Source organism: Membranihabitans marinus (assembly GCF_019802045.1).
In the GTDB taxonomy this organism is placed as follows: domain Bacteria; phylum Bacteroidota; class Bacteroidia; order Chitinophagales; family Saprospiraceae; genus Membranihabitans; species Membranihabitans marinus_A.
The window spans coordinates 1-52660 of sequence record NZ_JAHVHU010000022.1 but is presented as its reverse complement, the minus strand read 5'-3'; the positions used below and the strand labels follow the sequence as shown (position 1 = coordinate 52660).

The 52660-nt window shown below is 43.9% G+C and carries 46 protein-coding genes; 24 read left to right on the top strand and 22 right to left on the bottom strand.

Annotation, left to right across the window (positions count from 1 at the left end):
• Positions 1 to 833: 833 nt before the first annotated feature.
• The 3 genes from KUV50_RS18185 (at position 834) to KUV50_RS18175 (ending at position 6262) form a co-directional block, all read left to right on the top strand.
• Positions 834 to 4001: an efflux RND transporter permease subunit gene (locus KUV50_RS18185; protein WP_222581635.1), complete on the top strand. Its 3168-nt coding sequence runs from the start codon at positions 834 to 836 to the stop codon at positions 3999 to 4001.
• 354 nt (positions 4002 to 4355) lie between these two features.
• Positions 4356 to 5168, top strand: coding sequence for a non-homologous end-joining DNA ligase (ligD, locus tag KUV50_RS18180; RefSeq protein ID WP_222581634.1), 813 nt, complete (start codon positions 4356 to 4358; stop codon positions 5166 to 5168).
• Between the two features lie 632 nt (positions 5169 to 5800).
• Positions 5801 to 6262 carry a transposase gene (locus KUV50_RS18175; protein WP_222581633.1) on the top strand — a complete coding sequence of 154 codons (462 nt, stop codon included), beginning with the start codon at positions 5801 to 5803 and terminating at the stop codon, positions 6260 to 6262.
• 427 nt (positions 6263 to 6689) lie between these two features.
• Here the strand turns inward: KUV50_RS18175 and KUV50_RS18170 are convergent, their stop codons facing one another.
• The 5 genes from KUV50_RS18170 to KUV50_RS18150 form a co-directional block, all read right to left on the bottom strand.
• Positions 6690 to 9185, bottom strand: a complete 2496-nt coding sequence (locus tag KUV50_RS18170; protein ID WP_222581632.1) for a heavy metal translocating P-type ATPase — start codon at positions 9183 to 9185, stop codon at positions 6690 to 6692.
• Between the two features lie 377 nt (positions 9186 to 9562).
• On the bottom strand, positions 9563 to 10765 hold the full coding sequence (locus KUV50_RS18165; protein ID WP_222581631.1) for a PNGase F N-terminal domain-containing protein: 1203 nt from the start codon (positions 10763 to 10765) through the stop codon (positions 9563 to 9565).
• Between the two features lie 355 nt (positions 10766 to 11120).
• Complete coding sequence (locus KUV50_RS18160) at positions 11121 to 13034, bottom strand: S9 family peptidase (RefSeq protein WP_222581630.1); 1914 nt, start codon at positions 13032 to 13034, stop codon at positions 11121 to 11123.
• 592 nt (positions 13035 to 13626) lie between these two features.
• Positions 13627 to 14427 carry an alpha/beta hydrolase family protein gene (locus tag KUV50_RS18155; RefSeq protein WP_222581629.1) on the bottom strand — a complete coding sequence of 267 codons (801 nt, stop codon included), beginning with the start codon at positions 14425 to 14427 and terminating at the stop codon, positions 13627 to 13629.
• 187 nt (positions 14428 to 14614) lie between these two features.
• Positions 14615 to 15796 carry a 6-bladed beta-propeller gene (locus tag KUV50_RS18150; protein ID WP_222581627.1) on the bottom strand — a complete coding sequence of 394 codons (1182 nt, stop codon included), beginning with the start codon at positions 15794 to 15796 and terminating at the stop codon, positions 14615 to 14617.
• Positions 15797 to 16234: 438 nt separating this feature from the next.
• On the opposite strand from KUV50_RS18150, the gene KUV50_RS18145 reads away from it, so the two are divergent.
• Positions 16235 to 17065 carry a deoxyribonuclease IV gene (locus KUV50_RS18145; RefSeq protein ID WP_222581626.1) on the top strand — a complete coding sequence of 277 codons (831 nt, stop codon included), beginning with the start codon at positions 16235 to 16237 and terminating at the stop codon, positions 17063 to 17065.
• A gap of 275 nt (positions 17066 to 17340) precedes the next feature.
• Here KUV50_RS18145 and KUV50_RS18140 read toward each other — a convergent pair whose 3' ends face one another.
• From KUV50_RS18140 to dusB, 4 genes are all read right to left on the bottom strand, one after another.
• Entirely contained in the window at positions 17341 to 18279 is a 939-nt protein-coding gene (locus KUV50_RS18140) for an Rpn family recombination-promoting nuclease/putative transposase (protein WP_222581624.1), read from the bottom strand.
• Positions 18280 to 18486: 207 nt separating this feature from the next.
• On the bottom strand, positions 18487 to 18945 hold the full coding sequence (locus tag KUV50_RS18135) for an FKBP-type peptidyl-prolyl cis-trans isomerase (protein ID WP_222581623.1): 459 nt from the start codon (positions 18943 to 18945) through the stop codon (positions 18487 to 18489).
• Between the two features lie 12 nt (positions 18946 to 18957).
• Entirely contained in the window at positions 18958 to 20379 is a 1422-nt protein-coding gene (locus KUV50_RS18130) for a CCA tRNA nucleotidyltransferase (protein ID WP_222581622.1), read from the bottom strand.
• Between the two features lie 94 nt (positions 20380 to 20473).
• Positions 20474 to 21469, bottom strand: coding sequence for a tRNA dihydrouridine synthase DusB (gene dusB, locus KUV50_RS18125; protein WP_222581621.1), 996 nt, complete (start codon positions 21467 to 21469; stop codon positions 20474 to 20476).
• A 333-nt stretch (positions 21470 to 21802) separates the two neighbouring features.
• On the opposite strand from dusB, the gene KUV50_RS18120 reads away from it, so the two are divergent.
• Positions 21803 to 22171, top strand: a complete 369-nt coding sequence (locus KUV50_RS18120) for a hypothetical protein (protein ID WP_222581620.1) — start codon at positions 21803 to 21805, stop codon at positions 22169 to 22171.
• A gap of 11 nt (positions 22172 to 22182) precedes the next feature.
• On the opposite strand, the gene KUV50_RS18115 is transcribed toward KUV50_RS18120, so the two are convergent.
• Positions 22183 to 23277, bottom strand: coding sequence for a hypothetical protein (locus KUV50_RS18115; RefSeq protein ID WP_222581619.1), 1095 nt, complete (start codon positions 23275 to 23277; stop codon positions 22183 to 22185).
• A 282-nt stretch (positions 23278 to 23559) separates the two neighbouring features.
• Between KUV50_RS18115 and KUV50_RS18110 the strand changes: the two genes are divergently transcribed.
• Genes KUV50_RS18110 through KUV50_RS18095 form a run of 4 tightly spaced genes read left to right on the top strand, consistent with a single transcriptional unit; the run spans position 23560 to position 27841 of the window.
• The gene (locus KUV50_RS18110) at positions 23560 to 23958 is read left to right on the top strand and encodes a cytochrome c maturation protein CcmE (protein WP_222581618.1); all 399 of its coding nucleotides are present in this window, start codon (positions 23560 to 23562) and stop codon (positions 23956 to 23958) included.
• A 5-nt stretch (positions 23959 to 23963) separates the two neighbouring features.
• Positions 23964 to 26792: a cytochrome c biogenesis protein CcsA gene (gene ccsA, locus KUV50_RS18105; RefSeq protein WP_222581617.1), complete on the top strand. Its 2829-nt coding sequence runs from the start codon at positions 23964 to 23966 to the stop codon at positions 26790 to 26792.
• The gene (locus KUV50_RS18100; RefSeq protein WP_222581616.1) at positions 26789 to 27568 is read left to right on the top strand and encodes a Rossmann-like and DUF2520 domain-containing protein; all 780 of its coding nucleotides are present in this window, start codon (positions 26789 to 26791) and stop codon (positions 27566 to 27568) included. The genes ccsA and KUV50_RS18100 overlap by 4 nt, the downstream gene beginning before the upstream one ends.
• A 3-nt stretch (positions 27569 to 27571) precedes the next feature.
• Entirely contained in the window at positions 27572 to 27841 is a 270-nt protein-coding gene (locus tag KUV50_RS18095; RefSeq protein WP_222581615.1) for a hypothetical protein, read from the top strand.
• A 243-nt stretch (positions 27842 to 28084) separates the two neighbouring features.
• On the opposite strand, the gene KUV50_RS18090 is transcribed toward KUV50_RS18095, so the two are convergent.
• From KUV50_RS18090 to lipB, 4 genes are read right to left on the bottom strand one after another with little or no spacing between them, the layout of a single operon-like run.
• A complete protein-coding gene (locus KUV50_RS18090; RefSeq protein ID WP_222581614.1) occupies positions 28085 to 28594 on the bottom strand; it encodes a DUF6930 domain-containing protein in 510 nt (169 codons plus the stop codon).
• Between the two features lie 24 nt (positions 28595 to 28618).
• Positions 28619 to 29113, bottom strand: a complete 495-nt coding sequence (locus tag KUV50_RS18085) for a hypothetical protein (protein ID WP_222581613.1) — start codon at positions 29111 to 29113, stop codon at positions 28619 to 28621.
• Between the two features lie 55 nt (positions 29114 to 29168).
• Positions 29169 to 29699 carry an acyl-CoA thioesterase gene (locus KUV50_RS18080; protein ID WP_222581612.1) on the bottom strand — a complete coding sequence of 177 codons (531 nt, stop codon included), beginning with the start codon at positions 29697 to 29699 and terminating at the stop codon, positions 29169 to 29171.
• Complete coding sequence (gene lipB / locus KUV50_RS18075; RefSeq protein ID WP_222581611.1) at positions 29657 to 30394, bottom strand: lipoyl(octanoyl) transferase LipB; 738 nt, start codon at positions 30392 to 30394, stop codon at positions 29657 to 29659. The genes KUV50_RS18080 and lipB overlap by 43 nt, the downstream gene beginning before the upstream one ends.
• 202 nt (positions 30395 to 30596) lie before the next feature.
• Here lipB and KUV50_RS18070 point away from each other — a divergent pair, with 202 nt between their 5' ends.
• The 4 genes from KUV50_RS18070 (at position 30597) to KUV50_RS18055 (ending at position 33783) form a co-directional block, all read left to right on the top strand.
• On the top strand, positions 30597 to 31277 hold the full coding sequence (locus KUV50_RS18070) for a metal-dependent hydrolase (protein ID WP_222581610.1): 681 nt from the start codon (positions 30597 to 30599) through the stop codon (positions 31275 to 31277).
• A 5-nt stretch (positions 31278 to 31282) separates the two neighbouring features.
• Positions 31283 to 32068, top strand: a complete 786-nt coding sequence (locus tag KUV50_RS18065; RefSeq protein WP_222581609.1) for a ParA family protein — start codon at positions 31283 to 31285, stop codon at positions 32066 to 32068.
• Positions 32069 to 32071: 3 nt separating this feature from the next.
• Positions 32072 to 32983, top strand: coding sequence for a ParB/RepB/Spo0J family partition protein (locus tag KUV50_RS18060; RefSeq protein ID WP_222581608.1), 912 nt, complete (start codon positions 32072 to 32074; stop codon positions 32981 to 32983).
• A gap of 146 nt (positions 32984 to 33129) precedes the next feature.
• Complete coding sequence (locus KUV50_RS18055; RefSeq protein WP_222581606.1) at positions 33130 to 33783, top strand: DUF5683 domain-containing protein; 654 nt, start codon at positions 33130 to 33132, stop codon at positions 33781 to 33783.
• A gap of 731 nt (positions 33784 to 34514) precedes the next feature.
• On the opposite strand, the gene KUV50_RS18050 is transcribed toward KUV50_RS18055, so the two are convergent.
• Entirely contained in the window at positions 34515 to 34841 is a 327-nt protein-coding gene (locus KUV50_RS18050; RefSeq protein WP_222581605.1) for an SCP2 sterol-binding domain-containing protein, read from the bottom strand.
• A gap of 149 nt (positions 34842 to 34990) precedes the next feature.
• On the opposite strand from KUV50_RS18050, the gene fmt reads away from it, so the two are divergent.
• Positions 34991 to 35902 carry a methionyl-tRNA formyltransferase gene (fmt, locus tag KUV50_RS18045; protein ID WP_222581604.1) on the top strand — a complete coding sequence of 304 codons (912 nt, stop codon included), beginning with the start codon at positions 34991 to 34993 and terminating at the stop codon, positions 35900 to 35902.
• A gap of 422 nt (positions 35903 to 36324) precedes the next feature.
• On the opposite strand, the gene KUV50_RS18040 is transcribed toward fmt, so the two are convergent.
• From KUV50_RS18040 to KUV50_RS18010, 7 genes are all read right to left on the bottom strand, one after another.
• Positions 36325 to 36885 carry a DinB family protein gene (locus KUV50_RS18040; RefSeq protein WP_222581603.1) on the bottom strand — a complete coding sequence of 187 codons (561 nt, stop codon included), beginning with the start codon at positions 36883 to 36885 and terminating at the stop codon, positions 36325 to 36327.
• Positions 36875 to 37498 carry a DUF697 domain-containing protein gene (locus tag KUV50_RS18035; RefSeq protein WP_222581601.1) on the bottom strand — a complete coding sequence of 208 codons (624 nt, stop codon included), beginning with the start codon at positions 37496 to 37498 and terminating at the stop codon, positions 36875 to 36877. Before KUV50_RS18035 ends, KUV50_RS18040 begins: the two co-directional genes overlap by 11 nt.
• Positions 37499 to 37508: 10 nt before the next feature.
• A complete protein-coding gene (locus KUV50_RS18030) occupies positions 37509 to 38936 on the bottom strand; it encodes a Gfo/Idh/MocA family protein (RefSeq protein WP_222581600.1) in 1428 nt (475 codons plus the stop codon).
• A 39-nt stretch (positions 38937 to 38975) separates the two neighbouring features.
• Positions 38976 to 39965, bottom strand: coding sequence for a pyruvate dehydrogenase complex E1 component subunit beta (locus tag KUV50_RS18025; RefSeq protein ID WP_222581599.1), 990 nt, complete (start codon positions 39963 to 39965; stop codon positions 38976 to 38978).
• A gap of 48 nt (positions 39966 to 40013) precedes the next feature.
• Complete coding sequence (gene murC / locus KUV50_RS18020; protein ID WP_222581598.1) at positions 40014 to 41375, bottom strand: UDP-N-acetylmuramate--L-alanine ligase; 1362 nt, start codon at positions 41373 to 41375, stop codon at positions 40014 to 40016.
• Positions 41376 to 41559: 184 nt separating this feature from the next.
• Positions 41560 to 42969 carry a TlpA family protein disulfide reductase gene (locus tag KUV50_RS18015; RefSeq protein WP_222581597.1) on the bottom strand — a complete coding sequence of 470 codons (1410 nt, stop codon included), beginning with the start codon at positions 42967 to 42969 and terminating at the stop codon, positions 41560 to 41562.
• A 224-nt stretch (positions 42970 to 43193) separates the two neighbouring features.
• Positions 43194 to 43664, bottom strand: coding sequence for a nucleoside triphosphate pyrophosphohydrolase family protein (locus KUV50_RS18010; protein ID WP_222581637.1), 471 nt, complete (start codon positions 43662 to 43664; stop codon positions 43194 to 43196).
• Positions 43665 to 43715: 51 nt separating this feature from the next.
• Between KUV50_RS18010 and coaE the strand changes: the two genes are divergently transcribed.
• The 10 genes from coaE to tnpA all read left to right on the top strand — a co-directional run bounded on the left by coaE (position 43716) and on the right by tnpA (position 52549).
• On the top strand, positions 43716 to 44318 hold the full coding sequence (gene coaE / locus KUV50_RS18005) for a dephospho-CoA kinase (RefSeq protein ID WP_222581596.1): 603 nt from the start codon (positions 43716 to 43718) through the stop codon (positions 44316 to 44318).
• Entirely contained in the window at positions 44305 to 45531 is a 1227-nt protein-coding gene (rocD, locus tag KUV50_RS18000) for an ornithine--oxo-acid transaminase (protein ID WP_222581595.1), read from the top strand. The genes coaE and rocD overlap by 14 nt, the downstream gene beginning before the upstream one ends.
• A gap of 338 nt (positions 45532 to 45869) precedes the next feature.
• Positions 45870 to 46172, top strand: coding sequence for a hypothetical protein (locus tag KUV50_RS17995; RefSeq protein WP_222581594.1), 303 nt, complete (start codon positions 45870 to 45872; stop codon positions 46170 to 46172).
• A 108-nt stretch (positions 46173 to 46280) separates the two neighbouring features.
• Positions 46281 to 47015 carry a toll/interleukin-1 receptor domain-containing protein gene (locus KUV50_RS17990; RefSeq protein ID WP_222581592.1) on the top strand — a complete coding sequence of 245 codons (735 nt, stop codon included), beginning with the start codon at positions 46281 to 46283 and terminating at the stop codon, positions 47013 to 47015.
• A gap of 448 nt (positions 47016 to 47463) precedes the next feature.
• Positions 47464 to 48615, top strand: coding sequence for a DUF3800 domain-containing protein (locus KUV50_RS17985; RefSeq protein ID WP_222581591.1), 1152 nt, complete (start codon positions 47464 to 47466; stop codon positions 48613 to 48615).
• A 241-nt stretch (positions 48616 to 48856) separates the two neighbouring features.
• The gene (locus KUV50_RS17980) at positions 48857 to 49321 is read left to right on the top strand and encodes a hypothetical protein (RefSeq protein WP_222581590.1); all 465 of its coding nucleotides are present in this window, start codon (positions 48857 to 48859) and stop codon (positions 49319 to 49321) included.
• Between the two features lie 10 nt (positions 49322 to 49331).
• Positions 49332 to 49544: a hypothetical protein gene (locus KUV50_RS17975; RefSeq protein WP_222581589.1), complete on the top strand. Its 213-nt coding sequence runs from the start codon at positions 49332 to 49334 to the stop codon at positions 49542 to 49544.
• The gene (locus KUV50_RS17970) at positions 49531 to 51942 is read left to right on the top strand and encodes a hypothetical protein (protein WP_222581588.1); all 2412 of its coding nucleotides are present in this window, start codon (positions 49531 to 49533) and stop codon (positions 51940 to 51942) included. Before KUV50_RS17975 ends, KUV50_RS17970 begins: the two co-directional genes overlap by 14 nt.
• Positions 51943 to 52086: 144 nt before the next feature.
• Positions 52087 to 52209, top strand: a complete 123-nt coding sequence (locus KUV50_RS19500) for a hypothetical protein (protein ID WP_261395394.1) — start codon at positions 52087 to 52089, stop codon at positions 52207 to 52209.
• 52 nt (positions 52210 to 52261) lie between these two features.
• Positions 52262 to 52549, top strand: coding sequence for an IS66 family insertion sequence element accessory protein TnpA (gene tnpA, locus KUV50_RS17965; RefSeq protein WP_222581587.1), 288 nt, complete (start codon positions 52262 to 52264; stop codon positions 52547 to 52549).
• The last annotated feature ends 111 nt before the right edge of the window (positions 52550 to 52660 follow it).

Below are 52660 nucleotides of genomic sequence, written 5' to 3'. Positions count from 1 at the left end.
TTTTTAACCAACTGACTATCTTATTCCCGGATCGGGTGAAAGTCATAAAATGATTATTTAACTTTACTCATGAAATCAGAATCAATTTTGAGCGAATACACAAAATTTTAAACAAGCCCGAAGTTCTCGAATTTATGGTATGGCATCGCTCTGCTGGGTTTTATTTAACGATAGTGGTTTTGTTCATAAGCTTTGCACTCCATTGTGCGCAACTCCTCCGTGCTCCTCCGTGAATCCTTCGTGGCCCTCCGTGAAAAAATCTCCATGGAATTCCTTTGGGTCATCCCTGAACACCCTCTCAAAATGGGCTTCACAATCCCCCTTCGCACTTACCCTCCCCGGCTTATGAATCCCGTCTACTACTGAAATACCTCCGTGTTCCTCCATGAATCCTCTGTGACCCTCTGTGAAAAAATCTTTACGCCTCTTGGCGTAATAACTCCGTGTCCTCCATGCAAAACTCTTCGTGGAATTCCTTGGGGTCTATCTCTGAACATCCACTCAAAATGGGCTTCACAACCCCCCTTCGCACCTCCCCACCCCGGCTTATGAATCCCGTCTATTACGGAAAAACCTCTGTATCCCTCAGTAAAAATCATTGGTATTCCCTGATGGATTTCTAATCAATCAACTTCCGCAGCATCGTCCCGCTAGGTACGGTCCATAGGTAGAAACCGATCTAGGAATAGAATTCCCGTGTCAGGTGAGGTACGTGGGTGAAAAGCTCAACCTTAGCAGGGGGCTCCAAAGGCACACAGATCTTCCATCACCATCCAACACTTCGCATAATATCCACAAAAGTTACCAAATAATTAATAAATTAGTACTTTTTAATGTTACCATTTCTTTTGGCACAAGAATCCACATATCGATTTACCCCTTTTCGCATCGTCCTGCTGGCGCTGGTCATCGGTCTTTGTGGTCTGGCCGTGATCCCTTTCTTGTCCATACAGCTCAATCCCCCACCCCGCAGTCATGGTCTCCAGATATCATATAATCTATCCGGTGGAAGTCCGGAAGCCGTCGAATCAGGGATCACAGCGCCCCTGGAACGAATGCTCGCTTCCATCGAAGGACTCACCGACATCCAATCCCGATCGTCGGACAACCAGGGACAAATTATGCTTCAGTTTAGCGACCGGTACGATATTGCAAAAAAAAGATTAGAGGTATCTGCCCGGATCCGACAGCTCTACGGTCAATTCCCGCCCGGCGCTTCCTTTCCCGTGATCCATTACCAGAGCGAGTTCCAGACTGAGCAACGATTACTCACCTTCGCCGTCAACAGCACCCTGCCCGCTACCGAATTACACGACTTTCTCTCCCGGAATCTGCTGCCCGATATATCCGCCCAGCAAGGAATCGCCTCGGTCCATATCTATGGGGCACCTCAACATGAAGTTCACTTGACCCTACAACCCGAAAAACTACAAACGCTAAACATCCAGCCCCGGGAAGTCATGCAGTCCATTCGCACAGCTATAAGCAAACGCGAACTGGGCAAAACCCGGATTTCTAAACCATCCGCCCCGACCGCCATGACCTACCTGATCTATGCCGGGGAAGGCATGGATCGAGATCCGCTGAGCTATATACCCGATCTCCCGGTAAAACAACAAGGATCGCGTACCATCTTTGTCCGGGATCTGGGCCATCTATCCAAAAACATAGCCCCGCCCAATCAATATTACCGCATCAATGGTTTGCAATCTGTGAATCTTTCCATATCAGCCGAACGCCAGGCCAATCTGATCAAACTCGCCGGTCAATCGCTGAACATCGTACGACAGTTTGAATCCGAAAACAAGGACTTTATTCAGGTATTCGAATCCTACAACGCCGCTGAATTCCTGGAGCGAGAACTGACGATGATCACCTACCGATCCATAGCCACCCTGGTCATTCTCATGTTGTTTATTGTCATCCTGTACCGCAACTGGCGACAAATCAGTATTATCTTTTTGAGTCTGATCTTTACGTTGTCCGCGTCATTTCTTTGTTATTACTTATCCGGGCTTTCGCTTCACCTCTACTCCATTGCGGGACTGACTCTGTCCTTGGGGATTATTCTGGACAATATCCTCATCATGTCCGACCACATCCGTAAAAAAGGGAATAAAAGGATATTCCTGGCCATATTCGCCGCTACCATCACCACCATCGGTGCATTGGCCGCCATATTTCTCATGGAAAAAAGTCAGCGGGAAAACCTGGTGGACTTCTTTCTCATATTTAGCATCAATCTCACCATGTCGCTCTTGACTGCGCTTTACCTGATTCCCGCGCTGAGCAGTTTGTTGAGTGTGGGCGATCAACGCCGATATATCCGCCGCATTCCACGTCGGATCCGTTTTTTCAACACGACTTACCTCAGCTACAGCCGCTTTACGTCCCGACACCGGTGGGTGATTCCTGTATTATTCGTTTTACTTTTCGGTCTCCCGTTCTTTATGCTTCCGAACAAAATTGAAAAAGAGACCAAGTGGGCGGAGCGGTACAACACCGTTCAGGAAAATAAATTTTATGCCGACCATATCCGACCTTTTATGGATGAGTGGCTCGGGGGCACTTTTCGATTGTTCTACAATCACCGGGACCGGTTTTTCTTCGGTTCCCAGCGCCGGGAAGAAACCAAGCTTTTCCTCCAGGCCCAGATGCCACCAGGCGGGACCATCAGTCAACTCAATGAAGTGATGCTCCGGGTAGAATCATTTTTGAAATCTTTCCCGCAAATCAAACAATTTCAGCTTAATATTTCGAATCCGAAAAATGCCCGCATCGAGATCCTTTTCAAAGAAGATTACGAGAAAACGGGATTCCCCTATCAGCTCAAAGATGAATTAACTTCATTCGCCGTCTCGGCAGGTAGTGCCGACTTTCGGGTATGGGGCGTAGGTGACGCCTTCAATAATGTATTGCCGGGGGAGCGGGTGTCTACGCATATTGTATTGACCGGGTATAACTTTGATCAGATCTGGGCCCTGGCGCGCTCGTCAAAAAGTTATCTGGAAGAACACCCCCGAATCAAGCAGGTTTTTATAAACTCCGACATCAACTACTACATCCCTGAGGACTATTATTATTATATGGACTTCAAGGCCCCCGCTTTTCTACTAAAAAACAACATCCATCTCGGGATCATGGCTTCCCACTTTGAGTCTGGCCGGAGGGATTTTGGCGCAGTCACTCAATGGCCGTATGAAGGACGAACGGTTCCGGTTCGGGTCATTCAGGCGGTGGACCAACAGGATCAGATGTGGTCATTCCTGCATCGTCCGGCGCGGCGGGATTCCAATTCATTTTTCAGGCAGAAAGATGTATTTACCCTGGAAAAGGAAAAAGGAAGCAGTGACATCGTGCGGAAAAATCAAGCGTATCAGCTGGTTTTGGAATATGATTTTATCGGGAATTATCGCCTGGGCAATAAGGTCATGGAGGAAAGCATCGAACAGATTCAGGCCAATCTGCCGGTGGGTTATCAGGTCAAGTCACAGCGTAATTACTGGGGCGGTCCTGACTCCAAATCGTCCATGGCCTGGATTATTCTAATGGGGATGTTGTTCGTATGGATTCTCGGGAGTATTTTATTCAATTCCATCCGTCAGGCATTGATTCCGGTGGTGATGATCCCGTTCTCTTACATCGGTATCTTCCTCGTGACCCATTTTTTTGAATTCCAATTTGGACAAGGCGGTCTGGCCTCGTTCCTCCTGGTCGGCGGGCTGTCGGTCAATGCGGTATTCTTTATCATCAACGATTATAACCGGGTCCGTCTAATACAACGTCATCTTCCTACTCCGGTGGCTTATCTTAAGGCTTATAATGGAAAAATCATTCCCATCCTGCTGACCGCTCTTTCCACAGTACTTGGTTTACTGCCTTTTGTGATTTTTGATAAAAGTGATCCGTTTTGGTATTCCCTGGCTGTATGTACCATCGGTGGAATGGTGGCTTCGGTCATCGTTTTGGTTCTGCTGCTACCCGTTTTTTTCAAAAAATAGAAAACAGATTTAACAGATCTCGAAGATCTGTCAAATCTAAGTTTTCCTCAACACAAAAATCGATCATTGTTTGTATTAATGGGCGATGGGTTAGCCTCGCTAACTTACTTAAAAAGAGAGCAGAAGATGCCGAAAGATTTAAAACCAAACATCGGTCAAAAGGATCATTGACCCCCAAGAAAAACCCTCATTTAAAAATTTAAAACTAAAAATTCTCACCCGCTCAAGTTTATTAACCGAATCAACCACCTATAAACTACACACTATTCACTTTTTTTAGTATCTTTCATTAGTTTTACGTCAATAAGATCGAATTATAACACACGCAATGGCGATCACAGATCACGCACATCCATGGAGATAGCCGGCATAAAAATCAGTCATCCTGATAAGATCATTTTTCCAGACCTTGGATTGACCAAGGGAGAAATGGTCGAATACTATGAGAAGATATCGGAATACATGTTGCCGCACCTCAAAAACCGGCCACTAACTCTGCTCCGGTTTCCGGATGGCATCGAAGCGGAAGGATTCCATCAAAAAAATGTGTTTGATTATTTTCCGGATTTTATATCCCGCGTCGAAGTCCCCACTGAATCGGGCAATAAAATGCAGTTTTATTGTGATTCTCTGGAATCTCTGATCTATTTTGCGAATCAGGGCACGGTGAGTTTCCATACCTGGCTGGCCCGTCAGGACCGACTCAATGAACCCGACAAGGTAGTTTTTGATCTGGACCCGCCCGATAACGGTGATTTTGAGGAGGTGAAAGAATCCGCCCAATTGATCAAAAAATATCTGCGTAAAAAAGGCAAAAAACCCCAACTGATGACGACCGGTAAAACAGGTCTTCACATCTGGTATCCGGCGCAGCGGGTAAAAACGTTTGACGAACGACGGGATGTGATTAAATCAATGGCTCTGGAGCTCGAGGAAATGTATCCTGAGCTGTTAACGACCGAAGTTCGGATCGAAAACCGGGAGAACAAAATCTTCCTCGACTACCTCCGCAATGCCTATGGTCAGACCTCCGTCTGTCCATACTCGCTGCGATCCAATGCTTCTGCCGGTGTCGCTACCCCATTGGAATGGTCCGAACTCAGTGCGATTGATTCCGCTGACCATTATACCTATCAAAATATTTTTCGGCGATTGGGCCAAAAATAGGCGTAGGAATTAGGTGTCTTACAAATCTCCTCCTGCCTGACCCGCAAAATTCAAATGCCACCCAAAATTGGGTTATGTGAATATACCCAATTTTGAAATTTAAGAAATTGATGCACTCCATGCTATGTATCATAACAAATTGACGTGGTGAATAAAGCGGGTTATCTTCGTTGCCGAGCGGGCTGGAAGGGCGTAAGTGGGATTCTGCGGATTGACAATTAGATAATGCCAATAGTTTACCCTGGTTCGGATTATTTGGGTCGATGATTCATAGGAGTTTCGGATTATCTTTCGAAAATTCGAACTCTTTCTATTATTATTTTTAGCAAGATTTTGTTTGACTGAGGTTAACTCTTCATAAATACAAATATCGATCAATCGACCAGTGGTACTCCATTTGCGGCCTAAAGTATCGATCTTGCCTTGGTTGGTGCTCCATTTTTGCTCAAACCTTTTACAATGGACTGATCCCGTGGGGATCAGATTAGGTTAGCCAGGTATTGATACAATACCACCGACCCAGTCAGGGTCGGATTAGTTTGATGGCACGCATTTGTCAAAATTTAGATGTGTTTTAATTGGGTGGTGTAGATGAAAATTTCAGAAAGTGTGTTATTTTAAGAAGAAACACTATGGCCAATAAATATCTAAAGATTTACATACAAATTATATTCGCTGTTAAATATAGGGAAGCAATACTGGCGAAATCTTGGGGGAATGAACTTTATTCCTACCTGTCCACATCACTTTTAGACAGAGGAAATCATCCACTGACAGTCAATGGTAACTATGATCATGTTCATTTGTTTTTTGATTATAGAGATAATGAACTAATTAGTGATTTGGTTAGAGAGCTTAAAAAGTCCAGCAATAGTTTTATCAAAAATAAAGGGTTTACCCGAAGTAAATTCCAATGGCAAACTGGATATGGTGCATTCTCTTATAGTTACAGAGAAAAAGGTAAGATCATAGAGTATATTCGTCATCAGGAGAAACACCCTCAAAGAGTACGATTCAAGGATGAATATTTGTCCATGTTAAATGATTTTGAAATTGACTATAAAGATGAATACCTATTCGAATTCCTGGAATAACCAAGATGGTCTGATGAAATATTCTGCGCAAATCTAATCCGACCTCGCTGAGGTCGATTGTTCTTTTTTTGCACGGTGCTAACCTAATCTGACCCCGTCTGGGGTCATTCACATTGTCTTTATTCCTAGTTTACTTTACCCGACTTTTGATCATGACACGCCGCCGCAAAGTGCCAAAGCACCACGCGCCGTTTGTACTAATCACCGCTTATTGTTTGTACGAACACTTATATTAAATGTAAAGTTGCAGACTCTTAATTTATTTGAGTTAACTTTTTCACGTATCCGATTAAAAAGATATTACGAAATAAGGAAAATTCACCTTATCATTGTATCGAACGTTAAAGCGAAGATTATTTTCTTATTTATGTTTTAATATTGCCCTTTTAATTCATTGCCCTTCTTCAAATGATGAGGAAGGGTTTTTTTATTCGATAGATACCGCCTTCAACCGGAGCGCATTCGCAATCACAGAAACGGAACTAAAGCTCATAGCCACGGCTGCAATCATCGGTGACAACAATAATCCAAAAAATGGAAAGAGCACACCCGCTGCAATCGGTACGCCCAGGGAATTATACACCAACGCAAAGAACAGGTTTTGTTTGATGTTTCGCATTACGCTACCACTCAAATTCACCGCTTTGACAATCCCATGTAAATCCCCCTTTACCAAGGTTATCCCGGCACTTTCAATCGCCACATCGGTTCCGGTTCCCATCGCAATGCCCACATCACTCTGCGCCAGAGCCGGCGCATCATTGATCCCGTCGCCAGCCATAGCCACCACGTGGCCTTGAATTTGAAGCTTTTCTACTTCCCGGAGCTTGTCTTCCGGCAACATACCGGCCCGAAAAGAAGTCAAGCCGACTTCTTCGGAAACGGCTTGTGCGGTTTCCTCGGTATCCCCTGTAAACATAATCACTTCAATACCCTTATCCTGCAAACGTTGGATCGCTTTTCCACTTGTCTTCTTTATCTGATCTGCAATCACTACAAATGCTTCCACCTGATCACCAATGGAAAGATAAGAGATCGTTTTCCCTTTTTTCTGTGCCTCATGGGCTGCTTGCTGCAGTGAACCCGGTATCGAAATCCCCAGTTCTTCCAGTATCGCCTTATTCCCTAAGGCTACTTTTTTTTCTTTGACCATTCCTTTTACCCCTTTTCCGGAAACAGCTTCAAATTGATCAGTATCCCACACTTTGGCATTTTGGCTTTTACCATACTCCGATGTAGCTTTTGCCAGTGAATGTTCACTGTGGCTATTGATCGACACCACATAGGAAAGAATCTCTTCGTCAGAATACTGTGAATCTTGGGACCAGATATCTTCCACCACCGGTTTTCCTTCTGTGATCGTACCCGTCTTATCGATGACCACGGTGTCGACATCATTCATCCGCTGCAACGATTCTGCATCCTTAATCAATACCCCGGATTTGGCACCTTTACCCACACCCACCATCACGGACATCGGTGTGGCCAATCCCAATGCACACGGACAGGCAATAATGAGCACAGCGACCGCATTCACAAATGCATACACATAGCGTGGCTCGGGACCAATGAGCGCCCAAATGACAAATGTAAGCACTGCTATCACTACAACGATTGGGACAAAGTACGATGAAATTTTGTCCGCCAGTTGCTGAATGGGCGCGCGGCTCCGGCTGGCTTTATTGACCATTTCGATGATCTGGGAAAGCAAAGTATCAGATCCCACCTTGGTGGCTTCCATCAAAAAACTTTTCTGCCCGTTGATCGTGCCTGAATGAACCTCATCTTCCACTTCTTTGTCCACCGGAATCGGTTCACCGGTAATCATCGATTCATCAATGCTGCTCTGGCCTTCCCGGATTTTTCCATCTACCGGTATCTTCCCCCCGGGTTTGACGCGAATAAGGTCCCCGGTTTGTATCTGGCTCACTGGTATTTCTTCCTCTTGACCATCCACTACCCGGAACGCCTTATTGGGCGCCAGTTTCAAAAGCTCCTTCACTGCACTATTGGTTTTCTGGTGAGCCCGGGCTTCCAGGACCTGCCCCATTAGTACCAGCGTCAGGATCACCGTGGCGGCTTCAAAATAAACATGGACAGCACCAGATTCTGAAAGGAATTGCTCCGGAAAAAAACCGGGGAATAGCAATCCAAACACGCTAAACAACCAGGCCACCCCGGCTCCAATACCGATTAGGGTGAACATATTCAGATTCCAGGTCTTAATCGACCGATAAGCTCGTTCAAAAAACATCCAGGTCGCATAGAACACCACCGGAAGCGAAAGTCCAAATTGGATCCAGTTCCAGTACCGCTGATCCATCCAGTCGTACAAAGGATTACCCGGTATCATCTCGGACATGGCGATGATAAAAATCGGGAAGGTAAAAGCCAGGGCGATCCAAAACTTCTTCAATAACTTCTGGTACGTTTTTTCTTCTTCGCTTTCATACGGCTCCATGGGGACCAGTTCCATGCCACAAATCGGACAACTCCCAGGTTCATCCTCCACGACCTCCGGATGCATGGGACAGGTGTATTGCTGCTGCGTCGGTTCCGTACTTACTTCCTTGACGAGATCCATCCCACAAACGGGGCAATCACCCGGCGCATCGTAGGTTTTATCGCCTTCACATTGCATGGGGCAATAATAAGTCCCAGGTCCCTTATCTACTTTTTTTTTATCTGTCTTTGGCTTTTCGGGCTTATCATTCCATTCATGAATGGTATACGATCCACCCGACTCGGTCAGCGCCTTTTGGAATCGATCCAGTGGAATGTGCTGATCCATTTCTATTTCGGCCACTTCTTCTTTGAGGTCAACAGATGCATTGGCTACACCGGCTACGGTATTAAGTTCGTGCTCTACATGACTGCGGCAGCCATTGCAGGTCATTCCGGATATATGGTATTTATGTTTCATTATGGTATTGTTATTTTGAAGAGCTAACATTGGGGGAGAAAAAAAGGTTTTGAGAAACGGGACGCAAAACGTCCGTTTATTAGTATTTGTTTTAGGATATTATAATAATTGATCCCAAGGGAACATCTATGTTATTTGCGTGCTTTGCCCCGGGTTCTAACCCAGGGGTGGAATATAATTTCTAACAATGGGTTTCAGCCTTTTAGAAACATGCTTTTAAGAGGTAAAGCCCAATAAAATTGCACACTCTTCTCCCCGGCCTAAAAGCACGGGGCAAAACATTCCCAAAATTACGCTATTCCAAGCGCTACACAAGTACAAGAAACATGCTCCTTTGGAAATATCCCTTCCGGTTCAAAATTTTTTCATGGAATGAATCAATTATCTGAAGTATAGATCACATACGCAGACACCAGCCAGTGATTGAGTTTATCGCCATCGATGGGTGTCCCGTCGATTTCGATTCGGAGGGGATACTCCCCAGCCGGCACATCACCCAAGTCAATAACATAGGGTAAAACGACCGATCCCGGGCACCAGTTGGACCGGGAAAGATCTGAGGAAGCAAGCCGTTCTTCCACCACGCGCTTCATCCGCTTGCCTTCCCGACTGTAAGCACGGGCTGTATCTTTTCGGGTCCATACCCCGGATGAAGGATTGAACCGGCGAAAAGCGGCGCAATCATCCCGCCACGGAATGGTATCCAAAACCAGTTGGTCTCTAAAATACACCCGGTTTGGGATTTGAATAAATTCATCACCGCCACTATGCCCGCCATGACCTGTCGTGATGTAGTGCAAACGTACATTTTTGGCATCTTCAGGAAGGGGCACCGACACCGTCAGCGGTTGATAGGCAAACAGATCGGGGTGCTTTTGCCCGGCATAGTAAATGGTATTGGTTAGCGGGACTACTTTACGAGGAGGTAGTGACCGACCCGAATATTCCAGATCCACACTCAGTGAATACCCTTCCGGGGTCCAGGTGTCAATCCATACACCAATGTAAAACTCACCGGTCAGCACGGAGGTTAATTCAGACACGTTGGCTTCCCATTCAACCTTCTCTGCCCAAGTTGGCACATAAACCGGCCGATTGTACCGGATCATAGGATGTGCCTCTTCATCGCTGTAGTACCCGACTCCAAATGGGGTCATAAACCGCATGATTTCCAATGCAGGTACATAGTTATCTGTTCGAACAATCCCCGGATATTTATCGATTCCGGCTTGATCAGGATACGATTCCTCGTCCCGAAGAATATCCCGCAATTCAATCCTGCTGGTATCCGGAAGCACAAACAGTGAGCCCGATTTGTCCCAGCGGTCTCCGGCAGACACCAAAGACACTTTGACGGTGACGTCGCTGCCTTGCGGGTACATTGGAGCTTTTACTTTCTTCAAAAGAATACGCCCATCCTGATACCGCTCTATATCATCATCGTGAGGAGATTCACCGTTAAAATTAACCGGTGTATTTTGAAAAACAGTGAGGACCTCCGGAGATTGCGCCATCACTGCGTTGACCCACATAAACCCTGTAATAACAACTATCGTTTGTAATCTGAATATGTATTTCATACTATGCCTATTTTTTAGAGTTATAGATTCAACGATCTAAAATTCCTCGCGCTTAACCTTCTTTTCAAATTCATCAACCCAAATTGAAGGGCTCGGAAATCTTACTTCCCACAAGGCTAGCCCACAAGCTTCCCGATCCCAAAACAACACGTTAGAAAAACAGTTTTATCAAAACTCCCGACTACGCTCATAGCTTCGACGGGCGAAGTAAGATCTGGAAAACCTTCGTTTCTAAACCCACTCAACCTCCTAAACCTCCTAAACCATATACCCCTCAACCAAAGTACTTTCCACAAAACTGCTGCTACCACCTACCCTAAAGAACAACCCCAATTAAAAATTAACCATTAATAATTCATAATAATTTCAGCGTTTCCTCCAGCCATTTAAAAAATTCCCGCTGCCACACCAATCCATTCTGGGGGCTAAGTACCCAGTGGTTTTCTTCCGGCAAAAACAACAATTTGCTTTTTATCCCCTGTAGCTGTGCGGCTTGAAATGCTTCCAGCCCCTGCCCGATCGGTACCCGGTAATCTTTACCACCCTGGATAATCAGGATCGGTGTATCCCAGTTCTGCACATAATTAATAGGGTTAAATTCCTGGTATCCCTTTTGAGCGATCTTGTTATTTTTCTCCCAGTAAGGGCCGCCGATATCGTAGTTGACAAAAAACAATTCTTCGGTGGTGCCATACATGCTCCGCGTGTTGAACACGCCATCGTGGGATATAAAGGTTTTGAACCGGCCTTCATGGTGACCGGCCAGCCAAAATACCGAATATCCGCCAAAACTCGCACCTACTGCACCCAACCGTTCCTTATCCACATAGGGCTCTTTAGCCACGTCATCGATGGCATACAGATAATCCTGCATGGCGAGTCCACCCCAGTCCTTACTGATGGCTTGGTTCCATTCCACACCATGGCCCGGCATTCCCCGTCGATTAGGTGCTACGATGATGTATCCCTGGGATGCCATCAATTGGAAATTCCACCGGAACGAGTAAAACTGAGATAAAGGTGACTGCGGTCCGCCCTGCGCATACAGCAAGGTCGGATATTTCTTCTTTGGATCAAAATCCGGTGGATAAATCACCCAGGTCAGCATATCTTTTCCGTCGACCGTTGTGACCATGCGGCGTTCCACCTTTGGTAATTTTATTTGCTCATAGATCGCTTCATTCACCTGAGTTAACCGAGCCAATTCTTTCGTTTTTAGATCAAAGGAGTACAAATCAGCGGCCTGATTCATGGTCGTCAGCGTCACGATGAGCTTCCCATTGGTTTCAGCCACGATTCCAGTGATGTCGTGTTGACCTTCGGACAGCTGGTCCAGGAAAGGCATCCGGCGTAGTTTGCCCGGATAATCGACCCGGAAGAGCTGTTTTGTCCCATCGACCGGTGCGATAAAATAGATCTCCTTTCCATTGTTCGCCCAGGTATAGCTACTCACGGTGCCATCCCATTGGGCTGTCAGATTTTGTTTCACGCCATCATCCAGTACGATAATATCGTTTTTATCGGCTTCATAACCCGGGGTTTGCATTTGCAGGTAAGCGAGTTTACCATCCTCTGAAAACCGGGGGGAAGTATCATACCCCTTGTTCGATGCGGTCACATTCTTTGTTTCCCCCGTCTGGATATTGTATTGATAAATATCCGTATTGGTGCTTAGGGCGTATTCGGTACCAGCCACTTTTTTACTCACATAATAAATAAATTTTCCATCCGGACTCCAGGTCACATCTTCAGATCCGCCAAAGGGAGCCTGAGGCGTGTAATAAGGTTCTCCCTTCATAATGTCCACACTATCCCCGGAGTTCAGATCCCGATAGAACACATGGCTATAACTCCCGTCGTTCCAGTGGTCCCAGTGGCGATAATCCAGTGAATGGTACACGTAGGCATCCGACTTGTTTAACTCCGGATACAGGTCGGTAGATTTGACATCTTCAATGTGTACATTTTTAAAAAACAACTCATAACGGCCGTCCTGAGATTGGAGTGGCGGCGTCAGATATTCATCGGGATCGTTGATCTCCCGGGGTTCACCGCCGGTTACCGGAATTTTATAAAATTTCTTCTCGAAACTGTCCTGCTCGATAAGCGGTGTGGTGAGACTATAAACAATCTGGCTGCTGTCTTGCGACAATCCCATGGGGGACAACCGGTGCAATTGCCACAGCATTTCGGGTGAAAAATGGTCTTGCTGAGCAAAAGCAGAAATATGGATCCACACAAAGATCGAAAAAAATAGGACTCGTTTCATAATCTATCTTTTCTGTTTATCAGGTCAATGTACTGAAAATTCAGATATTTTTATTCAATTTCAGTCATAGAATAAACAGGATATGGTGCAACAGAAATCATATTCTTTCGCTCCCAATGAAGTCTCGTAATGGAAATATTCGGAAACACAACCTTCTTTATTTCTATTGAAAATTGATCCTAATCTCAATTTACGATGGTTAATCGAGCGTAAAATACGAATCATTGCAACTGAAAAAACTTGAGTCAATGTGCAGCATTTGAGTCCAACAACACCGGAGGTATTGAAGATGAATAAACCCGAATAAGCCGGTAGGCGCAATTCAGGGAAGAGGAGGTTATGTGTTTTGAACTCCGTAATTATTGAGTCCCACAGGGACGACAGGTTCATCTGTCGTCCCCATGGGACTCAATAGTCTAATCATACAACCTTGGGTCTGACAATCCAGGCTATGATCTATCGTCCCAACGGGACTTTATTATGACAGTCTGCTATATCCATGTTCAAACACACACTTTGCGTGATTTATTAAAAACAGGACATTTTTTGAGAATAACGTGCGTAATTTTATGTCCGCACCTATAATTTACAATTAATCATCATTTAAAGTTTCATCCAGCCACTTAAGAATCTCCCGATACCATACCAAACTATTCTGAAAACCTCCGATCCAATGGCTTTCCGCAGGTTGATAAAGTAATCTGCTTTTGATGCCACGCAATTGGGCAGCCTGAAAAGCTTCCAAGCCCTGCCCCAGCGGCACCCGGTAATCCTGCCCTCCATGGATAATCATGATGGGTGTATCCCAGTTTTGGACAGCATTGATTGGGTTGTAAGCATCAAAAGCATTTGAAATGCCTTTATCAGATGGCATCCAGTACGGTCCACCCATTTCATAGTTGAGAAACTCAAGACCATCGGTGGTCCCATAGAAACTCCGTGTATTGAATATCCCCCGATCCGCTATAAAAGTTTTAAATCGACCACCATGATGCCCGGCCAACCAGTAAATGGAATATCCGCCGAAGCTAATTCCTAGAGCGCCCATTCGATTGAGGTCCACATAGGGTTCTTGCGATATATTATCGATGGCCGTCAAGTAATCCTGCATGGCCAGGCCACCCCAATTTCCAGGTACCGCATCGTCCCATTCTCTACCAAACCCCGGGACCCCACGTCGATTGGGGGCCAGGACGATATATCCCTGAGAAGCGATTAACATAAAAATTTGCCCCAAGGAATAATCCTGGGAAATAGCCACATGAGGTCCGCCCTGTGCGTATAGTAATACCGGATATTTCTTCACAGGATCAAAATCGGGCGGATATACTACCCATGCCAACATTTTTTTACCATCCACGGTGGTTATGTATCGCCGTTTTGTGACCGGCATTTTTATGGTGCTGAACAAGCTATCATTTATATGGGTGATCGGACTGAACATCTTCGTTTCCAGATCAAAAGAAAATAATTCACCTGATTGAGCATCTCAATGGTGAAGAGTTTATTCTGCGATAGACATGGAAACCAGAACCACACAGCACCCAATATGATTAAGATTCTTTTCATCGAAAAAATCGTTATCGTGACAAGATAACCAATACGGGATTATCCGACTGCTGTAAATCCGGATAATTTTCAAGGAAAGTACGGGAATTCTCGTTTTCAAATAGATCGATCGGATTCACCACTGCCAACGCTTTATCACCGGTAATCTTGAATTGTAATTCTTTGAATGATAAGCCTTCGTCCGGCAAATGAATCCCATCAAAGACATTGATACGCTCAGATTCTTTGGCATATACAGCAAATTTGACTTGTGGATTATTGTTGGTCAAATCATAGGTGTAGTTGAAAAACAGTTTATCTTCAAATTCCACAAAATGACGGGGCATCCCCGAATGCTTTGTACCATTCTTGTTCAGATACCCCAAAAGTTCATTCAGTGGGCTATGTGGTAACAGATCAGCCATACTGCGTTTTCCAAAATCAAGATAATATTTGCGTTTGAGGGTCTTCTTTTCACCATCCACGTGGTACAACGTATCGTTGAAAATTTCCCAATAATTGAACCCCTGCTCATAGGCCGAAAAATAATTGGTGTAGACCGTGTTGTGGTTGGTATAATTATCCAGGGAGTAGTTTAAAAATGAATCGGTCATCAGATGAAAATCACCAATATAAAGTTTCTTTCCATTTTGGTGGTCCCCTCCGTTCCCGGGCACCTCTCTTCGAAACAAAAAGGTACGATCAGAAATTCGTTCAAAACATAATACATCAAAAAAGTTCGTTGTCACTACTCCATCAAAAACATCTTTCTCCTGAGTCAAAAACTGACCGTTCAAATCATAGGTAATCAGCCCGTTCTTATCATCGTAGACCAACAGTGCTCCCTCTTTCGGGTTGACAGAGATATCCTGTGGTCCCAATAATTCTCCCGGACCATCACCAGATACATCAATCGAATGAAGATATTTTCCCTGTGGACCAAAAAAATGGATTTTACCACCAGAACTATCAAATACAATGATATACTCTTTCAATACAATCACTTTTTTGATTCTTCGGATCAGAGAAGCATCTGTCGTTTCAAGCGGTATAATTTGATAGTCAGAAAAATATTCCATCGCGTTCCACGAACCATCAGTCTCTGCAGGAATCGAAATAGATATCATTCCCGGATCTTTATTCTCCATATCACTATTGGACTCGCACGCGATGCACATCAGAATAAGAATGAATAAATTTAGAATAAATTTCATAGTGGTTTGGATGGTTTGGCTCTATAGTTCGGTTTTCGCACAATATATCATTTAAACGATGAATCATGAGCTTACTCCAAAAAGTCAGTTAATTTTATAGCCCCGTGCCTTTAGGCCGGGGATGATAATGCAAAATCATATTGGGCTTTTAGCCCTGAATGATTTGCACTTTAATGGCTAAAGCCACTATGTGAGTCATGATAGATACCCCGTGCTGACCGAGTGCGCTAAAGCTATAATGGCGCAAGCACCGGGGTTAATAATTTAAAATATGACTTTCTGGAGTGGACTCAATCATCAACTATTTTGGATTACATCTTCCAATTCCGTATATTTCCCGTGGCGATCATCGACTGGTTAAATGGTTTTAGGCCCATACTTCCGGTTGGTCATATATTTTCAAATCACGGTCAATCGGACTCAACTAAAAAAACGTATATGCTACTTGGTGTACATTGTTCCATAAGCGGAGGAATTATTAATGCATTTGATGAAGCTCAGAAACTGGGCATTAATACTTTTCAGATTTTCACGAAAAATCAACGCCAATGGCGGGAAAAAGAGATCGACGATGAAGAAGGCCAACAAATCCAGGCCCGCCAGAAGGAGCAAAAGGTAAAAATTATTTTTTCCCACAGTTCGTACCTCATCAATTCTGCTGCCCGGGATAAAGCGCTCCATGAAAAATCACTCAAGGCCCTAACGGGAGAATTGCAGCGATGTGATCAGGCAGGCCTGGCCTTTACGGTTCTTCATCCCGGAGCGGCCAAAGATCAGGATCCGGAAAAAGCGATGGAACAAGTGGCAAAATCACTGAATCAAGTGCTCCAAAACACCAGCGATTCTGAGGTAAAGATTGCGCTTGAAAACACCGCCGGGCAAGGAACCACGCTTGGTCGTTCTTTCGAGGAACTTAAGACGATCGCCGATCAGGTGGATAATGATCGAATCGTATTTTGTTTTGACACCTGTCACGCCTTCTCGGCCGGATACGACATTCGGAGTAAATCTGGTATTCAGGAAACGCTCGATCAATGGGATGAGGTGATTGGTCTGGACCGATTAGCGGCATTTCATCTGAACGATTCCAAAGGAGAACTCGGAAGCCATATTGACCGGCATGAACACATCGGCCATGGAGAAATCGGAGATGCACCGTTTGAATACATTATGCAGCATTTTCCGGATATTCCTAAGGTCATCGAAACCCCAAAAAAGGATGATTGGGATGAGAAGAATCTGGAACGGTTGAGGAGCTTTATCAATTGACAGTTGAAAATTGACAGTAGAATGTGGAGGCTGGAGACTGGAAATTGGAAATTGGATGCTGGAAGTTGGAAGCTGGATGCTGGAGACTGGAGATTTGAGGCTGTGTACTTTGTGCCTCCCTAAATAGCTTTGACCGTTTTGGTTAATTAATCAACTTATTTTCGCTCCTAACTTCTATCGGACAATTATGGTTCACGAGATACAGTACCTCAGCTTTCCACACACGTCAGACCTATTATTATAGTAAGTTTAGCTTATGGTTTTGATCATACAGCTTAAATATTTTCTATAGAATTTTGAAGTTTGGTCACATATTCCGGGGTCACTTCCATCACCTTACAAATCACTTTCATTTCAAATCCATTCTTAAGAAGCTTTATTACACTTTTCTCAATTCCCTTCTCGATTCCCTGCTCAATTCCCTGCTCGATTCCCTTCTCGATTCCCTGCTGTTCTAACTGCAAAATATAATTCTTGGTCTTATCGCGGGTGGGATATTCCAGTTCTTCGATCTTTTTCATAAGTTCATTTTTATCCTTCTCAAATAAGTCATAGATATAAACGAAGTAACTCTTCTTATAGTTCCCTTCATCCTCCATAAGACTAAGGTTGTAGAAAATCACGTCAAGTAAATCAACCAGTTTTTTTATATCTTTAAAATACTTTTGGATCAACAACGCGGGTATAAGCACATGATCTTGCAGATCCTGTATCTCCTCATCAGAAAACAAGGTAATATTTTGGAATATGTAATCAAAGTCCGGGATAAACATTTCTAAATCAGTGGGACAATTATCAAATAAATCCTTGATTCTACCCGGATTCCAATCCTGTGTACCATGATAATATAGTATCGGCACAATCAATCGAATCGGATTAATCTTACCTGCTACCTGTTTACGATATCCTCCCAGTAAATACTGTCCAACCTGGATCAATGCATACCTTTCAGGGGTGCTTTTATGCTCAAAAAGTAATGAGATAAAAATCTTTTGTTCTAAGTCAGTATTCAACGCACATTCAAAAACCAAATCAGCAAACTCAGACGATAACTCATCCGTTAGAAATATATTATCTGTTATCCGCAATGTGGTTAAGTCCAGGTGTCTTACAACTTTCTCTGGTAAAAACGCCTGCATAAAAGTTCTTGCCGCATTGATATCGGAAAAAATCGTCTTAAAAAACTGATCATGCGGATGATGAACATGGCTCATAGTGAATACAATATAAACCTTTTCATTCAATAATGTACACTGAATCGTATACATAGATGCCGGATGTATGCCACCTTGCTCATCCGGAAGCCCAACGCCGTTGTTACCTTACACCAAATCAGAAAACCAGATGACAACCACCTTGCTCACCCGACAGCCCACCGCCACAGAGCTTGCCACGCATCATGCGTGGTTCCTTCCACCAAATCAGAAATTTATAAGGTCCACATCAAACAACAATACAGTATTGGGGGGAATACCTCGATTCCCCTGGCGTCCATACGCCAAATACGATGGGATAAAAAGCTGAATGCTCCCCCCTTTGGACACGAGTGGAATCCCGATTTGCCACCCCTGGATCACATTGGTTAGTGGAAACTCAATGGATGTCTGGTGATCAAACACCTCGCCATCCAAAAAATATCCTTTGTAATTAACATTGACAATGCTGGTACCATTTGGGTGCTGCCCATTGCCTTCCTGGGTTATCCTGTAATACAATCCGCTGACGTGCTTTTTGGCTTCGATGTTATTATCATCGAGATAATCCGTGATGATCTTATCGTCCACACTGACCCAATCTACATTTTGCTGTTGTTGTTTTTCTTCGCACGAGAACAGCAAAACCATAGCTCCCAGTGCCAAAATAATTATCCAATTTTTCATACTTCCATTGATTTATTTCACGGGTCGAAGACCCAATTTTTCACCTTCCTGTATCATAAACGCATAAGCGGCCTCATAGGTGTTTTCAATATCTCCTTCTAAAATAGCCTCCCGGATCGCCGTCTTAATTTCGCCGATCTGACGGCTTGGTTTGATCCCGAAAGTATCCATGATCAATTGCCCGTCAATCGGTGGTTGCCAATTGCGCAGATGATCCTTTTCTTCCACTTCAACAATTCGCTGTCGAACTTTTTTGTAATTATTCAAATAGGTTTTCACCCGGTACTCATTTTTGGAGGTAATATCCGCTTCACAGAGTACCATCAGATCATCGATGTCGTCGCCGGCGTCAAACAGCAATCGACGTATGGCGGAATCGCTCGTTTCATCACTCACCAAAGCAATGGGTCGAAGATGCAACCGAACTAACTTAGCCACATATTTCATCTTGTGATCCAATGGAAGCCGCATGCGCTTGAATATTTTTTTCACCATGCGTGCGCCGACGACTTCATGACCGTGGAAGGTCCACCCGTGATCTTTCTCAAACCGTTTGGTGCGAGGCTTCCCGATATCATGCAATAAAGCCGCCCAACGCAGCCACAGTGAATCAGAAGATTGAGCCACATTATCAACGACTTCAATCGTATGGTAAAAATTGTTTTTGTGTCCTTTGTTCTGCACCACCTCCACGTTATTCATTTTTGACAATTCGGGCAAAATATAAGGCATCAATCCCAGATGTTCCATCAATGCAAGACCGACCGAGGGTTTACTGGAAAGTAAAATCTTATTGAACTCCACCGTCAGACGTTCCTGACTCACTATTTTCAATCGGTGCGCATTAGCTGAAATTGCTTTCGATGTTCCTGATTCCAATTCAAAATTCAATTGGGAAGCAAAACGGACGGCCCGCATGATCCGCAAGGGATCATCAGAAAAGGTTCGGTCCGGATTCGTAGGCGTCCGGATAATCCCCTGTTCCAGGTCCATCATGCCGTCAAACGGATCGATAATATCAGGTTCCTCATAATCTTTCACTGAAAAGGCCAACGCATTGATGGTGAAGTCCCGACGCAACTGATCATCGTGTAAACTGCCTTTTTCGACCCGTGGATTTCGACTGTCCTGTGAATAGGATTCTTTTCGGGCGCCCACAAATTCGATTTCATAATCACCAAATCGAACCATCGCTACCCCGTACTTGCTGTAGAGTTTAAGACTGGACTCCAGATCGTTGTCTTGTGCAAATCTACGGGCCAAATCGATCCCATCATCCTTGCAAACAATATCGATGTCTTTGCTGGGTCGGCCTAGAATACGGTCCCGTACAAATCCACCGATAACATAGGCTTCGGTGCTTAATTCTCCGACCGCTTTTGAGATTTTCTCCAACAGAACCTTTTCTTGTGATTCCAAATGAACCTTCGACATTGTTTCCATTCTAAGTATTATACCATCGCAGTCACCCTCCATTTCATACAAAGAAATAATTCAGGTGCGCTCTTCAATTAAATTATGACATTTCTTACGCCAGCACATCTGCATCCATATAATGCACCTTTAAATCATCCAGTATTTCCATGAGCGTATCCGGATCATACTCCGTCACCAGTTTTTGTCGAAATGCCCGAATACCTGGCAGCCCTTTAAAGTAATTCGTATAGTGTCGTCTCATCTCGACCACCCCGAGCCGTTCACCTTTCCATTCCAGTGAAAACTGTAAATGTTCGCGGGCTGCTTCTACCCGTTCTTCGATGGAAGGGGGCCGATGTATCGTCCCGGTTTGAATATAGTGTTTTATTTCCCGAAAAATCCAGGGATTACCTATACTCGCCCGTCCGATCATCACGCCATCTACGCCATACCGATTTTTATACTCTACGGCTTTCTCGGGCGAATCAATGTCCCCGTTCCCAAAAACCGGTATGTGCATTCTTGGATTTTCTTTGATCTGACCGATCAAGGACCAGTCCGCTTCTCCTTTGTACATTTGTTTTCGGGTTCGTCCATGAATACTGATGGCTTTAATCCCCACATCCTGAAGCCGCTCTGCGACATCCACCACATACTTGGTATTCTCATCCCATCCCAACCGGGTTTTTACAGTCACGGGAAGGTCTGTGGATTCAACAATTGCTTTGGTCAGAGCAACCATGCGGTCTACATCCTGCAATATCCCGGCTCCGGCCATTTTATTGACTACTTTTTTGACCGGACACCCATAATTGATATCTAAAATCTCCGGCTGTGCTTCTTCCACGATCTCCGCCGCCTTCCGCATATGCTTTTCATCACTTCCGAAGATTTGTATTCCAATGGGACGTTCGTAATCAAAAATGTCCAACTTTTGCACACTTTTATCAGCATCACGCACCAAACCCTCCACCGAGATAAACTCCGTATACATCAGGTCACAGCCTTGTTTCTTGCACAATGCGCGAAAAGGCGGATCGGACACATCTTCCATCGGCGCCAACAGCAATGGGAAATCAGGAATCTCTATATTTCCAATGGATACCATTTGATCATTTTATTAAACTGCAAAAGTAAAAATTTTGAATGAGAAACAGTTCTCCTAGAAAATAAAGTGTTTTTTATTAATACCTGAACGGGCTATTACTTGTTATAATATGTGCTCCACACCCACCAATGCGGTGCTTAGCCACGGATCATTCATCGAAAATGTTTATACACCCCCATCTCAGTCATTAATCATCTCATCGGGTCGCCCCACATGATCATATCCTAATAAAAATATCATCACAACTTCCCAAATATGAAACACAGATTGTAACTTTGCGCGCTGAAAAGCCATTGAAACTGAAATGGCTATTTTTAATTAAAACAAAATGATTTGCGTAATTCACTGTTCATTTTTTTGTGCACCATTTTTACACTGACCAGCTGTACCGACAACCATGCTGAGAAATTGATCGAAGGAAATTGGCGTGCTGTAAAACTTTCAGAAAATGAAAAATCGATAGAACACGAATTGCCTGAAGGCATCCGGTTTCATTTTGAATACCCCAAATATACTTTTCAAGGTGAAAAATCAGAGCAGGGAAACTATTACATCAAAAACGACCATCTCCACCTGCTCCCGGACGGCGAAGAAACTGAACGTAACCTATCCATTCAAAATCTGTCCGCAGACACGCTGGCTCTGGAACTCATCGATAGTCTGAGTGGACGAACCGTCTACTTTTTGAGAAATAAAAATTGATTCTGATACCGTCAGACCACCGCTCCGACAGGTTCCTTTTCAAAATGAACCATGATCTCGACGCGCTGTTTATGAAAAGACAACGCATCCACGAGCATCTGATCCCCCGGCTGAAACTGAATAAATGGATATTTGGCTCTTATGGAATCCATCAAATTTGCATAGCCCACACCAACATCAATCGGACGTCCTTCTATTTGGCGTTTGATGACTCCCTTAAATAACTTAAAAAGAGTTTTGGTGACAAATCCCAGCCCTTCGGTGCGAATGAACTGTACATTGGGCGTGATCGTATTGCCCGCAAGCGTCAATGTCAGACCTACCTTAAACATCCAATCGTGGCCGGATTCTCGGACATCAATTTCCAATAAACCATTTTCCTGTACCTTTAAGCCTCGAACCTTTAAAGTATAGCCTTTGACTTCAATATCAGGCCAGTCAAAATTCCCGACAAAGTACTCAATATCCGAGGTAGGCAATTTCAAAAACAGATAAGAGGGCGCTTGATCTGTCTGAGCAAAGTGATCCTGCTGATAAGCTGCGGACAGCTCCACCAAACCAGATTCTGCATCCAATTTGCTCCTGACCTGGTAAAACAAGTTCTGCAGCAACTCTGGAAGCAAATCAGAACCGAAATAGGTGCGAGAAAGATGCTCAATTTGCGCATTAATCCAGGACTGGGTTATAAATCCACTTTGGATTACCTGTCTGGATAATAATTTATTAACGGTAGGAATCAAGTCCACTTGGCGCTCATCGATCAACACCTGACTGTTCTCACTCAGTTTGATCTGTACTAGCTCAAACGGGACAGCCCGCCCCCATTCTACCACCTGATCAGACCACTTGACCTTTAATCGCAATTCAGCTTTAACGTCCAATGTCCACCGAGGATCTTGAGCCAAGCCTTCCACCATGACCTGCAACGCTAGCGTGTATCCACTCTGATCAGATTCATACCACCGATATTCATTCACGTTGATGGTAAATGGCGTCTGCAAAACGGGCACGTTGCCAGATCGACTGATGAGAACCCTCGATGGGCCTGGAAGACCAGTCTGATCAATCAGAAATGACAAACGATTTAACTCAATCAATGGCTTCATAATATTTTTTCGACTATATTCATACAACTAAACCCAACAAGCCCGAAGTCAGTTTAAAATAACACCACAAAATCAGGCATCAATTTTTTCTGGGGCGCAAAAGTGCCAAAACCATACGGAAATACATATATTCAAAAGAACAATTCGTTCATTTAATAAACGGGGTCCGAATTAACCCCATATTAACAGCGGCACGATTAACTTTTGCTCTCTATTGTGCCCCTTTTCCTTATTATCTTAGTACCTTTGTAGTGAATTCAAAGGTTCAAAAAAAGCGTTACAATGAAAAAAATACATATAGCAGCGATCGGGATCCTCCTTGTTGCATTAGCCTTGATTTTTACTGCCTCTCAGGACTTCTCAACTTATGCCTCTTTTAAGGATGCCGCAGCCACCACTTCACAAGTAAAAATAGTAGGTGAACTGGCTAAAGATAAAGAGATCTATTACGATCCTGCCGAAGATCCTAATTATTTCTCATTTCACGTTATCGACAAGGATGGTGTCACCCGAAAAGTCGTAATGAATCGGGCCAAGCCCCAAGATTTTGAAATGTCCGAACAAATCGTAGTAACCGGTAAACTGCAAGGTGAAGAATTTATGGCTAGCGACATCCTGTTAAAATGTCCTTCCAAATACAAGGATGAAGAAATCTATCTTCGTGCTGAAACTGAAGAATAACGATCATGACTGAAAACATTGATTACATTGGCGAACTTCTCTGGCCTGGAGAAGTCGGTCATTACTTAATTATTACAGCCTTCGTAGCAGCTTTAGTGAGCGCGATTGCTTATGTACTTTCGAATTCTGATCGCGACAACCACGACAGCTGGAAGAAAATAGGGCGTTATAGTTTTTATGTTCACGGGGTGACGATCATTGCCGCCATCGTTATATTATTTAGCCTGATGCTGAATCATCGTTATGAATACAACTATGTGTGGGCCCATGTATCAGATGATTTACCCTTCAAATATATGTTCTCGGCATTTTGGGAAGATCAGGAAGGAAGCTTCTTGCTTTGGACCTTTTGGCAAGTGATTATCAGCGTCGTATTCATTAAAGTATCGTCCCGTTGGGAAGCGAGCACGATGTGGATCATGGCATTGATACAGGTCTTTTTGAGCAGTATGGTTCTCGGTCTGGTGATCGGTGATCTGCAAATCGGAAGTTCGCCATTTAATTTGCTTCGGGAAGAAAACGCTTCAGATGTGTTTGCCACAGCGAACTACCTGGAGCTTATCCAGGGACGAGGGCTCAATCCCTTGCTTCAGAATTACTGGATGGTGATACACCCACCGACCTTATTTTTAGGATTTGCTTTGACTAGTATCCCGTTTGCCATTAGTGGTGGAGCAATTGCCACCAGACAGTATACCAAATGGGTAAATCCCGCTCTGAAATGGGGCTTATGGGCCGCCGGAATTCTTGGTGTCGGCATTTTGATGGGTGGAGCCTGGGCGTATGAAGCGCTGTCATTTGGTGGTTACTGGGCCTGGGATCCGGTCGAGAACTCGTCTTTGGTTCCCTGGTTGATCTTAGTTGCAGCGATACACACCAATGTCATTGCAAAAAGCGTCAGACGCTCCTATAAAATGACCTATGGCATGTATGCTCTGGCGTTTATTATGGTTCTTTATTCGACGTTCCTTACCCGAAGCGGACTCACTGCAGAGAGCTCAGCTCACGCATTTACCTCCAGTGGTATGGAAGCCCAATTACTGGCTTTCATCCTCTTTTTCATTGGTCTGGGCCTGTGGATCTTTTATACGCGGGGGAAATTCATTCCTTCCAGCAAAGAAGACGAACCTTTCTGGTCCAGAGAATTTTGGATGTACCTGGGATCCTTTGTACTTATCCTGTCCACCATACTAATAACGTTTACGACCAGTATACCAGTCTTTAATAAAATCATAGACTTTTTTGGCTCCATAGCTGGCCAGGATCTGAGTTCCTGGCACCGGACCACCCCACTGGATCCCATCGCGCATTACAACCGCTATCAGCTTTGGATCGCTGTGCTGATCGGCTTGATGGCGGGGACCGCCCAGTTTTTGAGGTACCGGGAGAAGAATTACAAAAAGCGTTTCCGTAAAATTGGACGGGATTTACTGATCAGTCTGGCCATATCTATTCCATTGGCATGGATCGGATTAAAATGGGTCGGTGGGCAAGGACTGGGTTATGTCTTGCTTATTTTTGCGGCCACCTATGGTTTCATGACCAACATTGTTTATCTGTTCAGTGGTTTCAAACCCAATGCTAAGAAACTGGGATCTGTGGTGTCGCATGCGGGATTTGCGATTATGATTTGGGGAGTGATGGCTTCGGGATTGCAGAAAACCTATATCTCCACCAATCCATTTGTCATGCGGGAATTAGTTCAGGATGAGACGATGGCCAATCAGAACATCTTGCTTTATAAAGACATTCCCATGCGAATGAGCAATTATGAAGCGCTGTATTACAAGGATACACTGGTGCGAAACGAACGGTTGTATTCCATCCGGTTTACAGAGATTGATCAGAAAGGAAATCGTGTCGATTCGTTCGAACTTAGTCCATCATCGGTCTACGCCAATGACTTTTCGGAAGTAGTCTCGTTCAATCCATCGACAGATCGACGAATTGAAAAAGACATTTTCACCAGCATATCAGCACTTCCACCGGAAGTCATGAATGTGAGTGAGGCTCAAAAAAGAGAAAAAGAATTACCCTACGAGGAGTATGATATCCCGATTGGTGACACGATCTATCTTCGGGATCAGGTTGCTGTACTCAAGGGAGTCAATTTTGATTCTTACCACCAGGACTATACGCCGGAGGATTCGGATATTGCCGTAAGCGCCGATGTCCTTCTCATTAATCCGGAAAGTAATTTTACCTTTTTGGCCAAACCAACCATGGTCATTAAAGATCATCGATTTGTCGTTCACTACCCGGCCAAGTCCAATAAAAACCGGGCAAAGGTACGGCTGGGGGAAGGATTTGTCAATTTCCTGTATCCCAAAGATGAAGACCTCGATTACCATAAGTTGATTCTGGAAAAAGGACAGACGGTTTCTTTTGACCCCTACACCATCACGCTGTCTGGACTCGAAAAAGAAATCACCCATCCAGAATATGAAGCCGAGGAGGGTGATATCGCCGTCCAGGCCATACTGCAGGTTCATAACAAGTCGGGTATTCTCGTCGACGTACTGGAACCGGTTTTTGTCATTCGTCAGAACCAACCAAACTTTATCCGTGACTTCAAACCACGCAGTGGTCTGGCCGCTAACTTTATTAAGATAGATCCCGGCACCGGTAAAATGGAATTTATGATTGGTGAGCGAACCCAAGATGCATCTGATCGATTCCCCATACGTATTGCTGAGGATGTGTCACGGAGTGATTTTATCGTACTCGAAGCGATTGTTTTCCCAGGGATCAATCTTTTTTGGCTTGGAAGCAGTTTAATGATGGCCGGATTCTTCATCTCGATTTATTTGCGCCGAAGAAGAAAAAGAGCATGAGACACAAGATCTCAAAGATAGGGATCATAGGGTATGGGAATGTGGGTAGGCACCTGAGTCAGGTTTTTCATAAAGCGAAAGGCCTGGAACTCGTCGTCTTCAATCGGAGTCGGGTGTCAGACGATCAAAACACCGAGGAAATCAATGTGACTAACCAGCTGGAAAAACTCTCCGATTGCGGTCTGATCATCATCGCCGTCAAAGATGACGCTATCTTACCGGTCTTGCGTTCCATGAAAGACGTATTCCCGGAAGAAGTTATCGTATGTCATTGTTCTGGAAGTACACCCACAGACGTTATCGCGCCTTACTTCAAAAACTATGGCGTGATATATCCACTCCAGACCTTCTCCAGGGAGAAATCGATCAACTATTCAGAGATTCCGATTTTTATTTCGGGATCCAATGAATCAGTACTCCAAACCATAAGAAGAATAAGTCGGTATATTTCTCCGAAAATTCAGGAAATTAATGACGATCAGCGCATCGCCCTTCACATTTCAGCCGTATTCTGCTGCAATTACACCAACGCGATGTATGCCATAGGTTACAAGATCTGTGCAGATCACAATCTGAATTTTGACCACCTGACCCCATTGATTGAAGAAACAACGGATAAAATAAAAACAATTCCCCCAAACCAGGCTCAAACAGGTCCGGCGGTTCGCGGGGACTGGAACACTGTGGAACGGCAAGAAACCTACCTGGCCAAGCACGACCAACGATTGACGGCACTCTATCGCCAGTTGGCGGATTACATTAACCAAAATAGTTAAATTATGCGTGTCATAGGACAACTCGAACACCCGAGAATAAAAATTACACTCTTCGATCAAAACGATAAATTAAGTGTCAAGTTTGAAAAAGGACAGAGCGAAATCATCCTCAAGTTCAAAGAAGATAAAAGTGAGGTGATGGATGCTTTACACCAGGAAAATGACTACACCCAATTTTCGATGATCGAAAAACAACTGGATGGACTATTGATGTTCCGTCAAAAGTTTGAGACGGGCCCCACCATGGATCCGGAGCTTCCCGAGATCATATAAGAGCCCTATCCCATTGCACTGTTTTATAAATAATTATAAGAAATTAAGTTCGCATAACGTATTCGTGTACGGAATTATTAGCAGATGATTTTGCAGTATTCATCATCCTCAGAGAAGTCGCACTGCCTAAGCAGCGTAGATGTTGTTTAATGATAGAATATTTTGTACCACAACACTCCACGTCCTCACGCGTTAATAGGAATTAAAGAGTCCGCGGATAATTGAGACCGAATCCTTTTTGGTTTAAAAAAACTGCTGGAAAGTCGAACGAAGCTCGGCGAACAATGGATGTTCAGGCGCATAAACAAGATCCACATCAAGCAGATCACCATACACATCCATGAATTCCATCCCCATGGGGCTGTTTATTCCGATTGATTCCGGGATATATCCGACCTTATTGATTAATTCTAGAAAGTCCGCTTGAAACTCCTTCCAGATGTTCTGAGGTGCATACGTATAATTTCCCGCTATAAGTCCTGATTCTCCATCGACCCACAGGGCCAGTCGTGGAAAAAACGGACGTTGCTCTGCATACTCCTGAACAGGAGTTGCTATAAAATCCAAGGCCAGAAACAGGACCGCATCCTTTTTCGGAAGTTCGTGTTTTATTCGATTCACTAAAAAAGGATCGGGGACATACTGATGGGTTTGTTCCGTCTCGGGCCGCGGCATCAGAACCGGATCCCAGGTCAAAGTATCCTCCGCTTCCATTGATTTGGGAACCATAACCAGTAGTTCGTCATCATCCATATTCGACAACGTGATCTTTCCCGCCTAAGCCAACTGTACGGCATGAATCGACTGATCCAGGCAATGTTTCAAAAAAACCACTTCAGCCTCTGATTCCAGTGGCCACGGGTAATACCCGGGATCACTGCGCCGTATCACCGGATATTGATTGTGCCCCCGAAAGCGGAGACCAAGCTTCTCATATATTTCTCGATCTGTATCTTCGATATCCCCCCGGTCATCAAACTCTACCTTAAGACACTTTTGACTCAATGCGATACCAAGTCCGTCTTCTTCCTCAAAGCTATAAATCATATTTTCATAACTTAAAAAACCCGCCTTGCCCGTGTAAACGGCTAATCCATAAACTATTCCGCCATTCCCCATGATAACGCACCACCCAATTTCATCAGACCATGGATCCCGGACACCAAAAATATACGAATCATCAAAGTGATTCCAAGGTTTGAAATTTCGGAATTCAATCGCGGAATTATAAAGTGCTTCCCAACGAGCCTGATTTTGATCTGTAATCCGCATGGTATGAATTGGCTTTAAAAATTTAAAACTAAAAGAAACGCCCGATACCTCACTTCTAACGGCTTGTATCCGGCTTGTCAAACAAGGCTTTCAGATGCCCTGCTTCTCCTGGTTCCATCCGGCCGGCCATGATCAGACGCAACTCTCTTCGTCGAAGAGCCCCGTCGTAGAGCGCATGTTCCCGTTTCGTACCCGGCTCAACCAGAGGTGTTTGAATTGGTTTTCGAGTCTCCCGATCCAGGGAAACAAATGTAAAAAAGGCTTCATTACATTTCGTTCTTTGACCATCAAGATCTTCTTTGAACACTTCAATGAATACTTCAATGGAGGTGGTAAACGCGCGGGTCACCCATCCTTCCAGCACGACCATAGCGCCAAGAGGAATCGACAGATCAAACGAAACATGATCAACTCCTGCCGTCACCACCGGAGAATTGCAATGCCGCATCCCCGCCATAGCTCCCGCGACATCCATCCAACGCATCAAAATTCCTCCCATCAAATCACCGAGATGATTCGTATCATTGGGCATTACCAGATGGGTCATGATGGTATATGAATCTTTTGGGTTTTTCTTTCTTCGCATTGATCTATATTAAATAAATGGGTAAAGTGATTCGTAAAACGAGTCGTAACTTCCGTTATGTCCAGTTCATGTCCCACTTCCCGGGCTAAGGACGTCACGGCCATATTCTCCGCTTCAATCCCACAGGGAACGATGTACTGAAAATTCGTGAGATCGGTATTGACATTGAATGCCAGACCATGCATACTCACCCATCGGCTCATGTGAATGCCGATTGCACATATTTTCCGGGCAGATTTTTGTCCGGTCCACACGCCGGTAAACCCTTCGATCCGCCGACCGACCACTCCATAGTCAGCCAGAGTGCGAATCACGGATTCTTCCAGGGTTCGGACATACCGATGAATATCGGTATAAAAAAATTCCAGATCCAGAATCGGATATGCAACCAATTGCCCGGGTCCGTGGTAAGTAATGTCGCCACCCCGATTAATTCTGTAGAAGGTAATTCCGTGTTCTTTCAGAAAATGTTCATTGACTAACAAATGGGCTGTTTTACCCGATTTCCCTAAGGTATAAACCGGATGATGTTCACAAAGAACCAAAAAATGCGTCCCTTCATTACGGACGATTCCTTCTGCACGCGCCGTTCTCTTCAGCGCAACCAGTTTTCTTTGGTAGACACTTTGTCTGTCCCAGGCTTCTTGATAGTCGATGCGCCCCCAATGCTCTATGGATAATTTGTTGTGATACATACTTCGGCCGGCAATTTAAAGAAAGTTCTGAAAAGGGTTTCCATTATCCGTCCTGAAATTGCAACAATAACGTTTCGGTTCTTGTTTTTGCAGTATAGGTTTTCAGTACCTTATATAACGCAAATGATTAGATATGTCTTTTTGACGAATAATATATATCTTCGTAGTTGATAACTTTTTCACAGAGCAAATACCATATTTTATGAACATCACCTATTTTGGTCATTCCTGTTTTCTCTTCAAACTCAATGGCAAAGTCATTCTGGTGGATCCGTTTATTACCGGAAATGAACTGGTCAAAAACATTGATGTCGACACCATTCCGGCCGATTATATTCTATTGACACATGGCCATCAGGATCACGTTCTCGATGCCGAGCGAATTCTGGAACGCACGAATGCCACCGTGATTTCCTCTTTTGAAATTGTCAGTTGGTATGCTGAAAAAGGCTTTGAAGGACACGGGATGAACACCGGCGGGCGACATAAATTTGATTTTGGGACCGTCCGTGCCGTTGCAGCGACGCATTCCAGTCAGCTGCCTGATGGCAGTTATGGAGCCAATCCTTTGGGCTTCGTCATCACAGCAGATGAAGCGACATTTTACATTGCCGGAGACACCGGATTGACCATGGACATGAAGTTGATCCCCATGATGTGTCCCCCGTTGGACTTTGCCATTTTACCGATTGGCGGCAACTTCACGATGGAATACACCGATGTACCTTTAGCTGTTGAATTTTTGGCCTGTAATACGATTGTTGGCTGCCATTTTGATACCTTTGAGGTCATAAAAATTGACCAGGAAGAAGTTATGGCCTATTTCCGAGATCACGATATCGAAGGCCATTTACTTTCCATCGGAGAAACGAAAGAAATATAATATAAATGGGTAAAATTGTTGCGATTGCCAATCAAAAAGGTGGCGTAGGAAAAACAACAACAGCGATCAATCTGGCCGCCTGTTTGGCTATCCTGGAACAAAAAGTCCTGGTCATTGACCTGGATCCTCAATCCAACACGACCTATGGACTTGGGATTCAGAAGGATGACGTGGAAACTTCAGTCTACGACTGTCTGATGAACGAATCATCAGCCCGGGAGGCCATTATGGAAACAGAAACACCCAATCTTTTTGTGCTGCCCTCTTCGATTGATCTGGTCGGTGCAGAAGTGGAATTGGCTCACGCGACCAACCGGCATGGACGGGTTCAGCTTTTGGTCCGGGAACTGCAGGATGATTATGATTTTATTTTCATCGATTGTCTGCCCAGTCTCGGTGTGTTGACACTCAATGCCCTGACCGCTGCGGACAGTGTGCTGATTCCCATACAATGCGAAATATTTGCACTGGATGGATTAGGAAAACTCAAAAATACCATTAGATTGGTTCGGCAGAATTTCAATCCAGAATTGACCATCGAAGGCATTATTCTGTCGATGTATGATAAACGGCTCCGACTGGCCAATATGGTTGTCGAGCAAGTTCAGAATCATGTGAAGGATTACGTTTTTGAAACCATTATTCACCGAAATTCCAAAATCGGTGAATCGCCCAGCGTCCAAAAGCCAGTTATAATTTATGACGCAGGGAGCAAAGGCGCCCGTAATTTTTTAAATCTGGCTCATGAATTTATAAATAAACAACATGTGGTCGAACACCAAACGGCATAAACTATGGCTAAAATAAAGAAAAAAGAATTGGGCAAAGGGCTTCAGGCGCTTTTGTCCAATATGGATGAAGAACGGGAAATCAGTCTGCCGATCAAAGCGGAGGGCGAAGGGGTTGATTCGGATCAATTACTCTTTCAGATCCCCCTGGAAAAAATCGAGGCAAACCCCGATCAGCCCCGGAATCAATTTGACGACGAGGCGCTGGAAGAATTGTCCCAATCCATCCGCACACATGGGATCATTCAACCCATTACCATTCGGAAACTCCACAAAGATAAGTACCAGATTATCAGCGGAGAACGTCGATTTCGTGCGGCAGAACTCGCAGGACTCGAAGCAATACCCGCCTATGTCCGTATTGCGAACGACATTGAATTGCTGGAGATGGCACTTGTGGAGAACATCCAGCGGGAAGACCTGAATCCGCTTGAAATATCCATCAGCTATCAGCGACTGATCGATGAATGTAATATCACGCACGAAGAACTGTCCAACCGGATCGGTAAAAACCGCAGCACGATCACGAATTACATCCGGTTATTGAAATTACCACCCGAAGTACAAAAAGGGGTTAAGGAAAAAAAATTGTCGATGGGACATGCCCGGGCTTTGCTCAGTCTGACAAAAATCGACGAATGTCTGTATGTGTATTCCCAGATCTTGAACAAAGGACTCTCCGTACGGGCGACGGAACGACTTATCCGGGATCTCCATACATCCAAAAATCGCCAGGAAGAAAAATCAGAAGATCGCGATCCGGAAATTCAACGGATTGAAGGCAGACTGACCGAAACCCTCGGTGCGAACGTAATGATTACCAGCCGGGACGGCATGAAAGGGGAAATCAAAATTAAATTTGAAACACCAAACCACCTGGAAGAAATTCTGGAAGTCATCGATCAGGACAGCTTCTAAGGATGTGAATTATTCCAGTCAGCTTCAGCCGGATACATCCATTGCAAAAAACAGATGTGGAGCTCCAACAAAGACAGCAGAATGGGTATTACATGAGCGGGAACAACACCATCAAGAGGTTTTGCGATACTATAAAAAGTTGCTTCATGCCAGGATACGGTAAATATCGATTAGTTCTGAATGCCACTTCTCTGGTTCTTTTGCTTCTTATGGCCATCCATCCGGTCAACGGGCAAAACGACAGTCTGCAGACGCCAGAAATTTTAACGGAGCGGAGTAATGACAGCTTACGTCTGGATACGGTCAACCTAGATCAAGATCCCTGGCAACCCAACCCCAAAAAAGCACTGTGGTATTCGCTGGCACTGCCTGGTCTTGGGCAGATATACAACCGGTCCTGGTGGAAAACCCCTTTTATATATGGAGGATTGGGTGTCAGTATCTGGTTTATCGCTGACAATCACCAAAACTATAAGGATTTCAGAACAGCTTACAGTGAGAGTTTTGATCCGAACACGGAGAACGAGCTGGTTAAAAAATACCCCAATCAGGAATCACTCCGTCGGATTCGGGATGTTTATTACAAAAGATATCAGCTCAGCATCATTGCCACGGCAGCCATCTACCTTATGAACGGCATTGAAGCTTATGTCGATGCCCACCTCAAGAATTTTGAGATATCGGATGATCTGTCTTTGCGTTACGGCAAATCTCCGCTGGACCGGGCAGGCATTTACGGTTCTTCTACCCTGACACCGAATGTCATTCCTGTGATTGGATTCAGCTATCGATTGGATTGAAGTACATCGCACCTTCAGGGCTCGAAACACCCATGCGTTGGACGTTGGGTGCTACCCATCGAATAAATGAACAGATTGAAAGGAGCCCTGAAGGGGCGATGGTATCTTTTGGAGTAAGCTCAATATTAAAATGATGATAAATGAATGTGAACTAAGCGTTCAAATTCGTTGGTGCATTGGGAATAGCCAATCATAGTCTCGGGTGCCAAGCTCCCAGTAGTGAAATGGATTCGTAGTCATTCCCAATAACCTGACAGCGTCTGGCTGAAGGTGGCTTTTTGTAAAAATGTAGGGTTCTTAATGCCAATAGTTTCGGATGGTTTATACAGACCTGTCAGCGTTTTATTCCTCCGCACAAACGCTGACAGGTTTCAGTTGTGTTCGAATAAGTATATGGATTAATGACTCCAACTTCTGTTCAAAGTTAAACTATGACCAAAACACTGTCAGGTTAGCTTCCCCCCCCACAATAACCTGACAGCGTCTGGCTGAAGGTGGCTTTTTGTAAAAATGTAGGGTTCTTAATGCCAATAGTTTCGGATGGTTTATACAGACCTGTCAGCGTTTAGCCCACCCCACAAACGCTGGCAGGTTAGCTTTATGCCATTTGATTTCGATGGTTCATAACGACCTGTCAGCATTTTTTTCACCGCACAAACACTGACAATGGCAGGCGGCTGCCACTCCCGGAACAGGGTCTTATCTCGTCAGAGACGGTTCCATTCATCTTCCTACATCAGTCCAAATATCTTGGCATACTTCAACATTTCGCTTTGATTGGATATTTTGAGCTTCCCCGTCAGGATGGCCATCATGGGATTCAAATCACCTTTTAATAATTTCATCAGATTCTCGTCCGATGTTTTGACCACACATTTAGGTTCTCCTTTCAGCCCCTTTTCAGCAGTCACCTGACCATCATGTACCTGAACCGTGATTTCATTGGGATCTTGCCCATCTGGTTGCTTGAGGATAAAGTGAAAATTAGTTTCCAGGCCTTCCAGTACATTGGGATCCACTTTCTCCGGCAAGGACAGTAAAAAGGTTTCGCTATTCATTATGATTGATAATTGTGTATACGTATCGTTTTAAAGAATCAAGATACAAAATTTAATTCATAATTTTAGAAGTATCAAGAATTCCTTTACACAAAAGCTTGCATATCCATCGATTTATTGCCATTTTAAGCTCCACAAAAAGAACTCATATGAAGATCATATTTATGGGTACGCCGGATTTCGCCGTGCCCGTTTTGGATGCGCTTTATAATTCGGAACACCAGGTTCAGGCTGTGGTTACGGTACCAGATCACTGGGGAGGACGCAATAAATCGCAAAAACTGGAATCGGCCGTTAAGAAATATGCGGATCAAAAAAATCTAGAGGTCCTCCAACCGAAAAAATTAAACCACGCCTCATTTTTGAATCGTCTTCGAGAGCTGGAACCGGATCTGATTGTCGTGGTAGCCTTTAAGAAGCTGCCGAAGCTGGTCTGGTCCATACCCCGACTAGGGACCATCAATTTACATGCTTCGCTTTTACCAGCATTTCGAGGTGCCGCTCCTATTAACCATGCCGTTATTCAAGGGGAAGCGATTACAGGAATGACCACTTTTTTGATCGATGAAAAAATTGACACCGGACACATACTATTGCAGGAAAGAGTTCCCATCCGAAACGATGATACCGCCGGAGACCTGTACAATCGAATGATGGAAATATCGGGTGAATTTGTGTTGGAAACCATACAGCGTCTGGAATCTGGGAAGATTACCCCCACTCCACAACGCGACCAGTTTGCTTCTGCTGCACCGAAAGTTTTCTTTGATCAAAATGAACTCGATTTTGACCAACCGGTCAACGACCTGTACAATTTTATACGCGGAATGAGCCCCTACCCGGCCAGCTGGACCCGATACCAGGATAAAATATTGAAAATATTCTTTGCCGAACCGGTGCACAAAGTCCATCAGGAAACCCCGGGCACCATTAAAACAGATTATCAAACCTATTTTCGTATTTACGCTGCTGATGGTTACCTTGAAATAGAAGATTTACAGTGGGAAGGGAAAAGACGGATGGGAATTAAAGATTTTCTCAATGGCTTGTCACCCCAATAAAACCAGAATAAAGCCAGAATAATTTGTGATCAGGAATTATCCCATGACGACAAGCAGACGCCGAACCGTGGTCACCACGAAATCAATAAACCCTACTTCCTTTAGGCGGAAGCTATCTGATCCTTTTAATATGGATATGGAATCATGTACCAAAGCGTCCGATTGGTAGTGGCTCCAAATATGAAGCGTACTGATTACGCTCAAAATCACCAAAATAGTGAAGAATGTTCTTGGTTTGATATGTATTTGTTCGAAACGCACTGGACAAATATAAACATATTTCTGAATAACTACCTAATATTTCAAAAATATAATACCTTGCATCGCATAGAACCAGTGTGAATACATTGCTCCCATCACGTCCAGCATAGAATTGACGAAGAACACAATAAAGGATTGGGAAAACCACATCGTTGCTTTCATTACAACGAAGTCGGATGAATATCCTGGATATTATATCGCTCTTTAAGAATATTTAGATGGTGGATTTCATGTCCGGCAATGATAAATGGAATGGAAGGAAGGGTTAGCGTATAGTTACTCACACGACCTTGCAGCTTCATCTCGACTTTGGTCAGGCCGGCAAACAACAGGAAGGTTCCCTTGCGAACCGTTTCATATTCGTCGCGTATACTTTCGATGGACCGGACAATATTAGGCAGGTTTTTGACATACTTATCCTGATCAAAACCACTTAAAGCCCGGGACTCTTTTCGTGAAATGCGCAAAGCCCGGTTTTGGAACATTCGCTCTGTATCGATCATATGCATCAATACATCCTGTACGGTCCATTTGTCCCTCTGGTAGCTGTAGCCCATTTTCTCTGGTGGCAGCACAGAAAGCATGGCCATAAACTCTGTGGCACCCTCCATCAAAGCTTCGAATCCTTCATTGGTTTCGACCAACTTAACATAGGGCTGAAGGTGGTTTGGAAATTGGTTGTGACCGGGTTTGTGTATACGGTATGGATACTTATGTATCATTGATAAATTTCTTTTTCATCCGTTCGAATTCGTCTTCCGTGATGATCCCTTCCCGTCGCAATTCACCCAAATCTTTTAGCTTTTGTACGGTATCATCGGTTGCGCTCTGAGTTTCACCCGCTCCATTTTTCACTGTCGGTTCTGAGGATTCTGAACTACGGAAATCTTCCTTTTTATACCTTTTTGCCTCTTCCTTGCCTTTTTCAAATTTCTCCTGGTAGACTTTTTTCAGGCGATTGAGATCAATATCCAAAATCGTTCCTCCCTTCTCAAAATGGGTTTGAAAGGCCTTCCCGACCGCATAGGTTGAAGCCCCGGACAAAACCGACATGGTCACGCCACCGATGATCGCCCCAATCCCCGGAATTAGTTTGATCGCTGTCCGTGCACCGATCTTGGCCAAAGCGGAAGAGGTCAGTGAAGTCACGATGGCTTTTCCCTCCTCTTCTTTAAAATCCACCTCATACACTTTACAAAGCTGCCGAATCAAATCAAGCTGAACCGCGCCTACTGTAAAAAGGTCAGCCAATGGAAGCGGGATCAGACCTGCTCCCATCGACCACATCATGTGTGTTCTGATGACTTTATCCGATGATTCCTGTTTGGAATTCATATTGTATGGATTACGTTAACGACCATCCATCCCGATACTCCCGGCGTACAAATTGATTTGCCGGATCAAAGTTGGTGACCTTCATATTCTTGCCATCCCACAACAATCGCTTGCGTCCCGGATAGTCATAAGGGGCCCACGATGTCGGGGTTTTTCCTTCCTGCAACTGCTTCATCTGATAGCTTCGAATCCCCAGATTCCCCATTAACACGGTCTCGGACAAAGGTCCGGCATACGAAAGCGGCGAAGAGGTTTCACCGCCATCCAGACAGGCAACGATCCACTGCTTCATGTGTCCGTCCATCCCATCTTCGACCCGGTCCAAGGATGGTTTAGGTTTATTCATATTTGGATTACCGTTGGGGTAATGCAATTTTGGATTGAGGCCATAACATCCGGCAGAAAGCATGCCTTTGTCGCCTACCAGGAGGATTCCGCCATCCCAGTTTCCAAGTTTCTCATTGGGATCAATTCCTTCCGGGAAGGAAGGCATCAATCCGCCGTCATACCAGTGCAATTTTACCGCAGGCATGCCTTCTCGCTCCGGGAATCTCAAATGAGAGACCGAACTCGGCGGGCAACTTTTTTCAAAATCTGCCTCCACAAAATCATCGACCCATACGGTGGTATTACTGCTGGTCACTTCTGTAGGATAACCCAGTTTGAGTGCTTTGAACACCGGATCAATGATGTGGCACCCCATATCACCTAAAGCACCGGTTCCATAATCCCACCAGCCTCTCCACTTGAACGGAAGATACTGCGGCGAATAATGGTTAAAAGGAACAGGGCCTTGCCAAAGATCCCAGTCCAGCGTATCCGGAATGGGACTGGCACCAGTCGGCGCCGGTTTTCCCTGAGGCCAAACCGGTCGGTTGGTCCAGCAATAGGCTTCAGTGACATCACCGATCATCCCGGCCCATACCCACTCACAAATTTCCCGTATTCCATCTCCGGAACTTCCGTGGTTTCCCATCTGAGTAACCAGGTTTTTCTCAGCGGCTTTTTCAGTTAACTGGCGAACTTCGTATATATCATGAGCCAGTGGTTTTTCGATGTAGGCATGTTTGCCCATATCCATCATAGCCATCCCGATCACCCCGTGGGTATGATCCGGCGTCGCCACCATCACTGCATCAAATTCATCCTGGATGTTTTCTAACTTCCGATAGTCCTTCAAGCGTTTGGCCTTGGGGTTCGAACGATACGCATTAGCAGCTCGCTTATCGTCCACGTCGACCAGTGCAACGATGTTAGCCCGACCGCTTTCTTTGGCGCCGGACCAATGTGCATTCCCCCGTCCCCCGGCACCGATCACGGCGATATCGAGTTTATCAGAGGGCGCTACACGCCCTGGTTTGGCCAGAATAGAACCTGGAACGATGGTAAAAGCGGATGCGCCTACGACGCTATCCTTGATAAATTTTCTGCGTTTCATACTATGATGATTTATACGATTATTACTTAATGGTCTTTATTACTTCTCAATATACATAACTTCCTTGACCGCTTTGATAATTTTGGCTGGATTGGGCAGATATTCTTCCACCAACGTCGGTGCATAGGCCATGGAAGTGTCTGCAGAATTCACCCGAATCACGGGGGCATCCAGATAATCAAAGGCATGCTTTTGAACGATATAGCTCACCTCCGAAGATACGCCGGAAAATGGCCAGGATTCATCAACTACCACGATCCGATTGGTCTTTTTAACCGATTTGATAATGGTGTCGTGATCCATCGGTCGGATGGTTCTCAGATCAATGACTTCCGCTGAGATATCTTCCTTCGCCAGTTCATCGGCTGCTTTGAGCGCTTCCAGCACCATTTTATTAAAGGACACCAACGTCACATCCGTACCTTCGCGACGAATGGCTGCTTTCCCGATGGGCACGATCAAATCCTCATCGTCTGGCACCTCCCCTTTGTATCCGTACATGACTTCTGACTCCATCACACAGACTGGATTGGGATCTCGGATCGCTGACTTCAGCAACCCTTTCGCATCTGCCGGATCAATGCAACTAATCACCTTTAGTCCGGGTGTATTAGCCATCCAGGCTTCAAACATTTGGGAGTGTTGTTGCGCCAACTGACCAGCTGATCCGGAAGGACCGCGAAATACAATCGGACACTGGAAATGACCCGCTGACTGAGAAAGGGTCTTGGCCGCATTATTCACGATCTGATCAAATGCCAATATGGCAAAGTTCCAGGTCATAAATTCGACAATGGGTTTCAAACCATTCATCGCAGCACCGACACCCAGTCCGGCAAATCCAAGTTCTGTAATCGGGGTATCGATCACACGCTTTTCACCGAACTCGTCCAACATTCCTTTACTCACCTTATAGGCTCCGTTGTATTGAGCAACTTCCTCGCCCATCAAAAACACCGTGTCATCCCGGCGCATCTCTTCGACCATCGCTTCGCGTAAAGCATCTCTCAATGCAATTTCTCTACTCATATTTCTAGATTGTCTATATGTTTAACAGCACAATTTATGGATTTCTTTTCATAAGTCCCACTGGTTCGACAGTTTCTTTTTTACATCCAAGCCACCAAAGGACCCCGAACTCATCAGGATAACATTCACCTTATCAGGAATGTATCCCTCCAATGCCTGCTCCACTACCAGCCCCAACGCGGTCTGATCATGAACCACAACAATATCATCCCGTCCAAATGACCGCCGGATATCGGTCTCCTCCAGGGCTTCCATGTTCTTATTCTCTACGATCCGGGGATCAAACATCACCACCGCCAGGTCGGCCGGCGCCAGAGAATCCCGGTATTGAGGAAGAAAATCCTTGTTGAGACTGGAATAAGTGTGCAATTCCAATACCGCAATGAGCGGACGGTCTGGATGCAATTCTCTCACCGCCTGCACGGATGCCTTGACTTTCGAGGGAGCATGTGCAAAATCGATGTATGCCGTACCATATTCTGTATTCAACAACAGCTCCAATCGCCGGGAGGCACCACTGTAGGTCTCGGCCGCTTCCAACAATGCGGTTTTTTCCATCCCCAGTTGTTCACACAACGTCACCGCAGCAGTTAAGTTCTCCATATTATGCCGCCCAATGACCCGCAAGGCATGGTCTTCCTCCACCACAAAAACACCATTCCGGACTTCGAAAGGGAGCATTTGGTAAGGAATAGCTTGCGCCGGATCACACATGCTGATCAACCGGGCCACTTCACTATCATAACTATTGTATATAACCACACAACCGGGATGGAGTGATTCCATCAAAGAGACGAAGGCATTAAAATACTGAGCATACGTAGGAAACACATTCATGTGATCCCAGGCAATTCCGGTGATAATCAAATAATGCGGATCGTAATGGAGAAACTTTGGTTTCGGATCCAGCGCTGACGACGGGTATTCATCCCCTTCCAGAACAAAATACGGACACCCTTCAAAAGTCACTATATCATCCAATCCTTCAATTTTTGCACCAATCAAGTGATCCGTACAAACTCCAAGCTCCTGCATCAGATGAACAATCATCGAAGCAGTTGTCGTCTTCCCATGCGAGCCGGCCACCACAATTCTGGTCTGATCTTCTGCGCGGGACCGGACGTAGGAGGGAAAAGAATGAATTTTCAAACCAATCGCCTGAGCTTTTTGAAGCTCTGGATTATCCAGCTTGGCATGCATCCCGGCAATCACAAAATCCAGGTCATGTGTTATCCGATCCGGATCCCATCCAGTCTGATCGGGCAATAACCCGGCTTCTTCCAGGCGGGACATGGACGGATCAAACAATATATCATCGGAACCAGTCACCTGATACCCCTGACGCTGGAGTTGAATGGCTATATTGTGCATCACCGCACCTCCTATGGAAATTATATGTACTTTTTTCATAATATTTTAAGCCAGGATAAAATTCGGTGTAGCCCCATCGAACTGAATGCTCCATCCCCTACTGATTTATCATAGGAACAACACCTGCGCAAATTAGTATTTTGACTCAAATATACCAATTATCTCCTGCAAAACCTGTCCTGATTTTATCTATGCAAGTCTCTGGTATAATACTTGATTCTGATTACTGCTGTTCTTTCTTCAGCATATCAATCACCTGCGCGATTTGATCAAAACCTATCCCTTTCGAAGCGATTTTGTTCTCCGAATCGATGATAAAGATCTTGGGCGTCGTCCTCACATCATATAATCGACCATAGGAACTCACGGGAAGCGCATGAATACCGGTACTTTGAAGGTCATTCTCATTTATATATTCCCCGCAGGAGTCATCCGCTTTCGTGCAAACCGAGATAAACTGAACGGCATCATCATTGATGGTCTCTTCGATCGCCGGCAACGTCGGCATCACCTTCTTGCAATGGCTGCAGGTCGACGACCAGAATATAAGCACCTTGTAATCCCCCGGGATGGTTTTCAGATCCAGTTCTTTTTCTGCGTAGATATCATACATTTTCAACGGAGGAGCCTCATTGCCAATCAGCGTGTACTTAAATCGCTCAGCATTGTCCAGTATCTTGAGCAAGGTCTCTTCATCCACCCACGGCGCTTTACCTTTGCCATAGTATTGCTGAGCCAAATGCACATACACCGCATCCTGCCCCACGATGGCCGGATTCGCATATTTATTGAGCAGTTTCACCAGAAAGTACCTGTATATGGTACTGTTTTCATCCAGTTGATTAAAGAATGCATCGATCGCCTGGTTTAGTGAATCGGGCGCTTGCGAGGTATATTTATCAAAATAATCCATCACTTTTTGATGAATAAAGGGAGTACGCAAAATAGCCTCACGATTCAAATCCACCTGATCAAAGTAGTGCTTCCGGTAATATTGAAAAACGTTTTCTTGTCTTTTTTCCTGAGGTACATCCGAAAAATCCGGAATATTGGGTTCCCGGCTCGCTCCGATCACCAGCGCAGACAACGATTTGGGGTGGTTTTGCAAAATGTCATCTTGCTTACGCAGCACTTTTTTATCGAGCGCTACGATTTTATTCTCGAGTTCTTTTTTAGCTACTTCATCGGTGGCCTGCTCTAACTCGGCATCCAACGCCGCTTTCTCTTTTCGGGCCTGATCGATCAGACTGAGGTAGTCATAAAATACGGCATTGTCCTCATTCCCTTCTATGACCGTGCTCCCAGTCACATTTTGCGCATCGGTTTTCATGGTAAAAGTTTGATCGTCATTGATCATAACCTGAAAAAATGAATTTTGAGGCGGTAATACAAACATGTAGACCCCTTGGGGCAGAAGCTCGTCGCCCTGGAAAGAGTACAGGTTATCACCCTCGCGAAAAGCGGTATCTTTGATGTACTGCGCGTCCCCATAGAAGTAGGCCAAATAAAGCGTATCGCTGGAGGCATTCTCCATGTGAACATCAATATGGTAACCGTCCTGGGCAACTCCGATGCTCTGTAGAGCCAGAATAAATAATGCAGCGAGTGTGTATTTCATGGTATTTATCTTCATTGGTTGCTTTTTACATTCGTTCTGATCGGGCAACTGTCAACTGATTCTCCAAACAAACCCGATTGGTCCTTTTCCTAATAACCCATCGAGAGACGCTTGGTTCACCAATCACCTCGATAGTTTCCGGACTGGGGATGCAGGTTGGAATTTGTAGATTCCGATTAATTACATCGGAAAACAGGTCAACGTCCCAATTCCGGACAGTAAGACGATTTGATGACATTTTATTGTGTTAATCTGGACTTAAGATCGGCTTCACTGTAATTCACAGACTTGAGCACTTTCCGATCGCTTTTCCGGTACACGATGTATTTGTCCTGTTTCTTTTCATAGAAGCCTTCTTCTTTTTTCCGATCCATATAATGCGCTATCGTGCTTTCGGCCTCCTCCACCGATTGGCAGGTTTTACTCATATTGCTGCGGTGTACTTCATCGAAAAGTGCTTTAAATTTTTCGCCCATACCAAATTCAAGGATAGCTCCCGAGAGGACGTACTGCAAATCACAAAAAGCATCTGCAATTTCCACCAGATCGTCTTCTTCGATCGCGGTGACTAGTTCTTTCAGTTCTTCCTTGAGCAGGTTGACCCGGAGCGCTGCCCGTTCTTTTGGGATCAGCTTTGGATCATCGAGGACCGGCAATCCAAACGTATCGTGAAATTCCGCTACGGAATTAAGTGCTTTAGGTTCTTCCAATTTCATAAATTTTAGGTTACATTCAGGGACAAAATTAAGGGAATTAAGCAAATGGCAAAATGGAAAACAGGAATTACGGGCGGGATCGGAAGTGGAAAAACCTTCTGTGCCCGGATCTTTGAACAATTGGGTATTCCGGTGTACTATTCGGATGACCGGGCCAAACATCTGATGACACACGACCCAGAGGTGGTGACCGCCCTTGTTGAGTTGCTCGGCCCCCGGGTCTACGATGCGAACCATCAACTTCAAAAGGATTTTCTTCGAAAGCAGGTTTTTGAAAATCCCCCGGTGCGCGAAAAAATCAATGCAATTGTGCATCCGGCCGTCGGACGGGATTACGCCGATTGGCATCATGCGCAAGACAGTCCATACACGCTGCAGGAAGCTGCGCTGCTGGTCGAATCCGGCTCCTATCGAAAACTGGATCACCTCATTATGGTCCGGGCTCCCCGGGTGCTTCGCACGCAACGCATTATGGCCCGGGACGGCATCACCGTCGATGCCGTGACCCAACGTATGAACAGTCAGTTCCCCGACAGCAAAAAAGAAAAAGTGGCCGATCTTTTCATTGATAATTCCGGCTGTTATGCAATACTTCCTCAAATCCTGGCTATACACCACCAATTAATACAATCCAATGATAGAAAATAACGATTATTACATTGCACTCGAAAACACGAATGGTGCGCACAACTACCACCCGCTACCTGTAGTCCTCTCCCGGGGCAAGGGCATTTACCTCTGGGATGTCGAAGACCGGAAATACCTTGACTTTCTGTCCGCCTACTCGGCGGTGAACCAGGGGCACAACCACCCCGATATCCTAGCGGCATTGAAACACCAGGCCGGACAGCTTAGTCTCGTTTCACGAGCGTTTCACAGTGACCAGCTGGGGCTTTTTGCGGCGCACATCACCCGATTGTTTGGTTATGACAAAGTTCTTCCCATGAACACGGGAGCCGAGGGGGTGGAGACCGCGATCAAACTGTGCCGCAAATGGGGCTACATGAAAAAGAACATTCCGGTCAACCGGGGTAAAATCATATTTGCTTCCGGCAACTTTCACGGACGAACCCTGGGGGCGATTAGTGCTTCTGTAAGTCCCGATAGCACAGGGGGGTTTGGTCCTTTTGTACCCGGTTACCATATTATTCCGTACAATGATATTGACGCATTGGAAGCAGCGTTGCAAGATCCGAACGTAGCTGGCTTTCTGGTAGAGCCTATTCAGGGCGAAGCCGGAGTCATCGTACCGGCCGACGGCTACCTCCATCGGGCGGCCGGGTTGTGCAAAGAACACAATGTGCTATTCATGGCCGATGAAATTCAGACCGGACTGGCCCGCACCGGACGTATGCTTTGCTGCGACCACGAAGACGTCCGGCCTGACGTACTTATCCTTGGCAAAGCCCTCTCTGGCGGGCTCTATCCTGTGTCTGCTGTCTTGGCCGACGATGCCATTATGCTTTGCATTCGGCCCGGGGAGCACGGTTCGACCTACGGAGGAAATCCCCTGGCATGTGCGGTGGCCATAGCAGCTCTGGACGTGCTCGTCGATGAAAGTCTCGCTGAAAATGCCCTTGAAATGGGTAAACTGTTCCGGTCCGAACTTCGCATAATCCAACAAAATCAACCGCTCATCAAAGAAGTACGGGGCAAAGGGCTGCTCAATGCGATCGAACTCGATGCGGATCCGGAATCAACCACCGCCTGGGATTTGTGCGTCGCGTTGATGAATAACGGCCTACTGGCGAAGCCCACACATGGTAATATTATCCGATTTGCGCCGCCACTGGTTATTCAAAAGGAGGAGTTGAACGAAGGGCTGGATATTATTGGGAGAACATTTGAAGAAATGGAGTAGTGGTTTGTGGTTTGAAACCGTTGGTGGAATCCCCTTGTCCGCCCAGGCAGTTCCCAATGGGGCCGCACAGCATAGAGTGAGCGGATAGCGGATGATGGTTTGTGATCTGTAGTGTAGGCGGAAACTAGCCGTAGGAGCAAACCTTCAAATCGTCCGCACCACACGGTGTTTCGCGTGTCCACAAGGATCTAAAAAGTCGAATAACCATACTAATTAATGCATCACAGAACTTGGAATAAAAAAATTCCACCACAAAAATCAAAACCAATGAGGATTATAAGTAAATGTTAAAATAAATATGTATCTTAGAGATTTTATTCATCGTATCCTTTGTAATCATGTCATTGAGCTTTGCCCCTAGCCCGTCTCCATCGATTCATAGCCGCTCTATCTTTTACCGGGTATCAGAAGCGGGGATGGTCACCTTTTTATGCAGCAAGGTATGGGATCATTTGCATATTCTGAAACGCAGCATTTTCCCCTATAACCCGGCGCAAGGGACTGATCTCCGGATAGACCATGAATTAATGGGACATAAGGATCTCAAAACGACCATGAGCTATGCACATGTGGGCACGACAAGACTGGAGAAGACTAAGAACCCATTTAATGACCTCATTATGAATAACTTTAAGATATAAAAGATACACCTATACATCGAATACACACCTTTTGGTAGGTATAACGATGTATTTTGCAGCTATATAAACAAGTTGTATGCAAGGCAAGAACTACAAAGAACAGATAAAATGGAAATATTTATAAGTTATTCTCATCATGATAGTTCATATTTAGAATTATTAATGACTCATTTAAAATATCTCGAGAAACACTATAGTTTCAGAGTTTGGAATGATAATAATTTAAAACCTGGAGTTAAATGGTCTGAAGAGATATCAAAGGAATTGAATAATTCGAATATAGCAATATTACTTATAAGTCAGCATTTTCTTGTTTCTGATTTCATTCTTAAAGTTGAACTTCCATCAATATTGAAGAATGCCCAATTGAAGGGAATTAAAGTTATTCCAATAATCGTAACTCATTGTATGTTTGAGGATTATTCAAAACTATCGAATTTCCAATCTGTAAATTCGCCAGATAATCCATTAGAAGTCATGAAAAGCTCTGATATAAATAAGCTTATCAAAAGTTTAACTAATGAACTAAAAGAATTTATATCCTTACCAAGCGTACTGAATAAGGAATTGCCACAACTTCCGAATATTAAGCTAGATGTTATGCAACTAAGAATTTTAAATATTTTGGAAAGTGACAAAACTATAACTGGACTAACTATATCAGAGATACAAAGGTTATTCAATACAAATAATAGAAAAGATATTGTAAATTCATTAAACGAGTTGATAAATATTAACTTATTGGATAAATTCAAATTGGATAAAAAAACAAAATTTTCACTAACATTATCTGGTAGTCAACAAATAAATCTGATTAAAAATGTTTTTGAGGAGAGAAAATAAAAAAAGGCTTATGGAGCACTTCTCCGGTTTTACGTCTGGAGCTCGACGAATGCCTCACAAGCCATTGAGTGTCAGTACTGATGACGCTAGCAGGATTCAATTTGCAAATGAACTTTTTTCATTTCACAACAGGACACAAATATCCCGTGAAAGTGAATTTAAGTCATCTGTTTTTCATTTGAATCAACTACTTAGCATGGTACTCATATGGCTTGAAATTTTAAAATTAGTACTCGCATTGAATACCAAATGTAAAAATATTTTTGAAATAAAGGAAATTATATTGATAAAAAATAAGCCCAGCATACAACAATGTATATACAAAATAGGCGAAATAGTAGTGAATTTAAGCGTTGTAGCCCGCTTCAAAATTGTAATAGTTTGATAAGGTGGAGCTCCGCAATCGCCTACTTTGCATATACTAAACGTTAGGGGACATTAGAACTGAATGAAGAATCAAATTGCTTACATAGATGAATTTGGAAACAACGGACTTGATTTCTATAAAGAAGGTGTTAGCGAAACTTTCATTGTAACAGCAATTATAGTTTCAGAAGAAAAGTTGGAGAATTTAGAAGCGGAATTGGAAAAAATTCGGAAAGCCAACTTCCAAACTGGAGAAATTAAATCTTCTAAAGTAGGAACCAACGATACAAGGAGATTAAAAATTATTGCAGAACTTAATTCCTTAGATTACCATATTTTTTCAATTGTCGTTGATAAAACAAAACTAACTAGTGAAGGATTTCAATACAAAGGTTCATTTTATAAGTTTCTTCATTCTCTAGTCGACAGAGAACTGTTTAAAACCTTTCCTGACTTACTTGTTGTTGCGGATGAACACGGTGGAAAAGAATTTAAAGAAAGTTTTATCAAGTATATGCGAAAAAGACATATTCCTAGTCTATTTCAACAATCTGAATTTCGACTTTCTAATAGCAAATCGGAATTAATGGTCCAAATGGCAGATTTCGTGACTGGAACAATTGCAAGATGTTATGAGCCAAAAAAGTTAAGCCCAAGAAGAAACGAATTGCTTACAGCCTTAAAACAAAAAGTAATTGAAATAAGGATTTGGCCACCAGATTACAAGCCAATGGCATACGACCCCGGAAAAGACTTTGCGAATTATGACCCTACGATTTCGAGTTTGGGGTTAAACTTAGCAAGTCAATTCTTGGATAAATTTGAAGAATCAGACGTTCCTTATGTAATTGACCAATGTACTTGCTTGAGGTACTTATTGTTCCATTTCAGAAATATAAATCCTGAGACATATGTAACCACATTCGAACTCATAAACCAAATTGAACAGCTAAAACCAAACAAAATTTCAATGCATTATTTTAGAAGTAAAATAATTGCCAAATTAAGAGACAATGGAGTTATTCTAGCAAGTTCAAACAAGGGATACAAATTACCAAGTTCAAGTAAGGATTTATATGATTTCGTTAATCATAGTAATTCATACATTCAACCTATGATAGACCGACTTTTGAAATGCAGAAATCAGATAAAACTAGCAACTAAAAACGAACTTGATATTTTCGACCACGAGGAATTTAAATACCTGAATGAAATAAAAAATAACGTGCCCTAACAATGGCTATAATTCATTGTGGTTTTGTGCCACACCAAAATAATAGTATTATCAACGGCTGATTTCTAAGCGGAATAATCCTGCGGATGATTCCACAACGAAATCATAGCCGAGACCGTTGGCAAACATATAAAATGGCAACCGCAGAAAACAAGAGAGTGTCAAGCCCCAAACGCACAAGCCAATGCTTCGGCTTGCCACACACTTGTTTTAGCCATCGCACAGGACTATGACATTGACAATGATAAAAGAGACGACAGAACTTAAAATATTCTTTGACCGCCCAAAGACCTTTGAGATGCAAAACATCAAGCCACTCAAAGGGCTGACAGGACTGTACTTCATCTTCAATGACAAGACAAAAATTCAATATCCCTTCAAGAAATCCCGACTGCTTTACATTGGAATGAGTGAGAAAAAGACTAACAGCATGGCAAGCCGACTGACAGGGCACTTTGAAGGAAAGAGCAAAAACCTTGGACTTGTGAACTACCGCAAGACCGAACAACTGTTTTTTACTTACATCAACTTTGAGATGCTTCGCAAATTCTGGAACCACAGAATTGAAGACCTTGAAAGCTACTTCATTCTGGACTTTGTTGAAAAATATGGAGTTTACCCTATTTGTAACAACAAATCCGGTTACGACATATTGGACAAAAAACTGAACGCCAATTTCATCATTGATTGGCAATACTTTGAATAAACGATAAGATATGAGTAACAAAATAAAAAGTGGAAAAGACGTCATTGACGAATTCTTCGCTGAAATCCTAAATGTGGAAGGAGTTGACCAAAAGACAGTCGAAAAACTTGTTGAACTCTATGGTGAGAATAAACTAACCGATAGCAAAATTCAAAACGCATTGGATGAGTTGAAACAAGAGGCATTAAACCCAAAAAAGGAACAGGACAATGGCGAAGATTAAATCCATAAACATAAGTGGAATAAGGGGTATTAAAGACCCTTTGACACTTGACCTTGACAAGAAGTCGGTTTTGGTTTACGGTGATAATGGTACGGGAAAGAGTTCCGTAACCGATGCATTTGAGTGGTTTTTCTTTGACCACATCGAGCATTTATCAAATGAAGAAATTGGAAGAAGAAAAGGTCGAGACGCTTTGCGTAACATTTTCATTCCAGATCGCGAAGATGGATACATAGAGCTTCAGTTTGATGACAACAAATTGGACACGAAAAAATCTATTGACAGTTCCTTAAAGCCATCATCTACCAATACGTCTGATGAATTTAACGAGTTTATTGTAGCTGCTCAATCCGAAAATCTCATATTACGTTACCGTGATTTAGTACAATTCATAATTGCAGGCAAAACAGATAAGCTAAATGAATTACAAAGAATTATTGGCTTTTCAGAGGTAGCCAATATCAGGAGTTTACTAAAGAAGAATGCTGGTCGCATTGCCCGAACTATCAAAGCAGCGAATTACGATAATCTGAAAAGCATCCAGCAGTCCAAAATTATTGAAAACCTTGGTCAACCTGCGTACGATGATGAACAACTGTTTGAAGGTGCGAATAAACTCATTGAGCCATTAGAACTCGGAATTGAAATCAAATCTCGTAAGGATATTAACACAGTCCTGAAGAAAATTCAAACAAAGGAGGATACTGCTCTTCTGGAACAAATCAACTTTTTTACAAGGATTTGGGAAGCACTGTCAGAAGTTGAAGGGAATATTGAAAACATCCATGAAAGCTATAAAGCATATCACACAGCTTTCAAGGAGTTACAAAAAGACCCAGAAAAAATCAAGAAACTACAGCTACTTGCTCTTTTGAAAGAAGGCCACACGGTTCTTAAAAATGATGTAGTTCAAGATGATTACTGCCCGCTTTGCCTACAAGAAAAAAGTAAAGTTCAATTACTACAGGAGTTAACCAGTAGAATTGAAGAACTGGAGCAGCTCGCTGAAGAAAAACAGAAATTAGACGAGCAAGGAGAAGAACTTGAAGATTTGGTACGGCCAAACATCAACACTATTGACAGTTTGCTAAAAGAAAAGCTATTCAAGCAAGACGAGTTTGCAAAACTAAAAGAGCAGGTTGAGGATATAAAGAAATCATTAAGTGCCTTCAATGATGAGCTTAAAAAGGACTTTTCAAAAACGCTGGGAGAACCAAGCAAGGTTGAGATTGACAAAAAGAAGATTGCGAAACTTGTAAAGTACGCCCATGACACAGCAAAATCCCTCAAGGAAAGTCAAGCAGCCAACATAAAATTTCAGATTTACACGAAGCTTCTCCAAGCTTCTAATGCCTATATTGAGTATCAAAGAATTGAAAAAGAGCAGGAAATTCTAACCAAACAACAGTTTACGTTTGAAGCCCTTTATGAGGATTTCATCAAAAGGCAAGAGGAAGCACTCAATGTTTTCCTTTCAATGTTCTCAAAAGACATTAACGACTACTATACTACCATGAACCCCAACGAGAAAGTGGAAGACATAAAACTGGTTCCATTGAAAAAGAACGATGAGTTGGTTGGGATTACCATTGAGTATAGCTTCTTTGACGAGACCAGAACACCTCCAATTGCTTATTTGAGTGAAAGCCATATTAATTGTTTGGGGCTATCATTCTTTCTAGCATCAGTCAAGGCGTTCAACAAAGTAAATGAGTTTTTCATTTTGGATGATGTGATTTCCAGTTTCGACAGGTCGCATCGCTATCGTTTTGCTCAATTGCTTGCTAGCAAGTTTAGCGATTATCAGGTGCTCCTTTTGACACATGAAAAGGAGTTTTTTGAACTGGTTTGGAGTGAAGTCAAGAGCAAAGGTTGGTTGCTCAAAAACTTTAAATGGACAAAGGAACAAGGAACTGGCATTGAGAAAGGACTGGCGGACATTAAAGAACGAGTGAAAACGAAACTTGCCGACAAGAATACAGATGGACTTGGTAATGATATTCGTGTTTATACCGAGAAGGTTATGAAACGTGTGGCTCTTGAAGTTGAAGCAAAAGTTGCATATCGGAATAATGACGTTAATGAAAAACGAATGGCACCTGAATTATTAGATGCTGTTCAAAGCAAGTTATCCAAGTCAAGCAAGGAACTAAAAGACGCAGCAGACATTCCAAAAATCAAAGGGATGCCAATGTTTGTAGGCAATACAACCTCACATCACAATGAATTCCAAGAAAGCATTGAGGACCTTGATGCAATGTGGGAAGATGTGAAAAAGACAATTCATTGTTTCTATTGCCCTGACTGTGACAAGTTTGTTTCACTCAAATTCTATGACACAGTTGAGAAGAAGATAAGGTGTGGATGTGCGAAACTGAAATACGACTGGAAAAAATAAAAAATGCCAGCGCATGGCAGTCATACACATTTGGCATTTGCACAAGCGACACACAAACCAAAAATGCCAAAAGAGTGTATCCGTCCGTCTAACCACATATTGTAATATCCTTGGTGGTGTCAGATCTTTGTAAAAAGAAATGCCATGACTAAAGTACATCGACGTATACGCCGTACCTCCGAACAAATGTTTCCCTTGGTGGAAAAATACGAATCCAGTGGGCAATTACAAAAAGATTTCTGTGAACATCAGTATCCGTCCGTCTAACCACATATTGTAATATCCTTGGTGGTGTCAGATCTTTGTAAAAAGAAATGACATGACTAAAGTACATCGACGTATACGCCGTACCTCCGAACAAATGTTTCCCTTGGTGGAAAAATACGAATCCAGTGGGCAATTACAAAAAGATTTCTGTGAACATCACGACATAAGCATTGGCACGTTTCAATACTGGCTGAAGAAGTATCGGGAAGAATACTCAGGCAGGTCGTCTTCCTTTCAAGAAATCACTGTGTTACCAAAGTCAGATAATTCCGGGCATGAATCTCGCCACATTTTGATCAGCACTCTTTCCGGAATGGAGATCAAAATTCCTTTGGATTAGCGATGATTAGCTTCACTCCTTCGATGAAGTATTATTTATATGCCCACACTACCGATATGAGAAAAGGTTTTCGAGGTTTGTCCGGTATAGTTCGCAATGAATTGGATCGGG

Excerpts from the sequence above, each read along its gene's own strand:
- fmt (WP_222581604.1), top strand. The coding sequence starts at position 34,991 with ATGAAGATCATATTTATGGGTACGCCGGATTTCGCCGTGCCCGTTTTG.
- KUV50_RS18065 (WP_222581609.1), top strand. The coding sequence starts at position 31,283 with ATGGGTAAAATTGTTGCGATTGCCAATCAAAAAGGTGGCGTAGGAAAA.
- lipB (WP_222581611.1), bottom strand. The coding sequence starts at position 30,394 with ATGTATCACAACAAATTATCCATAGAGCATTGGGGGCGCATCGACTAT.
- KUV50_RS18160 (WP_222581630.1), bottom strand. The coding sequence starts at position 13,034 with ATGAAACGAGTCCTATTTTTTTCGATCTTTGTGTGGATCCATATTTCT.
- KUV50_RS18095 (WP_222581615.1), top strand. The coding sequence starts at position 27,572 with ATGCGTGTCATAGGACAACTCGAACACCCGAGAATAAAAATTACACTC.
- KUV50_RS18170 (WP_222581632.1), bottom strand. The coding sequence starts at position 9,185 with ATGAAACATAAATACCATATATCCGGAATGACCTGCAATGGCTGCCGC.
- ccsA (WP_222581617.1), top strand. The coding sequence starts at position 23,964 with ATGACTGAAAACATTGATTACATTGGCGAACTTCTCTGGCCTGGAGAA.
- KUV50_RS18165 (WP_222581631.1), bottom strand. The coding sequence starts at position 10,765 with ATGAAATACATATTCAGATTACAAACGATAGTTGTTATTACAGGGTTT.
- KUV50_RS18085 (WP_222581613.1), bottom strand. The coding sequence starts at position 29,113 with ATGCGGATTACAGATCAAAATCAGGCTCGTTGGGAAGCACTTTATAAT.
- KUV50_RS18090 (WP_222581614.1), bottom strand. The coding sequence starts at position 28,594 with ATGGATGATGACGAACTACTGGTTATGGTTCCCAAATCAATGGAAGCG.
- KUV50_RS18145 (WP_222581626.1), top strand. The coding sequence starts at position 16,235 with ATGCTACTTGGTGTACATTGTTCCATAAGCGGAGGAATTATTAATGCA.
- KUV50_RS17995 (WP_222581594.1), top strand. The coding sequence starts at position 45,870 with ATGTCATTGAGCTTTGCCCCTAGCCCGTCTCCATCGATTCATAGCCGC.
- KUV50_RS18025 (WP_222581599.1), bottom strand. The coding sequence starts at position 39,965 with ATGAGTAGAGAAATTGCATTGAGAGATGCTTTACGCGAAGCGATGGTC.
- KUV50_RS18060 (WP_222581608.1), top strand. The coding sequence starts at position 32,072 with ATGGCTAAAATAAAGAAAAAAGAATTGGGCAAAGGGCTTCAGGCGCTT.
- KUV50_RS18185 (WP_222581635.1), top strand. The coding sequence starts at position 834 with ATGTTACCATTTCTTTTGGCACAAGAATCCACATATCGATTTACCCCT.
- KUV50_RS18030 (WP_222581600.1), bottom strand. The coding sequence starts at position 38,936 with ATGAAACGCAGAAAATTTATCAAGGATAGCGTCGTAGGCGCATCCGCT.
- KUV50_RS18115 (WP_222581619.1), bottom strand. The coding sequence starts at position 23,277 with ATGAAGCCATTGATTGAGTTAAATCGTTTGTCATTTCTGATTGATCAG.
- KUV50_RS18150 (WP_222581627.1), bottom strand. The coding sequence starts at position 15,796 with ATGAAATTTATTCTAAATTTATTCATTCTTATTCTGATGTGCATCGCG.
- KUV50_RS18100 (WP_222581616.1), top strand. The coding sequence starts at position 26,789 with ATGAGACACAAGATCTCAAAGATAGGGATCATAGGGTATGGGAATGTG.
- KUV50_RS18055 (WP_222581606.1), top strand. The coding sequence starts at position 33,130 with ATGCCAGGATACGGTAAATATCGATTAGTTCTGAATGCCACTTCTCTG.
- KUV50_RS18080 (WP_222581612.1), bottom strand. The coding sequence starts at position 29,699 with ATGCGAAGAAAGAAAAACCCAAAAGATTCATATACCATCATGACCCAT.
- KUV50_RS17975 (WP_222581589.1), top strand. The coding sequence starts at position 49,332 with ATGAGTAACAAAATAAAAAGTGGAAAAGACGTCATTGACGAATTCTTC.
- rocD (WP_222581595.1), top strand. The coding sequence starts at position 44,305 with ATGATAGAAAATAACGATTATTACATTGCACTCGAAAACACGAATGGT.
- KUV50_RS18130 (WP_222581622.1), bottom strand. The coding sequence starts at position 20,379 with ATGTCGAAGGTTCATTTGGAATCACAAGAAAAGGTTCTGTTGGAGAAA.
- KUV50_RS17985 (WP_222581591.1), top strand. The coding sequence starts at position 47,464 with ATGAAGAATCAAATTGCTTACATAGATGAATTTGGAAACAACGGACTT.
- KUV50_RS17970 (WP_222581588.1), top strand. The coding sequence starts at position 49,531 with ATGGCGAAGATTAAATCCATAAACATAAGTGGAATAAGGGGTATTAAA.
- KUV50_RS18155 (WP_222581629.1), bottom strand. The coding sequence starts at position 14,427 with ATGCCGGTCACAAAACGGCGATACATAACCACCGTGGATGGTAAAAAA.
- KUV50_RS18140 (WP_222581624.1), bottom strand. The coding sequence starts at position 18,279 with ATGAGCCATGTTCATCATCCGCATGATCAGTTTTTTAAGACGATTTTT.
- KUV50_RS18110 (WP_222581618.1), top strand. The coding sequence starts at position 23,560 with ATGAAAAAAATACATATAGCAGCGATCGGGATCCTCCTTGTTGCATTA.
- KUV50_RS18135 (WP_222581623.1), bottom strand. The coding sequence starts at position 18,945 with ATGAAAAATTGGATAATTATTTTGGCACTGGGAGCTATGGTTTTGCTG.
- ligD (WP_222581634.1), top strand. The coding sequence starts at position 4,356 with ATGGAGATAGCCGGCATAAAAATCAGTCATCCTGATAAGATCATTTTT.
- KUV50_RS18035 (WP_222581601.1), bottom strand. The coding sequence starts at position 37,498 with ATGAATTCCAAACAGGAATCATCGGATAAAGTCATCAGAACACACATG.
- KUV50_RS18040 (WP_222581603.1), bottom strand. The coding sequence starts at position 36,885 with ATGATACATAAGTATCCATACCGTATACACAAACCCGGTCACAACCAA.
- KUV50_RS18050 (WP_222581605.1), bottom strand. The coding sequence starts at position 34,841 with ATGAATAGCGAAACCTTTTTACTGTCCTTGCCGGAGAAAGTGGATCCC.
- KUV50_RS17990 (WP_222581592.1), top strand. The coding sequence starts at position 46,281 with ATGGAAATATTTATAAGTTATTCTCATCATGATAGTTCATATTTAGAA.
- dusB (WP_222581621.1), bottom strand. The coding sequence starts at position 21,469 with ATGGTATCCATTGGAAATATAGAGATTCCTGATTTCCCATTGCTGTTG.
- KUV50_RS18015 (WP_222581597.1), bottom strand. The coding sequence starts at position 42,969 with ATGAAGATAAATACCATGAAATACACACTCGCTGCATTATTTATTCTG.
- KUV50_RS18070 (WP_222581610.1), top strand. The coding sequence starts at position 30,597 with ATGAACATCACCTATTTTGGTCATTCCTGTTTTCTCTTCAAACTCAAT.
- KUV50_RS19500 (WP_261395394.1), top strand. The coding sequence starts at position 52,087 with ATGACTAAAGTACATCGACGTATACGCCGTACCTCCGAACAAATGTTT.
- tnpA (WP_222581587.1), top strand. The coding sequence starts at position 52,262 with ATGACTAAAGTACATCGACGTATACGCCGTACCTCCGAACAAATGTTT.
- murC (WP_222581598.1), bottom strand. The coding sequence starts at position 41,375 with ATGAAAAAAGTACATATAATTTCCATAGGAGGTGCGGTGATGCACAAT.
- KUV50_RS18175 (WP_222581633.1), top strand. The coding sequence starts at position 5,801 with ATGGCCAATAAATATCTAAAGATTTACATACAAATTATATTCGCTGTT.
- coaE (WP_222581596.1), top strand. The coding sequence starts at position 43,716 with ATGGCAAAATGGAAAACAGGAATTACGGGCGGGATCGGAAGTGGAAAA.
- KUV50_RS17980 (WP_222581590.1), top strand. The coding sequence starts at position 48,857 with ATGATAAAAGAGACGACAGAACTTAAAATATTCTTTGACCGCCCAAAG.